The sequence below is a fragment of the Rhodococcus sp. NPDC056506 genome, assembly GCF_042794945.1.
Lineage (GTDB): Bacteria > Actinomycetota > Actinomycetes > Mycobacteriales > Mycobacteriaceae > Rhodococcus_F.
In genome coordinates this window covers 1-48,670 of record NZ_JBHTSW010000046.1, presented here as the reverse complement: position 1 = coordinate 48,670, position 48,670 = coordinate 1, and the positions used below count along the sequence as shown (strand labels likewise).

The 48,670-nt window shown below is 60.3% G+C and carries 36 protein-coding genes, 1 pseudogene and 1 riboswitch; of the genes and pseudogenes, 19 read left to right on the top strand and 18 right to left on the bottom strand.

The annotated features are described in order from the left end of the window. Window positions 1-37 precede the first annotated feature (37 nt). Complete coding sequence (locus ACFQ6H_RS25735; RefSeq protein ID WP_003940660.1) at window positions 38-613, bottom strand: TerD family protein; 576 nt, start codon at window positions 611-613, stop codon at window positions 38-40. A gap of 113 nt (window positions 614-726) precedes the next feature. Continuing rightward, on the bottom strand, window positions 727-3,909 hold the full coding sequence (locus ACFQ6H_RS25730) for an SNF2-related protein (protein WP_378649404.1): 3,183 nt from the start codon (window positions 3,907-3,909) through the stop codon (window positions 727-729). 111 nt (window positions 3,910-4,020) lie between these two features. On the opposite strand from ACFQ6H_RS25730, the gene ACFQ6H_RS25725 reads away from it, so the two are divergent. Further along, the gene (locus tag ACFQ6H_RS25725) at window positions 4,021-5,148 is read left to right on the top strand and encodes an alpha/beta hydrolase (RefSeq protein WP_378649402.1); all 1,128 of its coding nucleotides are present in this window, start codon (window positions 4,021-4,023) and stop codon (window positions 5,146-5,148) included. A gap of 92 nt (window positions 5,149-5,240) precedes the next feature. On the opposite strand, the gene ACFQ6H_RS25720 is transcribed toward ACFQ6H_RS25725, so the two are convergent. After that, complete coding sequence (locus tag ACFQ6H_RS25720; protein WP_378449227.1) at window positions 5,241-6,614, bottom strand: dicarboxylate/amino acid:cation symporter; 1,374 nt, start codon at window positions 6,612-6,614, stop codon at window positions 5,241-5,243. A gap of 339 nt (window positions 6,615-6,953) precedes the next feature. Here ACFQ6H_RS25720 and ACFQ6H_RS25715 point away from each other — a divergent pair, with 339 nt between their 5' ends. The 3 genes from ACFQ6H_RS25715 to ACFQ6H_RS25705 all read left to right on the top strand — a co-directional run bounded on the left by ACFQ6H_RS25715 (window position 6,954) and on the right by ACFQ6H_RS25705 (window position 10,768). Then, window positions 6,954-7,859 (top strand): phosphodiesterase, encoded by a 906-nt coding sequence (locus tag ACFQ6H_RS25715; protein ID WP_378649400.1) that lies wholly within the window; start codon window positions 6,954-6,956, stop codon window positions 7,857-7,859. 78 nt (window positions 7,860-7,937) lie between these two features. Next, window positions 7,938-8,051: riboswitch (SAM riboswitch) on the top strand. Next, window positions 8,034-9,380, top strand: a complete 1,347-nt coding sequence (locus ACFQ6H_RS25710) for an LLM class flavin-dependent oxidoreductase (protein ID WP_378649399.1) — start codon at window positions 8,034-8,036, stop codon at window positions 9,378-9,380. Its footprint overlaps the riboswitch before it by 18 nt. A 20-nt stretch (window positions 9,381-9,400) precedes the next feature. Beyond that, complete coding sequence (locus ACFQ6H_RS25705; RefSeq protein WP_378649397.1) at window positions 9,401-10,768, top strand: NtaA/DmoA family FMN-dependent monooxygenase; 1,368 nt, start codon at window positions 9,401-9,403, stop codon at window positions 10,766-10,768. Window positions 10,769-10,819: 51 nt separating this feature from the next. Here ACFQ6H_RS25705 and ACFQ6H_RS25700 read toward each other — a convergent pair whose 3' ends face one another. Next, complete coding sequence (locus ACFQ6H_RS25700; protein WP_378649406.1) at window positions 10,820-12,313, bottom strand: stealth family protein; 1,494 nt, start codon at window positions 12,311-12,313, stop codon at window positions 10,820-10,822. Window positions 12,314-12,593: 280 nt separating this feature from the next. Between ACFQ6H_RS25700 and ACFQ6H_RS25695 the strand changes: the two genes are divergently transcribed. Continuing rightward, window positions 12,594-12,827 (top strand): hypothetical protein, encoded by a 234-nt coding sequence (locus tag ACFQ6H_RS25695; protein ID WP_378649395.1) that lies wholly within the window; start codon window positions 12,594-12,596, stop codon window positions 12,825-12,827. A gap of 3 nt (window positions 12,828-12,830) precedes the next feature. On the opposite strand, the gene ACFQ6H_RS25690 is transcribed toward ACFQ6H_RS25695, so the two are convergent. After that, on the bottom strand, window positions 12,831-13,379 hold the full coding sequence (locus ACFQ6H_RS25690) for a nuclear transport factor 2 family protein (protein WP_378649393.1): 549 nt from the start codon (window positions 13,377-13,379) through the stop codon (window positions 12,831-12,833). A 111-nt stretch (window positions 13,380-13,490) separates the two neighbouring features. Here ACFQ6H_RS25690 and ACFQ6H_RS25685 point away from each other — a divergent pair, with 111 nt between their 5' ends. Next, window positions 13,491-14,465, top strand: coding sequence for a TauD/TfdA dioxygenase family protein (locus ACFQ6H_RS25685; protein WP_378539452.1), 975 nt, complete (start codon window positions 13,491-13,493; stop codon window positions 14,463-14,465). Here ACFQ6H_RS25685 and ACFQ6H_RS25680 read toward each other — a convergent pair whose 3' ends face one another. Both ACFQ6H_RS25680 and ACFQ6H_RS25675 read right to left on the bottom strand, forming a co-directional pair. Then, window positions 14,466-15,308, bottom strand: coding sequence for a hypothetical protein (locus ACFQ6H_RS25680; protein ID WP_378649391.1), 843 nt, complete (start codon window positions 15,306-15,308; stop codon window positions 14,466-14,468). A gap of 31 nt (window positions 15,309-15,339) precedes the next feature. Further along, on the bottom strand, window positions 15,340-17,133 hold the full coding sequence (locus tag ACFQ6H_RS25675) for an alanine racemase (protein ID WP_378640074.1): 1,794 nt from the start codon (window positions 17,131-17,133) through the stop codon (window positions 15,340-15,342). A gap of 160 nt (window positions 17,134-17,293) precedes the next feature. On the opposite strand from ACFQ6H_RS25675, the gene ACFQ6H_RS25670 reads away from it, so the two are divergent. Continuing rightward, on the top strand, window positions 17,294-18,739 hold the full coding sequence (locus ACFQ6H_RS25670) for an amino acid permease (protein ID WP_378539367.1): 1,446 nt from the start codon (window positions 17,294-17,296) through the stop codon (window positions 18,737-18,739). Further along, the gene (locus ACFQ6H_RS25665; protein WP_378539369.1) at window positions 18,736-19,656 is read left to right on the top strand and encodes a universal stress protein; all 921 of its coding nucleotides are present in this window, start codon (window positions 18,736-18,738) and stop codon (window positions 19,654-19,656) included. The genes ACFQ6H_RS25670 and ACFQ6H_RS25665 overlap by 4 nt, the downstream gene beginning before the upstream one ends. 42 nt (window positions 19,657-19,698) lie before the next feature. On the opposite strand, the gene ACFQ6H_RS25660 is transcribed toward ACFQ6H_RS25665, so the two are convergent. Then, the gene (locus ACFQ6H_RS25660) at window positions 19,699-20,700 is read right to left on the bottom strand and encodes an MBL fold metallo-hydrolase (RefSeq protein ID WP_378539370.1); all 1,002 of its coding nucleotides are present in this window, start codon (window positions 20,698-20,700) and stop codon (window positions 19,699-19,701) included. A 296-nt stretch (window positions 20,701-20,996) separates the two neighbouring features. Between ACFQ6H_RS25660 and ACFQ6H_RS25655 the strand changes: the two genes are divergently transcribed. From ACFQ6H_RS25655 to ACFQ6H_RS25630, 6 genes are all read left to right on the top strand, one after another. Next, entirely contained in the window at window positions 20,997-22,097 is a 1,101-nt protein-coding gene (locus ACFQ6H_RS25655; protein WP_317559775.1) for an LLM class flavin-dependent oxidoreductase, read from the top strand. 109 nt (window positions 22,098-22,206) lie between these two features. Beyond that, entirely contained in the window at window positions 22,207-24,330 is a 2,124-nt protein-coding gene (locus tag ACFQ6H_RS25650) for a hypothetical protein (RefSeq protein ID WP_378649390.1), read from the top strand. Continuing rightward, window positions 24,323-25,840 carry an ATP-binding protein gene (locus ACFQ6H_RS25645; RefSeq protein WP_378649389.1) on the top strand — a complete coding sequence of 506 codons (1,518 nt, stop codon included), beginning with the start codon at window positions 24,323-24,325 and terminating at the stop codon, window positions 25,838-25,840. The genes ACFQ6H_RS25650 and ACFQ6H_RS25645 overlap by 8 nt, the downstream gene beginning before the upstream one ends. Next, the gene (locus ACFQ6H_RS25640; RefSeq protein ID WP_378649387.1) at window positions 25,837-28,761 is read left to right on the top strand and encodes a Z1 domain-containing protein; all 2,925 of its coding nucleotides are present in this window, start codon (window positions 25,837-25,839) and stop codon (window positions 28,759-28,761) included. The genes ACFQ6H_RS25645 and ACFQ6H_RS25640 overlap by 4 nt, the downstream gene beginning before the upstream one ends. Before the next feature lie 33 nt (window positions 28,762-28,794). Beyond that, a complete protein-coding gene (locus tag ACFQ6H_RS25635) occupies window positions 28,795-29,649 on the top strand; it encodes a ParA family protein (protein WP_003940667.1) in 855 nt (284 codons plus the stop codon). Next, entirely contained in the window at window positions 29,646-30,137 is a 492-nt protein-coding gene (locus ACFQ6H_RS25630) for a hypothetical protein (protein ID WP_378649385.1), read from the top strand. The genes ACFQ6H_RS25635 and ACFQ6H_RS25630 overlap by 4 nt, the downstream gene beginning before the upstream one ends. Window positions 30,138-30,535: 398 nt before the next feature. Here ACFQ6H_RS25630 and ACFQ6H_RS25625 read toward each other — a convergent pair whose 3' ends face one another. From ACFQ6H_RS25625 to ACFQ6H_RS25585, 9 genes are all read right to left on the bottom strand, one after another. After that, window positions 30,536-31,612, bottom strand: a complete 1,077-nt coding sequence (locus ACFQ6H_RS25625) for a DNA cytosine methyltransferase (RefSeq protein ID WP_378649383.1) — start codon at window positions 31,610-31,612, stop codon at window positions 30,536-30,538. A gap of 675 nt (window positions 31,613-32,287) precedes the next feature. Beyond that, window positions 32,288-33,034 (bottom strand): hypothetical protein, encoded by a 747-nt coding sequence (locus ACFQ6H_RS25620; protein WP_378649381.1) that lies wholly within the window; start codon window positions 33,032-33,034, stop codon window positions 32,288-32,290. Then, the gene (locus ACFQ6H_RS25615; RefSeq protein WP_378649379.1) at window positions 33,034-33,918 is read right to left on the bottom strand and encodes a hypothetical protein; all 885 of its coding nucleotides are present in this window, start codon (window positions 33,916-33,918) and stop codon (window positions 33,034-33,036) included. The genes ACFQ6H_RS25620 and ACFQ6H_RS25615 overlap by 1 nt, the downstream gene beginning before the upstream one ends. Continuing rightward, complete coding sequence (locus ACFQ6H_RS25610; RefSeq protein WP_378649378.1) at window positions 33,911-35,731, bottom strand: hypothetical protein; 1,821 nt, start codon at window positions 35,729-35,731, stop codon at window positions 33,911-33,913. The genes ACFQ6H_RS25615 and ACFQ6H_RS25610 overlap by 8 nt, the downstream gene beginning before the upstream one ends. 2 nt (window positions 35,732-35,733) lie before the next feature. Next, window positions 35,734-36,750, bottom strand: a complete 1,017-nt coding sequence (locus tag ACFQ6H_RS25605; RefSeq protein ID WP_378649376.1) for a PD-(D/E)XK motif protein — start codon at window positions 36,748-36,750, stop codon at window positions 35,734-35,736. Further along, entirely contained in the window at window positions 36,743-39,355 is a 2,613-nt protein-coding gene (locus ACFQ6H_RS25600) for a Z1 domain-containing protein (RefSeq protein WP_378649374.1), read from the bottom strand. Before ACFQ6H_RS25600 ends, ACFQ6H_RS25605 begins: the two co-directional genes overlap by 8 nt. A gap of 381 nt (window positions 39,356-39,736) precedes the next feature. Continuing rightward, window positions 39,737-40,303, bottom strand: a complete 567-nt coding sequence (locus ACFQ6H_RS25595) for an HNH endonuclease (protein ID WP_378649372.1) — start codon at window positions 40,301-40,303, stop codon at window positions 39,737-39,739. Window positions 40,304-40,688: 385 nt separating this feature from the next. Beyond that, the gene (locus ACFQ6H_RS25590) at window positions 40,689-42,569 is read right to left on the bottom strand and encodes a DNA/RNA helicase domain-containing protein (protein ID WP_378649370.1); all 1,881 of its coding nucleotides are present in this window, start codon (window positions 42,567-42,569) and stop codon (window positions 40,689-40,691) included. Window positions 42,570-42,791: 222 nt separating this feature from the next. Continuing rightward, on the bottom strand, window positions 42,792-43,382 hold the full coding sequence (locus ACFQ6H_RS25585) for a hypothetical protein (RefSeq protein ID WP_378649368.1): 591 nt from the start codon (window positions 43,380-43,382) through the stop codon (window positions 42,792-42,794). 204 nt (window positions 43,383-43,586) lie between these two features. Between ACFQ6H_RS25585 and ACFQ6H_RS25580 the strand changes: the two genes are divergently transcribed. Continuing rightward, entirely contained in the window at window positions 43,587-44,030 is a 444-nt protein-coding gene (locus ACFQ6H_RS25580; protein ID WP_378649366.1) for a MarR family winged helix-turn-helix transcriptional regulator, read from the top strand. After that, a complete protein-coding gene (locus ACFQ6H_RS25575; protein WP_378649364.1) occupies window positions 44,027-45,820 on the top strand; it encodes an AMP-dependent synthetase/ligase in 1,794 nt (597 codons plus the stop codon). Before ACFQ6H_RS25580 ends, ACFQ6H_RS25575 begins: the two co-directional genes overlap by 4 nt. Here the strand turns inward: ACFQ6H_RS25575 and ACFQ6H_RS25570 are convergent. Beyond that, on the bottom strand, window positions 45,817-46,197 hold the full coding sequence (locus ACFQ6H_RS25570; RefSeq protein ID WP_378549423.1) for a helix-turn-helix domain-containing protein: 381 nt from the start codon (window positions 46,195-46,197) through the stop codon (window positions 45,817-45,819). The two genes, ACFQ6H_RS25575 and ACFQ6H_RS25570, sit on opposite strands and share 4 nt — an antisense overlap. A gap of 223 nt (window positions 46,198-46,420) precedes the next feature. On the opposite strand from ACFQ6H_RS25570, the gene ACFQ6H_RS25565 reads away from it, so the two are divergent. The 3 genes and pseudogenes from ACFQ6H_RS25565 to ACFQ6H_RS25555 all read left to right on the top strand — a co-directional run. Continuing rightward, window positions 46,421-46,666, top strand: a complete 246-nt coding sequence (locus ACFQ6H_RS25565; RefSeq protein WP_020908376.1) for a hypothetical protein — start codon at window positions 46,421-46,423, stop codon at window positions 46,664-46,666. A 124-nt stretch (window positions 46,667-46,790) separates the two neighbouring features. Beyond that, a complete protein-coding gene (locus ACFQ6H_RS25560) occupies window positions 46,791-48,380 on the top strand; it encodes an FAD-dependent oxidoreductase (protein WP_378649362.1) in 1,590 nt (529 codons plus the stop codon). Continuing rightward, a pseudogene (locus ACFQ6H_RS25555) lies at window positions 48,377-48,616 on the top strand (4Fe-4S dicluster domain-containing protein); the annotation flags it as partial. The gene ACFQ6H_RS25560 and the pseudogene ACFQ6H_RS25555, both read left to right, overlap by 4 nt. Window positions 48,617-48,670 lie beyond the last annotated feature (54 nt).

The following is a 48,670-nucleotide window of genomic DNA, read 5'->3' as shown; positions in this document are numbered from 1 at the left end:
ACGCCGGATCGAACCCCGTTTCGTGTACCGGTAGAGATCAGATGTTGACGCCGTAGTCGCGGGCGATGCCGGCGAGTCCGGATGCGTATCCCTGTCCGACTGCACGGAACTTCCACTCACCGTTGTGACGGTAGAGCTCGCCGAAAAGCATGGCAGTCTCGGTAGATGCATCTTCGGAGAGGTCGTAGCGTGCCAGCTCGGAGCCGTTCGACAGATCTACGACGCGGATGTAGGCGTTGGTGACCTGTCCGAAGGACTGGAGTCGGGCATCGGCGTCGTGAATCGAGACTGGGAAGAAGATGTTGGTGACGTTGGGTGGTACGGCAGGAAGATCGACGTTGATGACCTCGTCGTCGCCGTCACCTTCACCGGTGAGGTTGTCGCCGGTGTGCTCGATGGATCCGTCGGGCGAGCGAAGGTTGTTGTAGAAGACGAAGTGAAGGTCGGAAAGGACCTTGCGTTCCGGGCCGGTGACCAACGCGCTGGCGTCGAGGTCGAAGTCGGCGCCGCTGGTACTGCGTGCATCCCAGCCGAGACCGACTGCGACCTTGGTCAGGTTGGGTGCGGCCTTCGACAGAGATACGTTGCCGCCCTTGGCAAGTGTGACGCCCATTCAGGTTCCTCTCGTTCGAACGAAGTTGATTACTTCGTTCGGGAGTTCTGTGTTGTCCGTTCTCGACTCACATTACCGTGAGCGGGTAGGTGCGGTTCGACCGAATAGGCACCTCACTCGAACAGCGCGCGAAGATCCTCGGCGTCGAGTCCGGTGCCGAGTGAGCCTTCGGCGTCCATGACATTCGAGAACAATGCCGACTTCTTGGCCTTGAGTGCCATGACCTTCTCTTCGATGGTGTCTTTGGCAATGAGGCGGTAGACCATGACGTTTCGTGTCTGCCCGATGCGGTGAGTACGGTCGACCGCTTGTGCCTCGGCGGCCGGGTTCCACCAGGGGTCGAGAATGAAGCAGTAGTCGGCCTCGGTGAGATTGAGGCCGAAGCCACCGGCTTTGAGGCTGATCAGAAAGACTGGGGCCGAGCCAGACTTGAACTCCTCCAACACTTCACCGCGATTACGCGTCGAACCGTCGAGATAGCTGTACGGGATGTTTTCCGCGTCGAGTCGGGTGCGCACCGAGCCGAGGAACCCGGTGAACTGACTGAAGATCAACGCACGGTGTCCGCCGGCGATGACGTCGTCCAGTTGCTCGACGAGAGCGTCGACTTTGGCCGACGGTATCGATCCGCTGTCCTTGTCGACGAGTGAGACATCGAGACTGAGTTGGCGCAGTATCGTCAGCGATTGCAGGATCGTGAATCGGTTTTTGTCGACGTCGTCGAGCAGACCGAGGATCTTTTGCCGTTCGCGCTGTAGATGAGTGTCGTAGATTGCGCGATGGCTCGGATGCAACTCGATCTCGAGTACCTGCTCCTGCTTGGGCGGCAAGTCTGCGGCCACCTGTTCCTTGGTCCGCCGCACCATCAACGGTTTGACGCGTCGTCGCAGTTGCGCCAATCGTTCTGCATCACCGTCTTTTTCGATGGGAGTGCGGTAGAAATCGGTGAAGGTGGTGGGGCTGGGAAACAGTCCCGGTGCAGTGATCGCGAGCAGCGACCACAACTCCAAAAGATTGTTTTCCATGGGTGTTCCGGTGATCGCGAGTTTGAAAGGTGCGTTCACTGACCTCGCACATTGGTGGACCTTGGACTTGTGGTTCTTGGCGAATTGGGCTTCGTCGAGTACCAGTCCGGACCAGCGGCCCGCGGAGTACGCATCGGTGTCGAGGCGAAAGAGGACGTACGACGTCACGACGATGTCGGCTCCGTCGACGAGTGCTGCCAGATCGGTTTTTCTGCGTCGCAGCGTGTCCGTGATGACAGCGGTGTGGAGGGTTGGTGCGAACTTCGCCACCTCGGATTTCCAGTTGGATACGACGCTGGTGGGTGCGACGATCAGAAAGGGAGGTGCGGCTGGATTCGATTGCCTTGCAGCGCAGATCATTGCGAGGGTCTGCAGTGTCTTGCCCAGGCCCATGTCGTCGGCGAGTATGCCGCCCAGACTGTGCTGGCGCAGGAAATTGAGCCAACGGAATCCGTCGACCTGATAGGGGCGCAGCGTTGCCGTCAACGTGTCCGGGACTTCGACGTGATCGATGCCCGAACTGCCGAGCAATCCTGCGATCTGCTTCTTCCATGCTGCTGCTTGATGTTCGACTCTTCCGAGAGCCGCCAGTTCTTCCCACAGCCCGGCCTGAAATTTGCTGATCGCGAGTTTGCCGGTAGGTCGATCGAGTAGCGACCGCGCTTCGGTGATGAGGCGGTGTAGGCCGAGTAGTTCCGGTGCGTCGAGCCGAAAGAAGGCGCCGTCCGGTAGCAGTATGTGAGTCTCGCCCTTACTCAGAGCGGCGAACAGTGTTGTGAACGGAACGCTATGTCCCGCAACATCGACGGTGACATCGAGGTCGAACCAGTCGGATCCGCTGTCACCGTCCGGGGCCGATGTGCTGAGGCTGATCACGACAGCGTCGTCTGCAGGCCGGTAGTCGGCAGGGGTTCCTGCAACCGTGAGGTCGATGGCGTCGTGCGATTCGAGTTGGGGGAGGAGGTCGAGTGTGAACTGCATGGAATCGAGGCCGGTCAGCGTTCCCGCGAGAGTGGCCTTTGCCGCGGCCGCGCCGAGGCTGTTGGTGATGGCATCTTCGGCAGCGTGATTGCGGACCTCGGACTCGTCGGTGGTTGCATCGGCGGTAGAAATGATCAGTTCGTCGGCATCGACGGTGTATTTCCATGCCGATTCGATGTCGATGCGGTGGTCGTCGTCGTAAGTGGCCATCAGTTGTAGCCGCGGACCGGACACAGTCGGTGGGTTGTAGGCACCGTCGGAAGATATGACGGGCGCGAGGCTTCCGAGTTTGAACACGAACCGCGAAGTGAACGCATCCCGATGCTCGGCGGGGATGTCGACTGACTTTCCGGAGTCGATCATCTGCCTCAATTGGTGGGTGACCGGCGTGTCCAGTGGTGCGAGCGTGATTGCGTTGGTGGCGTCGAGCGTGAAGACACCATGTGCCGGCGTACCGACAAGTCCCCAGTCGGAATGGGTGATGATGTGCCCATCGGTCTGAATTCGGGGCGTGAGACGGAGATTGTTGTCTTCTGCTCCGTGGACGTCGAGGCAGATGTTGGCGTCGTCGAGTAGGGAGATGTTGCCGAGGCCGGCCTTCGAGTGAACGAGTGAAACGCCGACGCTGATCGCCTCATCAAGAAGCGACCAGAGTTGCGGGCTCGGAAACCCGGCAAGATCGATCTCCGCGGAATTCTGATGTCGGTAATGGTTGCCGGCGCTGTGCAGGAGATGAATGTCGCGTAGAACGCGAATGTGGTCGGCGGGGAACTGAAAGGTGCTTCCGAGTTTGTTCCAGGCGAGTCCGCCGGAAATCCACCCTCTAGCTCCTGGTTGCACTGGTTTGACGAGGAGCCGTGTCGATGTTCCCTTGGTTCGGGTGGTGAATTGAATGCCGAGTCCGGGAGTTGTGCGGCCGTCGGGGTCTGGTCGGAGCAATTCCTCGAGCGCGCCGTCCCACCCGAATTGTCGTGGCGTCGTGTTCGCCTCGGCCACCGCTGCGAGCACCAACGCGGCAACGTGTTTACAGTTCATCCGCACCGGACACGTGCAGAGGCCACGTGCGAATGTGGGAGTACCAGTCGTGCTGCGACTTGTCGAGATCGTGCAGGTGTACGGCTCCCGCGCAGTCCCCGCCACAGCCCCGGTCAAAGTATCCGGGGTGTCGTTCCAGCTGATGGACACGACCGCATTCTGCCGCAGGTAGGTAAGTCCGCGGTCGTAGGTTGTCGTGCCGACGACAGCGCGAACTCGGTCGAGGTCGAGGGCCTTGACGGAGTCAGGTTGCACGGGGCCAGCCTAGTGGCGGCGTCCGACAGATCTTGTCGTGGTCGTTTGTCCAAGAAAGTCCGAACTGCACGGTATGTTCACGGAAACATCTTTGACTTGTTTGGGAGTTTCATGAGGACTGAGCGGCGTGCGTGGATTCGATCTGCGCGCACAGGTGCGGTGTGTTTGGCCGTCTGTGCACTTTCTTTGCAGTTGGGCGGACTGTCGACGGCAGCGCCGAGTTCCGGAAGCTCGGGTAGTTCGGGAAGCTCGGGAAGTCTGGGCAGCGTCGAGGGAAGCGTGAGCTCGGGGTCGACGATCCCGGGACCACTTCAGGAGGATCCGGGCCCCAAACCGGACCTGCGCGACGACATCGTCGTCCCGGCTATCGTCGGCGAGAAGGTGACCGCACCGCAGGCGGTCAGACTGACGGTGGCGTCGCCTGCACTTCGACGCGAGGTCGGCGTCGAGATTTTGCTACCCGCCGACAATTCGGTTCCGCGCCCAGCGTTGTACATGCTCGAGGGCGTCGACGCCGGAGAGAAAAGCAGCGGATGGATGACGATTGGCGGCGCTCCGGCGTTCTTCGCCGACAAGAACGTCAACGTCGTGATGCTCAATGGCGGAATCGCGAGCTTGTACTCGGACTGGGAGAATCCGGATCCGCGGCTGGGACTGCACAAGTGGGAAACCTTCATCACCGAAGAGCTGCCACCGCTGATCGACGCACGACTCGAGACCAACGGCATCAACGCGATTGCCGGCAATTCCATGGGCGCGATGGGCGCAATGATGCTCGCCCAACGCTTTCCGGACATGTACCGGGGCGTCGCGGTTTTCAGCGGCTGCTACTCCACGATGGATCCGCTTGGGCGAACTGCCGTTCAGGCCACGATATCTTCCCGAAGCGGAGATCCGGCCAACATCTGGGGTGTGCCAGGAGGCCCGGAGTGGGAGGCGCACGATTCTTTGATCAACGCAGAGAAGTTGCGCGGCAAGGAAATCTACGTGTCGACGGCGAACGGTCTTCCCGGATCCGACGAGACGCTGCAGACTCCTGAACTGCTCGAGCGTCTGGTGATCGGCGGCGGCATCGAGGTTGCTGCGCATGCCTGCACCAAGATGTTCGATGCTCGGTTGCAGGAGCTGAAGATTCCGGCGCAGGTGGATTACGAGCCGAACGGCACACACGCGTGGGCGTATTGGCGTGAACGACTGCCGAAGGCGTGGCCGACTCTGTCCCGGGCATTGGGCGTCTGACGGTCGACGACCGTCTGTGCAGTTCCGGTTGAAAAGCAGCGTCCCCGCACCGTATTGCTCTGGTGCGGGGACGCTGCTGTTGTCAGAGAGGGTTACGCGTCGACAAGTTCCTCGGCGAAGGGATCACCGTTGCGGGGAGCGTCGAAGCGCTCCTTGTCGAGGATTCCCTCACGCTTTGCGACGATGACCGGGACCAGTGCCTGGCCGGTGACGTTGACTGCGGTACGACCCATGTCGACGATCGGTTCGACGGCGAGGAGCAGTCCGACGCCGGCGAGGGGAAGACCCAGGGTGGAGAGCGTGAGTGTGAGCATGACTGTCGCACCGGTTGTTCCGGCCGTTGCTGCCGAGCCGATGACCGAAACGACGACGATCAGCAGGTAGTCGGTGAACGTCAGCGGAACGTCGTAGAAGCCGGCTACGAAGATTGCCGCGATCGCGGGATAGATTGCGGCGCAGCCGTCCATCTTCGTGGTGGCACCGAGCGGAACGGCGAACGAGGCGTACTCACGAGGAACACCGAGGTTGCGTTCGGTGACGCGTTCGGTCAGCGGCAGGGTGCCGATCGACGAGCGCGAGACGAAGCCGAGCTGAGTCGCGGGCCAGACGCCGGAGAAGAAGCTTCGGACCGAGAGGCCGTGCGCGGCAATCAGGATGGGGTAGACCACGAAGAACACGATCGCCAGACCGATGTAGATGGCGGCGGTGAAGACGCCCAGCGAGCCGATCGCGTCCCAGCCGTAGGTGGCGACAGCGTTGGCGATCAGCGCGGCGGTGCCGATCGGGGCGAGGCGGATGATCCACCACAGGACCTTCTGAACGATCGCGAGAAGCGATGCGTTGAACTCGAGGAACGGCGCAGCCTTCGGTCCGATCTTGAGCGCAGCAATGCCGATTGCGCCGGCGATGACGAGCAACTGCAGGACGTTGAAGCTCAGCGACGTGGTCGCTACACCTTCGGTGACGGAAGTCTTTGCGCCCAGCCCCAGGAAGTTGTTCGGAACCAGTCCGGTGATGAACGCCCACCACGAGCCGGAGCTCTTGGGTTCTTTCGCTGCTTCAGCCGCGACGTCGGTCCGTGAACCGGGATCGGTGATCAGGCCGACGATGATGCCGATGATCACAGCGATGAACGCGGTGATGGCGAACCAGAGCAAGGTCTGCACGGCCAGGCGAGCTGCATTGGCGACCTGTCGCAGGTTGGCGATGGAGCTGACGATGGCCGTGAACACCAGCGGGATCACCGCAACGGTGAGCAGCTTGACGTAACTCGAACCGATGGTCTGCACGGTGCCGACCAACCAGTTGACGTTGCCGTCGGCCGCATCAGGCATGGCCCGGGCGACGAGACCGATGATGACACCGAGTACGAGGCCGGCGACGATCTGCGGTCCGAATGCCGTCGCCCAGGACGGAAAACGGGACGTGGACTTTTCCGGCACGCCGGTGGAGGTGGAGCTGGGCATGACTATGCCTTTCGAAAATCAAGGGAGCGAAACGCAGCGCGGCACCAGAGGCCGGGCAGATTCGAAGAAATGTTTCCTGGTACGCGTCAGGTCAGAGCGAGCGCGTACACATTGCGCTCGCCTGCAGGCGAAGGTCGACGTAACGCCGACTGGTCAGGAACAACACTGTCCACACACTACTCGCAGCTTCAACTACTCGATCCCGAGGGTCGCCGCGGGAGTTCGCTTCGTGTTCGTCGGGTGTGCCCCGATCAGTCACTGTTGGTCGGTTGACTAGTGTCGACGATCAGTAGGTGCCGCACCGGCGCCTACGCGTCGGCAAGCGGAAGCGAGAGACCGATGAGCGTTCGGAATGCCGAGTACCCGCGTCCGAAGCATTTTCTGGTGCACCTCAGTGACACACATCTGGTGGCGCAGGGACAGCTGTACGACGCCGTGGATGCGTCGACGAGGTTGCGAGAAGTGCTCCGCGGGATCGTGGCCTCGGGCGCACGCCCCGACGCACTCCTCTTCACCGGCGACCTGACCGACGAGGGGCACCCCGACGCGTACGCGCAATTGAAAGCCATCGTGGAACCCGTGGCGGCCGAGATCGATGCACAGGTCATCTGGGCGATGGGCAACCACGACGACCGCCCCACCTTCAGATCGTTGCTGTTGGGCGAGGACGCAGCAGATCATCCCGTCGACAACGTCTACGATCTCGACGGACTGCGGGTGATCACCTTGGACTCGTCGGTTCCGGGTCATCACTACGGTGAGATCACGGATCGTCAATTGGACTGGCTACGAGCAGAGTTGGCGGTCCCTGCGCCCGACGGAACGATACTGGCGCTGCATCACCCACCGGTTCCGTGTATTCAGGATCTTGCAGTCTTGGTGGAGTTGCGCGATCAGCCCCGGTTGGCAGACGTCCTGCGAGGCAGTGATGTTCGGGCGATTCTTGCCGGGCACCTTCACTATTCGACGACGGCGACGTTCGCCGGGATTCCCGTGTCCGTGGCGTCTTCGACGTGTTACACGCAGGACCTGAACGTGGAAGTCGGTGGGCAGCGTGGTCGAGACGGGGCTCAGGGGTGCAACCTGGTGCACGTGTACGACGAGACGATTGTTCATTCGGTCGTTCCTCTGGGCGCTCACGTGACGGTCGGTGAGCTCGTCGACGCGGCCGAGGGGGTCCGGAGGCTCGGCGCTGCCGGCATTCGAATCCTCGAGAGCGAAAAGGCGGGGCGCTCGATCGTCTGAGGTGGCAGGCGGTTTCCGGCGGGCCGGCACGGTTCGGGTTGATTGTCGGGCGGTCGCGTACTCACTACCGTCGAGGTAGGTGCAGAGCTCCAGCAACAAGGACCGGCTAGCTGGACGGCAACCCTTCATGCCGATGGGGTGCCCCGGAATCACACCTGGCGATACGCGCGGTGCGTGTCGCAAGCGGCAGTCGCCACGAGAACCGTCAGTCGGGTGCTGACGGTTTCTGCGGTCGGCACTGTGCGCTCCCGAGTAGTTCTCGAACAGGAGTATGCGCCGATGACCTCCACCCCTTCTTCTCATCTTGCTCCGCTGCATCTCGCCGTAGCGCTGGACGGTGCCGGTTGGCACCCTGCAGCCTGGCGAGAGCCACACTCGCGCCCGAGTGAGCTGTTCAGCGCGTCGTACTGGACTGACGTGGTGACGACCGCCGAGCGTGGTCTGCTCGATTTCGTCACCATCGAGGACAGTCTCTCGGTTCCGGCGGACCCACTCGCGCCCGTCGACGACGCCGTTGATCGGGTACGCGCGCGGCTCGACGCACATCTCGTGGCTGCCCGACTGGCACCCGTCACGAGCAACATCGGTTTGATCCCGACCATCACCACCATTCACACCGAACCGTTCCACGTGTCCAAAGCCGTTGCCACCCTGGACTACACCTCGGGTGGTCGCGCCGGATGGCAGGTGAAGGTGTCGGCTTCGGAGTCCGAGGCGGCCCAGTTCGGGCGACGCGACATCCCAGCGCTCACCGATGCCGAGCGTCAGTCGATCGTTTCAGGCGTCCTCCCGGACTTCGTACGTGACCTGTTCGACGAAGCTGCGGAGGCCGCTGACGTCATCCGGCGACTCTGGGACAGCTGGGAGGACGACGCCGAGATCCGCGACGTGGAGCAGCGCCGATTCATCGACCGGGACAAGTTGCACTACATCGACTTCGAGGGAAAGTATTTGTCGGTCCGTGGACCGTCGGTGACTCCGCGCCCGCCGCAGGGGCATCCCGTCGTCACAGCACTGGCGCATCAGCGCGTGGCGTACGAACTGGCAGCGCGCACGGCTGACCTGGTGTTCGTGACGCCATTCGACGACGAGCAGGTCACGGCAATCCTGGGTGAGGTGCGAGCAGCCGAAGAGCACGTGCAGCGCACCGGTGAACCGCTTCGGGTCTTCACCGACATCGTCGTCTTCTTCGATACGCCGGAAGAAACCGGAAAGGAACGGCTCGCTCGCCTCGACGCGCAGGTTGGTACCGAATACCGTTCGGACGCGCTGACCTTCACCGGCACCGCGGCCGAGTTGGCAGATCTTCTGCTCCGGTGGCAACAGTTGGGAATCGACGGCTTCCGGTTGCGACCGGGCGTCGTCGTAGACGACCTCGACGCGATCGCCGGCGAGCTGGTTCCGGAATTGCAGCGGCGCAGCGTATTCCGCACCGAATACCCACAGACGAATCTTCGCGGACTGGTTGGTCTGTCCATCGACGTTCCCAACCGCTACGCCGCCGGCACTCCGGCCGCCTGACAGACGAGGAATACACTTTCATGAGTTCTCAGCAGCGTAAGCAGGTCATCCTGGGTGCCTACCTCGGCGGCGTCAACCATCACACTGCGTGGTGGGATCCGCAGGCGGGCAGTCAGATCGAGTTCGAATCCTTCGAGCACACCGCTCGAACCGCCGAGCGTGGGAAGTTCGACTTCTTCTTCCTCGCCGAAGGTCTTGCTCTTCGTGAACGTGCAGGACAGATATTCGATCAGGACATCATCGGCAGGCCGGACACCTTCACCGTGCTTGCATCGTTGGCAGCAGTGACCGAACACCTCGGTTTGGCCGGCACCATTAACGCCACGTTCAACGAGCCGTACGAACTGGCCCGCCAATTTGCGACGCTCGATCAGTTGTCCGGAGGTCGTGCCGCCTGGAACGTCGTCACCTCGTTCGACGCATTCACCGGCCAGAACTTTCGTCGCGGCGGATACCTGGATCGTGCGCAACGATACGAGCGTGCGGAGGAGACGGTAGCGCTGGTGCGTCAACTGTGGGATTCGTGGCGCAGCGACGACATCGTTGCTGACAAGGCATCAGGACGCTTTCTCTCGCGACCGGATGCCGGTGAATTCGCTTTCCACGGATCACATTTCGATGTGAACGGCCGATTCACGGTGCCGCGTAGCCCGCAAGGGCGCCCGGTTATTCTGCAGGCCGGGGTGTCGCCGCAGGGGCGCGATTTTGCTGCCGGCAATGCCGACGCGATCTTCTCACCGTATGGTCAATTGCCCGAGGCGGCCGACTTCTATCGTGACATCAAGGCTCGTGCCGTCGTGGCCGGACGCGACCCGGGTGACATCAAGATTTTGCCGTCGGCGAGTTTTGTTCTCGGCACGTCCGAGGCGGACGCGATCGAGAAGTACCGCGATATTCGCGACCAGCAGGTCACCGGTCAGACCGCTTTGGTTCTGCTCGAACAGATCTGGAATCTCGATCTGTCGAAGTACGACCCCGAAGGGCCACTACCCGATATCGCCCCGGATCCTGAGGCTCCGCCGATCATCCAGGGGCGCGCCTTCATTCACCAGGATCGTTTCGCGACCGTCGCAAAACTGCGCGCGGTAGCCGAGAGCAAGAAGTTGAATCTGCGCGAAGTGGTGATCGATCAGTTCGAGCGTGGACCGATCGTGGGTACACCGCAGCAAGTTGCGGAGAAGATCGATTCGTTTGTCAGCAACGACGGTTCGGATGGGTTCATCCTCGGGTCGCACCTTGTGCCGACCGGCCTCGACGAGTTCGTCGACGACGTGGTGCCACTGCTGCAGGATCGAGGTGTTCTCCGCAGTGACTACGAAGGAACGACGTTGCGTGACAATCTCGGACTGCCCATCCCGGTGCAGAGGGAGCATGTGACAGCACGCTGATCGACCGAAGTGGCGAGGGCCCAGCCGAAATCGGCTGGGCTCTCGCTTCGTCTAGGCTTCCCAGGGAGCGGGGATGGGGTAGTAGCTCTCCAGGAACTCCGTGATCTTGCGTGTGCGAAGTTCCAGATCGATCTCCGGAGCGCTGCCGTCGTTGAGGCAGAAGAAGTCCATGGATCGCTTGGCGAGCAGTGAGTCCATGTCGCGCAAACCGGCCTTGACCGTCGTGTCGACGTATTTGACGGCGGCGGACTTCTGCACCACCGACCGTCCACTCATGAGCGTGTAGTAGTGGTAGAGCGAATTGGTCACCGAGATATTGGAACTCGCGCGGAAGGTGCTTGCTGCAGTTGCCGCGAAGTCTTCGGCGAACTCGCGTTCCATCTCGGCCATCACGCTCTTGCGCAGTGGCGTCGCTGCGTGCTCGAGATGCCTGGTGGTCATCAGACCGAAGCGGTCCTGCAGCAGTCGGCGGTTGACGCGGGCAGCATTCTCGAAGCCGCTGCGGTCGTTGTCGTTGTGTCCCAAGCCGATTCTGGTATCGGCCTCGATGAACATGCTGATGCCACCGGGGGAGAAGAACATGTCCGGACCGACCGGGCGGCCGAAGAACATGTCGTCGTTCGAGTAGAGGAAGTGTTCTGCCAGACCCGGAATATGGTGCAGCTGGCATTCGACAGCTTGAGAGTTGTGTGTGGGCAACACACTTGGATCGGCGAAGAACTTCTCGCTGGGCATGAACGTGACTCGCGGATCGTCGGCAAGCCAGTCCGGACGATCGGAATCGGTCGCGACGAAGATCCGTCGGATCCACGGCGCGTACATGTGGATGGACCGTAGCGCGTACTTGAGCTCGTCGATCTGACGGAAACGCGCCTCTGATTCGTCCCCCTCGCCGACGATGTAGTTCTGCATCCGCTTGGCGCGCTGAGCCTGAAACTCCTTGGAGGAGCCGTCGACCCAGGAAAAGACAAGATCGATATCGAAGCTGATATCGGAGGCATGATCGGCGAACATGTTTTCGATGGTCGGCCAGATCCGGCCGAATCGCTCGACGGTTCCTCGGACAGCTTCTTCGGGGAGGACGGTTCGTCGTGTCAGTGAGTTCTCGACGGGTAGGACGATTTCTTCTTCGGAAATTGACCACAATTCGATTTGAACGCCGATGTTCGCGCCGTAGTTCATGCCGCTTGCGACGTGAACCCGCGGACGGAACAAGCGGAAGATCCGTGACTTGTTGGTTTTCGACAGGGCACCGTCCGCGACAAGGAGCGCTGGGCTCTTCTTCGCGTCGACGGTTTTGGAATAGAAGGGTGCGTTGGCGCATCCCTCGACAAGTGCCTGCCGCAGGTTTTTGCGCTCGGTCCAGCTCACCGCGATCACGGGGCGCTCGTCGTTTCCGCGGACGAGTAGATACTCGATTCCTGCGGCGTCGAGGATGTCGCGGATGAAGAGGAGATCTTCGACCATCGCTTCGAGCGGCGTGGTGGTCGTGATCGCGAGGGCAAAACGATTCTTGAATCGGACGGTCTCGGGTAGCTCGCCCATCCGTGCGCGTGACGCGGCCGACGCCGGTTCCACGGGATTGGGGCTGTCCTGCTCCGGGGGTACGAAGTAGATGTCGTGCGGAGCGGGAGATTCTGTAATGGGATGCCTTCCGATTCTGATCCAGCTGTGTATCTGTCGCCCCCGACGCTGCGAGAGCGTGGTGGCGACGAGCTCAGTCTATGCCGTCGGCGCCGAAAGTCGGACACGAGTGACGGGGATGGGTAACGCGGGGCGAGTCGGGTACCCCGAGGACCGAAGCGAGAGTGAAGGAGGAGAACCGATGCGTGTGAAAGCGATGGTCGGAACAGGTGCGATGGCGGTTGCGCTGGCCGCCGGCCCAGTTGCGACAGCGTCTGCGGAGCGGACCGACGCAGCGGGGTCGGAGGGTTCACCGGAGATGCTGACCTGCGAGGTGGTCTTCGATGCACTCGAGGACATGAGCCCGGAATGGACGGAAGAGGGGATCGATCAGGTCGAAGACTGGTGTGAGGCGATCACCGGCGAAGAAGACTGAGCGTCAGCCGCGCGAGATCACTCGTCGCGACAGTCGCCACCGCCCGTCTTCGAGTTCGAACTCGTCGGCGTAGCTTCCGACGCCGCTGAGTTTGGGCGAGGTGGTTGTGTCGACGTAGAACGTCCACACCGCATCCGCGCGGGCGGTCGTTTCCGAGGTCACGTCCACGGCGATCGCTGTGGTGACGTGACGTGTGAATGTGCCCGGGCCTTGAATGCCGGCGGCCCGACGCTCGGCTACTCCAGCAGCAATTTCTTCGCGGCCTCGCCGCACCTGTGCGGGGATACCGCGATCGGGATTGGCGGGCATGTTCCATTCGGCCTTGCGGGTGAACTGCTCGACGTAGTCCTCGACAGAGCCGGTGTCAGCCAGATGGGCGATCCGAGCGAGCGTTGAACGAATCTGTTCGGCAGGGCCCTCGGGTTGCATGCTGTCCTCCGTAGACGTGGGTGCGGCAGATCGCACGCTACAGCTCATGACGACAACGACGACGGTCTCGTCCCAGTGAGCGGCAGTATTCTCCGGCGAGGGAGCGGCGAACTTTGAGATCACCTCGAGTTCAACCGTATTCGAGCCCGCAGCGTAAATGATTGAGTGTTCACAGTAGGCAGCGCCATGACGACTGCCGCGCCCGTAGGCTTGACCGACTCACAGGAGATCGCCATGTCCGTCACCGAACTCGAACGTGTCACCCAGACCCCGGAGCAGATCTACGCTGCCGGCGGAATCACTGTCCACAAGGTCGGTGAACTGATCGGCGCCCGTATCGACGGTGTGCACCTCTCCGGGGACTTGTCCGAAGAGACCGCCTACGCGATCAACTATGCGCTGGCAGCGCACAAGGTTGTGTTCTTCCGTGGGCAGCAGCATCTCGACGACACGTCGCAGTACGAATTCGCCGGAACCCTCGGCACCCAGACCACCCCGCACCCGACGGTGAAGTCAAGGGGCGACAAGCTGTTGGTGCTCGACCGTGCCGCCAACAGTTGGCACACGGACGTGACGTTTGTCGACCGCATCCCGAAAGCCTCGATTCTGCGAGCGACGACCATTCCCGAGTACGGCGGAGCGACGACGTGGGCGTCGACTACCGCTGCGTACGACCAACTGCCGGCTTCGCTCAAGGTCTTGGTCGAGAATTTGCGGGCCGTTCACACCAATGCCTACGACTATGCCGAGGTTGTCGATCAGGCGAACCCGGTAGACGCGCAGCGCCAGGCCTACTACGCCGAATTCACCCGTGAGATCTACGAGACCGAACACCCGGTGGTGCGTATCCATCCGGCGACGGGGGAGAAGACCCTCCTGCTCGGTCACTTCTTCAAGGAGTTCGTCGGGCTCAAGCCGTCGGAGTCGGTCGCTCTTTACCAGATCCTGCAGGCACGAATCATCAAGTTGGAAAACACTGTTCGATGGAACTGGTCGGCCGGCGACCTGGCGATCTGGGACAACCAGGCGACTCAGCATTACGGTATCGCCGACTACGGGACTCAGGCCCGCAGTGTGCACCGTGTGACATTGGCCGGCGACGTCCCCGTCGACGTCCACGGCGAGCAGAGTCGAATCCTCCAGGGTGACGCCGCGGAGTATTCGGTCATCGCGGACATCGATCGGCTTCCCGGCTTCGCCGCGAACTGATCAGTCGTGCTGCGGGTGATCCGGCGGGAACATCTGTCCCCATGAGTGACTGCACGCTCGGCACGTCCATTCCGGGGTGTCCGGCCCCACGACGCAGCCCGTTCCGGCGAGCCACGGTAGGTGATCAAACGGATGGACCGGCATCCCCGGGGCACACTGAGCGGTTCTGTGTGCACCGCACTGCGGGCACAGTGGATTCTTCGACAGCATGTAGTCGATGAAGTTGATGTGCCCGGACGTGGCCATCCTTCCGCTGCATTTGCGGCACAGCACGGCTGGGTAGTCGTCCCCAGGTTCGGCCTGCCTGAAGATCCGTGATGCGGAATGAAAGTGAAGGCGATCGCCGCTGTTGAACTTTCGCAACGGCATCGGTGAGCCGCAACCTGTGCAGTTTCCTCGCTCGCGCATCAAAGTTCGGGCGTGGGCAGCCGTGGACGTCGGATCCAGGGTGTCGATGTCGCCGAAGTAGTGCGCATAGTGTGACTGGCCGGCCGTGAGAATCCGGTCGGCCAGTGCGTCGTCGACCGGCCCAGGATCCGTGGGAAAGGTGATGGACCATCGTTGTTCGAGTTCTGGAACGGTGGGCAAACCGTGGAGTTCGTACGGGCGTTCATCGACTTCCATCCACGACGTGCCGTCGAACGGCGCAGCCACGGTCTCGACGCAGAGCACCGTGCGAGGAGTGGTGTCGAGAACCGTGACCAGCAGGTCACCGGTCGCCATCTTTCCGCGCATGATCCAGGGATCGACACGGGCTCGGGGTTCGAGAAACGCGACCACGGCATCAATCCAGGGCGTGCCGAGTGCGATGAATACGTGCTGACCGGGCCTCCGCGTCTTCATCGAACGATTCTCGCAAGGGCTGCCGACAACGTCAGGCTTTGACCACCTTGCGCCCGAGCAGCGATGCAACCAGTCCGTCGACGAAGGTCGCCTGACGGCCGAGAGGATCGGAATTCGCTGCCGCAACGCTGCCGATCGAGATCGATCTCGTCAGGCCGGTCTCGCTGATGAATTCGGCGGCGAGGTGGGCCTCTCGGAACGTGAGGCCGCCCAGATGTGTCGTGTCGTCGACTCCGAGAACACGTCCGTCGATGATGTCCATGTCGAAGTGGACGTGGACGCCGTTCACACCCTGTCCCGCCGCGGCGAGAACGCGAGGCATCAAGGCCGCCATGCCATGGCGATCGATCTCGTCGATCGTCACCAGCAATACCTCGTACTCGTCGAGTGCGCGCTTGTGATCGACCGTGGCGTTCTTGACGCCCACCAAGACGGTGTTCTCCAAACTGGGGCCGTGCAGATCCGCTGCCGACGACAGCAGTTGTTCGATATCGCCGTGGGAGGCGAAAATGATTGCACCCAAATCGGTTCCGGGTTCGGTGGCGATCGGAATTCTGGTGTTCTGCCAGGCCTCGGTAGTGAGCCACAGCGGCAACGTCGTGAGATCCGCGGCGGCGTTCTCGGCTTGAATGCAGCTGAAACCGATTCCGGACATGTCTTCGCGTAGACCGTGATCGAGGAGATGGCTTGCCAGCCCGCTAGTTTCGAGGTCGATCAATTCGACGGTCGCATTGGCATCGATCGGTTCGGTGCCCAGGACGTAGCGCTTTTCGACGTAGGGCGATGTCATCGCCATCAAGAGCGCGCCGTAATCGATCGTGAAGTCGACGGTGCCACCGAGTCGGTATTCGTCGCCTGTTTCTCCGGCGTCGACGAGGAGGTGATCGCTACTGGCGCTGATCACCTTCAGGCGCGGATCGATCGGGGTCAAGCCTTCCGGCGAGATGTCCTCGCGGCCGATGGACAAGATCAGGCGTCGGCTCGGCTTGTCCGCGTTGTCGAAGACGGGGCGTCGGCCGAATGCGTCTTCCCCTGAGACTCCATACGGCCGCGACGGCTTGACCTTGGCCTCGATGATGTCCGCGGTGAGAGTGAAGGCGTCGTTGTTCAGCAGTTCGTACAGTCCTGGGGGAGTCGGTGATTCGGCCAGAACGATGCTGGCGCCCAAACGCAGATGGTTGATCCCCTCGGGCATCGTTCCGGTCTCGAGGAGTGGCAGAGAGAACGTATTGCCGCCGGAAACGATCGGCAGTTCGATCGAGAACCGCTTCGTGATTTCGTCGGCTAGGTAGACCAGATTCGACAGGTTGTCGACGGTCGGCTGGATGCCGCCGACGCACGCGAGATTCGCGCCGATTCCGATCAGTCTGATGCCCTCGATGGGAAGGATTTCGGCGACTACATCCAACGCCTCCGCCGGCAGGATCCCTTCGCGGAGATCTCCGAGGTCGATCATCAGCACGATGTCGTGGACGACTCCTCGCGCCCGTGCTGCTCTGCCGAGAGCAACAATTGTCGTCAACTCGGAGTTGAGGCTGATGTCCGCGTATCGGATCGTGTCGTCGATCTCGTTCAACGACGGTGCACGGATCAGCATCAGGGGGACGGTGATGCCGTCGCGGCGAATGCGGGCCAGGTTGTCCAGGCGGGAGTCGGCGATCTGTGCGACGCCACCGCGGACCATTGCTCGCGCCACCTTGGGGGAGCCACACGTAGATTTGCTGACGCCGGCCACCGCAATACCCTTGGCATTGGACGCTTCGACGAGGACGCGCGCATTCTGTTCGATACGACGCAGGTCGACGGTGATGGTCGGTCCGGTCATGATCTCCCCGTTTTCTCCGATGGCGGTTCACGATCCGGGCATTCCAGACCGGACGGTTGGCGTGAGCTGGGCAACTTTGCTCCAACTGTTGTGTCGCAGGACACTTACGTGCAGTATGAGGATACAACAGTTTCCTACCAGGCACTCTAGAGGAGCGTCGATGGCTACTCTCGTCAAACACGTACTTCGGCGCAAGCCGGCTTTACAGATAGACCAGGAGACCGGCGCCGATGCCAACGGCGGCGAGCTGACCCGCAGTATCGGTTTGGCGCAGTTGTCCATGTTCGGCATCGGCGCCACGATCGGCACCGGTATCTTCTTCGTCCTCTCGCAGGCAGTCCCGGTCGCCGGTCCGGCAGTGATCATCTCCTTCGTTGTGGCCGGTGTCGTCGCGGGACTCACAGCGATTTGTTACGCGGAGTTGGCCGGAGCTGTCCCGGCGTCGGGCTCGTCGTATTCCTACGCTTACGCGACGCTCGGAGAGCTTCCGGCCATGGCCGTCGGCGCGTGCCTGCTTCTCGAGTACGGAGTCTCGGCCGCGGCGGTGTCCGTCGGATGGTCGCAATACTTGAACCAGCTGCTTGGCAACCTCTTCGGGTTCCAGATTCCCGACGCGTTGTCACAAGCGCCGGAGCAGGGCGGCATCATCAATCTGCCCGCAGTGATCCTGGTGTGCCTGTGCGGTGTTCTGCTCATCCGCGGCGCCAGTGAATCGGCCAAGGCCAACGCCATCATGGTCTCGATCAAACTTGCAATTCTGTTGCTTTTCATCGTGGTCGGCATCGCCGGATGGAACAGCAATCACTTCGCCGACTTCGCACCGTTCGGATTCAGCGGCGTCATGTCCGCCGCCGGAATCATCTTCTTCTCGTACATCGGCCTCGACGCCGTGTCCACCGCCGGCGAAGAAGTGAAGAACCCTCGTCGCAATCTCCCTCTCGCGATCCTCATTGCACTCGTGTCCGTCACCGCGATCTACATCGCCGTTGTCGCCGTCGCGATCGGTGCGCAGAATTCCGCATCGTTCGAAGGTCAGGAAGCCGGACTGTCCGCCATCCTCGAACAAGTGACCGGATCTACCTGGCCGGGAACGCTTCTGGCCGCTGGTGCGGTGATCTCGATCTGCAGCGTCACGCTCGTGGTCATCTACGGTCAGACCCGTATTTTGTTCGCGATGTCACGCGACGGCATGATTCCGTCGATCTTCCACAAGGTGAACCCGCGGACTCTGACGCCGGTGCCCAACACCATCATCGTCTGTGTCGTCATCAGCGTTCTGGCCGGTTTCATTCCGATCAACTTTCTCGCCGAAATGACCAGCATCGGAACCCTGGTGGCCTTCCTCGTGGTGTCGGTCGGGGTCATTATCCTGCGGCGCAGTGACCCGGACCTGCCGCGCAGCTTCAAAGTTCCTGGCTATCCGGTGACACCGATCCTCTCGATCCTGGGCTGCCTGTGGATCATCAAGGACCTCCGAACCGTGACGATCTACGTGTTCCTCGTCTGGGTGACCGTCGCGATCATCTGGTACTTCGCCTACGGTATGAAGCACTCGCGCCTCGGTGCGAAGAACCGCACCGAGTTGGGATCGGAGTCCGAGTCATGACGCTGCTCGCGGGATACGCACCCGACGGTGACAGTTCCGGAACCGTCCATCTGGCAACGCTGTTGGCGCGCTCGTCCGGTGAACCGTTGGTGATCTGCGCGGTGATTCCCTCGCCGCCACCGCCCGGAATGGCGCGTGTCGACGCCGAATACCACCAGCAATTGCGAGCCGAAGCCGAAGCGGCGCTGGCGAAAGCGCGGGCCGACATGCCCTCGGACGTCGACGTGACCTATGTCGTGCATGAGGCTCAGTCGACGTCGAGTGGCCTGCTCGATCTCGTTCACGAGCACGAAGCCAAGATGATCATCCTGGATTCGTCGACGGCCGGGGTGTTCGGTCACGTGGCTCTCGGCAGTGTCACCTCCCGCTTGCTGCACAGCTCCGACGTTCCGGTCGCGCTGGCGCCGAGGGGATTTCGAACCAAGCCCGGTGAGGTGGTTCGCCGCGTTACCGCCGCCTACTCGGGCACACCCGATCAGGACGATCTGGTGCTCGCCGCCGCGACTGTGGCTGCGCGTGTCGATGCCGGACTCAGATTGGCGGCGTTTGCAGTTCGTGCAAACGCGCAGTACACGACCACACTCGGGACCGAGGGGGATTCACCGGTCATCTCCGAGTGGGCCGAGGTAGTCGAGCGCGAGACCAACGCTGCCTTCGAGCGTGTGCGTGCACTGCCCGAAATTCCTGACGTCATGGAATCGGTTATCAGCCATGGTCGTAACTGGGCCGAGGCGCTCGAGGGCGTCGAGTGGGATCGAGGTGACGTTCTGACGGTCGGCTCGAGCAAGGCAGGTCCACTGGCGCGGGTGTTCCTCGGCAGTCGCGCAGCGAAGATCGTGCGGTACTCACCGGTTCCGGTGGTAGTGGTGCCGCGATCGGCGTCGACCCGAATAGTCGATCAGGCCGAAGCGGAATAGAGATCAGGGCCGACGAGCGGAGTGCTTGTCGGCCCTGATCTTTCAGATCGAGCGGGAGAAGAGCGCGGGCTCGGAGCCGGGAACCTGAGAGACCTGCTCTCGGGCAACCAGATGGCGCAGGTGAGCTGCACCCTCGGACAGCGCCATCGTCTTTCCCATCGGGGAGATCTCGGCCCACGGCTTGTACCACTTCATCTTTGCCGCGACGTCCCACACGGTGAGCTTGTCGTCGGCGAACTCCTGGAGCAGGTGATCGAGTCGCTCCTGGTGATGCTCGATCAGCTCGCCGGCGCGGCCACCGACGTCGTCGATCGGAATGCCGTGAGCGCCGAGACCGCGGGTGATGTTCATGTTCTGCACGCGTGCGAGCGAGTGGAGGAAGTCGGCGAGGGCGTCTCGCTCGTCGAGTGGGTACACGAAATTGCCGACGTGTGGTGTGGTCTTCTGCAGGACGTGGTCGCCGGTAAACATGACGTCGGCGTCGTCGAGGTAGAAGCAGACGTGACCAGGCGTGTGGCCGGGGGTGTAGACAACGCGGAGGCCGCGCCCGGTCAGCGCGATGATCTCGTCGTCCGCGAGAAGGCGGTCGGGAGCGGACTCGGGGCCCACCGGAGACTCACCCGCGGCAGTCAACCGGAAGGCATCGCGGTCGGCTGCGGGTGCTCCAGCGCGTTCCATGTTCTCGAGCTGATATGCCATCCACTCGTCGTCGCGTGCAGTCGACATCTGATCGAACAGGTAGTGGTCGTCCTCGTGCATCGCGATCCAGGCGCCGGATGCCTCGCGGACCCGTCCGCACAGTCCGGTGTGGTCCGGATGGAAGTGCGTGACCACGACGCCCTCGATGTCGGTCACCGAATGCCCGATCTCGGCGAGCCCCGCGTTGAGGCCCTGCCAGCCATTGTCGTCACCCCAGCCAGCGTCGACCAAGATCAGTCCGCCGGGGGATTCCATGGCGTAGACGAGCGTGTGCCCGAGCGGGTTGTCCGTGATCGGGACAGGAATCTGGAATATGCCATCACCGATGGCCGCCGCACCGTTCATAACAAGTACCTCTTAACGATAAGGGAACGCACTCTTAGTACTTCATGTTTACCGTGCGCTCGTTTGGTTGGTGACACAGGTCCTGCCTGGCGGGAGTTCGGCATGTTTTCGGTCGACTTCGGATCGGTGAGAGTTTTATCGACTGAATGGTCTCATTGATTCGAAAGATCTTGCTGAATAGAGTGTTTCGCGAGTTCGTTGCGTTGGGGTCGTCGTCGGTTGGCGGATCCGTCGAGCAACCGCGCACTAGCCTCCGAGGGACAGGCGCGCTGTGCGGTTATCGAGAAAGACGGGTCATGCGTTTTCAGGTTCTGGACATCATTTTCAACCCACCCCATCCAGTGACCGGCGAGGAAGTTGCCCCGTCCGATCGGCTCAACCGCGTCGTCGAACTGGCGGTTCTCGCCGAAGAGTTGGGTATCGATTCGTTCTCGGTGGGTGAGCGCCATGCCGGGCCGGTTCTTTCGTCGGCGCCAACCGTCGTTTTGGGGGCGATTGCGCAGGCCACGGACAGAATCCTGCTCTCGACGGGTGTCACCGTCCTGTCGCTACTCGACCCGATTCGAGTCGCCGAAGATTTCGGAACCATCGATCAGCTGAGCCGGGGACGCCTCGAGATTGTGATCGGCAAGGGCAACGAGGTCCTTCAATACCCGCTCCTCGGCCTGGATATCGCCAAGCAGTACGAATACCTCACCGAGAACTACGAACTCCTCAAACTGCTGATCAGCGAGGAAAACGTCAAGTGGGTGGGAACTCACCGACCATCGCTCGAGGACGCGACGACGCTACCGCGTCCCTACGACGGACCGTTCCGTATCTGGCATGGATCGGCTACCTCGTTCGAGGCCGTCGAACTGGCGGCGAAGTGGGGCGACCCCATCGTCACCGCGAACGCCTTCCAGCCTCGTGAGAACTACAAAGTGCTGATCGACCACTACCGCGAGCAGTACCTGGCGTACGGGCACGACCCGTCCAAGGCGTACGTCGGATCGGGTTCGGGCGGATTGTTCCTCGCCGACACGACCGAACAGGCGATCGAAGAGTTCCGTCCGATCTACGAAGGCGCCGTTGCGCAGGCCGACAAGCGTAAGCACGATCCAAAAGCGGTCGGAAAGTCGACGAGCTTCCGGACCATCGAGGAAGCCGTCGACCGCGGGCCGGCGTTGGTCGGGTCTTCGGAGCGGGTCGCCGAGAAGATCATTGATTACCACCAGAGCTACGGCCACGATTTCCAATCGGTGTCCGTCAATCACGTGCTCGACTTCGAGCAGCAGAAGGACACTTTGCGCCGATTTGCGGAAGAGGTTATCCCGCTGGTGAAGGCAGAGCTGTCGACGACGCTGTGGACGTCGGTCGACAAAGATCGGGCGAAGGGTTTCACCGCCGTCGACTGAGCGGAGAAGTCTGACTGTCGGGTAAGCAGGTCCGGCGCTGCGACCGCTCACAAGCTGCAGTAACTTGTTACCGACATCGCGGTCGGTTTTGACCGCAATGAAGGTATCCGTGAGTGGGAGTAGTGCGTTGACGTTGGGTGTGAACTCGCTTCCCGCGAACGAGCTGAGTCAGACGCTGTGGGTCGATCTGTTTCCTTGGCTGGACGACTACGTATCCGATCGCGCTGCGCTGCTGGAGCCGCTGGCACCGTCGCCTGATTGGTGGTTCAGCGAAGCGCCGTCGTTCACTGTTCTCGAGGTCGATCTCGAGAAGGTTCTCTCCGAGCTGGCGTCCCTCTACATCGCCCACCACGCGGCAGCGGTATTAAGAGAGAGCTTTCCGCTCCTTGGTGAAGATCTCCCGCTGGAGGCGTTGAGTCTGGATACTCGCGCAGTGACTGCACTGTCTCGGCTCACCACCGACAAAGCAATCGGCGGACTGTTGACGCACACGACCGCCGAGATCTTCGGCGTGCGCGGAACGAGCGAACAGACGGTGCACGACATAGTGCTCAACCTGTTGGTCTGTGCGGTCATGACGACTCCGCTCGCCCGCGTCGAGGCCGCTGAAGAAGCAGGTGCCCCACCCGCGATCACAGCGCTGCTCGACGATCTCGCTCAGCTGGCTATGTGGCGACGGGTCCGAGGTCAGGACAGCAGACCACTCGTCACCGTCGAGATCGACGACGAATCTCCGGCCTCGATTCAGGAAGTTGCCGCCCGGATCTCGGCTCTGACGCCGAACGACTTGCCCGACACGGACCGTACCGACGCGATGGACGAGATCGACAATCTTTTCTCGCAGCTGGATGAGCGGGAGTCGTTGGTGTTGCGTGAGCGGATCGTGGCGCGAGTTCCGCAGCGTAGGGGAGCGATCGGAGCCAAGCTCGGTGTGGGCTCGGGGCGAGTCGGGCAGATCGAGGCCGACGTGAAAGCCAAACTCAACGCGGCGTGCGGATTCGGGACGGCCGTGGGGAACCTGCTTGCCAGCCTGCGAGTCGAGATTCAGCCGGTAGCATCGCTTGATCGCCTCCTCGACGTGCATCCGAGCATCGCGGCGGAGGTGCCTGGTTACGGAGTTCCGCTGTGGTTGGTTCTGGACCGTCTCGACGACTACTTCGAGGTGACTGACGGTTGGGCTGCCGCTCCGGGCGTCGCGGCGGCCAAGAAACGCACTCAGACCTTGCTGGAAGACTTTGAGTCCCCCAACGGTGTGGTTGCACTCGACGACGTCGCCGAAGTTGTGTCGATGTCACGCGGCGAACTGGAGAAGTGGCTTGCGTGGTGCGGGGTCGTCGTAGTGGCGGATTCTGCGCTGACGCGTGCGCGTCGGATCTCCGATCTGGCAGTCGGCGCGCTCGAAGCCGTCGGATCGCCGAAGTCCGTCGTCGAGCTGGTGGAGTTGCTGAAGTCCGATCGCAGTGACCGGTCGATCGAGCGCGCGCTCGAGGCCGACGATCGCGTGGCGCTCGACGGCGCAGTGTGGCGGCTGCACGCCTGGGGAAGCGCGGATTCCGTTGGGGAGGAATCGGTTTCTTCGGGAGAGGCTGAAGAAGCCAGTGAGTTCAACATTGGTGGTGACGGGATAGTCCGGCGCAAGCGGACACGCAACACTGCGAAGACGCCAGAGTTGACTCGCCGCCTGTACCGGTCAGGTAGTACGTGGCGGTATCGACTGACCGTGACCTCTGATCATCTGCGGGGCTCCGGGTTTGCTGTACCCGCCGGTGTCGCGGTCGCTGCCGGCTGTGCGCGCGGCGCGAACATCGAGTTGGAGAGTCACCTCGGCGTTCAAGCAGTTCGATGGACCGGAGCGCAGCCGACGTTCGGCACTATCCGCCGATTCCTGCGTGAACTCTCCGCTGTGGAGGGCGAAGACGTGTTGCTCGAGTTGTGGCAAGACGGAACCTTCCGCGTGGTCCGACCGGCGATCGTTCACTCTGACATCGACCCACTACGTCAGGCACTCGCAGAGGTTGGCAATCGAGAACCATTGCGAACTGCCGAAAGACATGTGGTGCGTATTCTCGCCGAAGCCGTGTGCCTGGACGGCGAAGACCGTCCACGAAAGATACTGCGCGCGTGCGAAGATCGTGGTGAGGACGTGATTCTGGACTTCTTGGAGGCGGCGTGGAGGCGCGGCGAAGCATCCGAAATCGACGAGGCAGACGGTAAGGATGCATCTCATGACTGACGTCGCGGGCACCCGCATTGTGGGCACCAAGATCCTTGCGGCGGACGAGTCCCTCGCCGGCGCCATCGGCTTGCACCACACCATCGCGACAGCGCTCGCCGATCTGATCGACAACAGCCTCGACGCCGCGGCCTCCCACGTGCTGATCAGGTTCGTTCAGGACGGCACACGGATCGTGTCGATGATGGTGATCGACAACGGCTCCGGCATGGACAGTGACACCATTGATTCCGCGATGACCTACGGCCGCCGACGCGACTATGCCGCCGAGGACCTGGGTCATTTCGGTGTAGGGATGAAGGCGGCGTCGTTGAGTCAGGCTCGGTTGCTCCGAGTGTGGTCTCGAAAGTCCGGGCACCCAACGCAGGGTCGCGAGATCGACTCGGCCTCAGTGCAGGGGCGTCAGTCAGTTTCGGTGATCGAGGACCGGCAAGCCGAAGAATTCTTCGACGCAGTCACGCCCCGCTTTCCCTTCGGCACCGGAACCGTTGTCGAATGGCGCGGCATCACAACCTTTCTCATGTCCGCACACGCGGACGAGCAGACCAGCTGGCTCGAACAGACCATCAACGACGTGCGCAGTCACCTCGGCGTCGTATTTCACCGTCTCATCGAATCCGGCCGGATCGCTCTGACTGTCGATGTCTTCGACGTCGAAGCGGGACGCGCCGGCGCGCTGCGCACAGTCAGTGCCATCGACCCGTTCCGGTATCCGCACACCGGCGACCCCAACTACCCTCGGACACTTGCCGTGTCGATCGCCGGTGCCACAGTAACCGCCGAAGCTCACCTGTGGCCCGCCCGTAGCAATGCACCGGAATTTCGCATCCACGGCGCCCCTGGCCGTGACCAGCAGGGGTTCTACTTCTATCGGCACGATCGACTCCTGCAGATCGGCGGCTGGAACGCGATAGTGCGGGGCCGACCGGACTACGGATTGGCACGAATTGCTGTCGACCTGAACGAATCTCTGCTGCAGCACATCACCATCAATCCCGAGAAATCGGGGGTGACGCTCGACGCCACTGCGTCGGCTGCCGTCGACGGGGCAACCTTCGCCGAGGGCGACGGTGGATTCCGCTCGTATTTGACCGATGCCGAGCGCGCGGTGCGCGCGGCTCGTAGTTCTGCTCCACGGCCGATCAGCGTCATCGAACCGGCATCCGGCTTTCCGGAAGACGTGCTCGATTCCTTCAGCGACGCCTTCGAATTCAGCGTCGGTGATGATCCGGTCACCGTGAGTTGGCGAGCCCTGGCGCGTGATCAGTTCTTCGAAGTCGACCTCAAAACTCGAACTCTGTGGATCAATGCGCGTTTTCGGCGTGATCTGCTCGGACGTCGCAGTCTCGACCCGGCTGATGCTCCGGTGCTCAAGACTCTTGTCTTCCTGCTGGTGAGTGAGATGTTCGAAGGAACCAGAATCGGCGCTCGTCAGAGGGAAAAGATGCAGGCGTGGCAGGAAGTGTTGATTTCCGCAGTGGCAGCGCACCGGGAGCAGGTAGTGCAGTGAGTGATGAAGTATTCCGTGCGGTTGCACGTGAACTCGGTGACGGGTTTCCTCCCGAGAACGTGCTGTACCCGGTCAACGCGCGCCTGCGAGCGAGCTATCCGGACGGCCTGACCATCGCGGACATCATCGATGTGTTCCTCGACGACAGTGCGGTCGGTGTACGAACGGCGCTCACCTCGCGTCTGCGGCAGTGGGATGCGGAAAGTGTTGAGACATGGGTAGGTTCGACTACCCCGCAGAGCCCGGAACGGCGAGCTCGGATCTACGACCTGTTGGGACTGCCGGTAGACGCGCACGCCGAGATGGATGCGCGCTTCCCTCGCGAAGGTGGGCCCGTTGTCATTGCGGCTCAGCAGCCGTGGGACCCCTGGTACACCTCCGAGCGCCGGCGCGAGCACGACTTCTATTGGCGCGCTTACAAGCGAGTTTTAGCCGACAAGAATTGGGACGAGGCGACAATCGGAAAGCTGGACATCGCAACCACTGAAGTTGTGCACCGGCTCGCGGATCCGACGCGCCCCGAGCCGTATCAGTCCAAAGGTTTGGTGGTCGGCTACGTCCAGAGCGGGAAGACGGCGAATTTCAGCGGCGTGGTGGCCAAGGCGATCGACGCTGGGTACCGCTTGGTCATAGTGTTGACCGGCACGATCGAGATTCTCCGGAGCCAGACTCAGCGACGCCTCGACATGGAATTGGTCGGTCGTCAAAACATCAGTGCCGGTGTGGACGACGACTACGCCAACGACGAGGACTGGCGGGACGGGAACTTTCTCGAACACGAAATCGATCCGAACAAGACGAATGAAATCCCGGCTATCCGTCGGCTCACCACCTCGACCTTTGACTACAAGAGTCTGCTCGCGGGCTTGAGCGCACTGCACTTCGAAACCGTGGATCACTCTCTTCCACTCAATGATCCGAAGAATCTGTACCCGAGCAATATTCGTATCGCGGTCGTGAAGAAGAACGTCTCCAGCCTCAAGAAGCTGGTGGCCGATCTGAAGAAAGTCCCGACCGAGCTCGATCAGATCCCGGCTCTGATCATCGACGACGAAGCCGATCAGGCATCGGTGAACACGATCGATCCGAAGAAGATGAAAACCGAGCAGATCGAGCGGACGGCGATCAACGGTCAGATCGCTGAGATCCTCGGTCTACTCAAGCGTGCCCAGTACATCGGTTACACCGCAACACCTTTTGCCAATGTGTTTGTCGATCCGGAAGACAGCGTCAACGTCTTTCCTTCGGACTTCATCGTCAGTCTCGAGCGGCCCGGCCCGTACATGGGTGGAGCGGACTTCCACGATCTCGACGATCTCGAAGACACCGAGAAGACGCCGGCCAATTCGAACGAGAAAGCGTACGTCCGGGATCTCCGGGCCGAGTGCGACGAGGATCGTTCTGTCGAGCAATTGCGGGCTCTCGACTCGTTTGTCCTGACCGGGGCGATCAAGCTTTTCCGGGAATCGAAGGGCGCCAAGCCGTATCGGCACCACACGATGTTGGTGCACGAATCGGTGAAGCAGGCCGAGCACGACGCGGTGGCCAACGATTTCAAGGCCTTGTGGAAGTCGGCGGGGTACAGCCAGGCAAAGAGTCTCTCGAGGCTGGAAAAGCTCTGGGCCGAAGACTTTGCGGTGGTGAGTGCGGCTCGGGGCAGTGAACTGGAGAATCCTGGTTCGTTTGCCGAGTTGGAGGAATTCATCGGCGCTGCCTACGACAAGATTTCCGAGGGAACCAGCCCCGTTATCGTGGTCAACGGTGCGGCCGAGAAGGACTACAAACAGGATTCCCTCGATTTCCAGGAACGCGGCGTGTGGAAGATTCTGGTCGGCGGCACGAAGCTGAGTCGCGGCTTCACGGTCGAGGGCCTGACCATCACTTATTACACGCGTCGAACGGGCCAAGCTGACACATTGATGCAGATGGGACGATGGTTCGGATTCCGCCCCGGGTACCGAGACCTGGTGCGCCTGTTCATCGGCCGCACGGTTGGCGGACCCGCCGGCGCGGACTATGACATGTACAAGGCGTTCGAGGCGATCGTTCGGGACGAGCAGGAGTTCCGGAACGAGCTCACTCGGTTCAGCGGCGTGAACGAGAAGGGCGAACCGTGGGTCACTCCACGCGATGTGCCGCCGATGGTGTTTCAGCAGCTGCCGTGGCTCAGGCCAACGGCTCGAAACAAGATGTTCAACGCCGATCTGGTTTATCGCGGTATGGGCGGTGAAAGTTTTAGTTTCACGATGCAGCCCCCGCGAGGCGACGGTTCGATCAACGCCCGGCACTTCGACGCGGTTGCACCATTATTGAAGGCGTTGGGCGAAACAGGGTCCTTTAATTTCGTTGACAAGGATGATGTTTCGCGATCGTTCTCTGCGCGATACGGCATCGTCCCGGCCCATGTGGTGTTGGAGGCCGTCGACCAGTTCGAGTGGGCGAACGGGTGGGATTTCGGTCCCCACCGCGAAGCGCTCTCGACCGCAATCGAAGCCGGATTGCTCGAAGACTTCGCAGTTCTGCTGCCGTATCCCAAGACCCGGGAGCCGATCGAGATCAAGGGTTGGCACGAGAAACTTCCGATCGTCAATCGTAAGCGTCAGGAACGCGAGTACCGAACAGGTTTCACCGGTACGGCAGTTCGTGAGCGCGATGCGATCGAGCACATTGCGGGCAGCCCGAAGAAGAACGGTGGACCGATTGCGGGTGCTCTTCATCGGAAGACTCGCGGTGCATTGATTCTAGTATTTGCGAACGATCCGGCTCCTCGTCAGTTGAAACGGGCACAGGCTGGTCCCGTGGACTCGCGCGATTTTGCGACGTTGTTCTCGTACGCGCTTCCGCACGCGGCGGAGCCGTTGGGGCGAATCGGTTTTCGGGTGAAGCAGTCAGGGACAGGGGCGATCGTCGATGCGAACTAGGTGTGTTGTGGTGGGAGACAGGAGTGGGTTCTGATGGCTAAGACGATTGCGACCATCAACCTCAAGGGAGGCGTCGGCAAGACGACGATCACCGCGGGGTTGGCCGAGTTCATGTCGCTCGAATTCGGTCAGCGCGTGCTGCTGATCGACCTCGATGCGCAGATCAATCTGACGACGATGATGATCAGTGAGGATCACTGGCTCGAACTCAACAAGCAAGGGCTGACCAGCGCAACCATTTTCCGCGACGCCGTCGACGGCACGTCGAACTTCGATCTTGAAGCCTCGATTCAGCGCGGAGTTTCTCCGGTCAAGCGAGTGACGGGTGTGGATCTGCTTCCTTCATCTCTCGATTTGATCGAGTTGCAGGAGGAGATCAGTGCCCTTCGGGTGGCTGATCGGAACTCCACCAAGCCGGTCGAATTGTTGAGAGACGCCGTCGCACCGGTGATGCCGTACTACGACTACGTCCTGATCGATTGCCCGCCGAATCTCGGGCCGATCACACTCAACGGATTGGCCATGGCTGACGGCTACGTAATTCCCACGATCCCGGATGTGCTCTCCACGTATGGCATTCCGCAGATCCAGACGCACATCGCCAAGTTCGGCAAGGAACTCGGCCGGGAGCTATTCGAACTCGGGCTCGTGATCACCAAGTACAAGTCCAACTCGGCGGTGCACCGTACGACTGTGCGAAATCTTCGACGCGATCCCAACGTCCCACACGTATTGCCGGAGTATCTAGCGGAGTCGAATCAGATTGCCGCGTCGGCGGAGTTTCACCCGTACAGCACTTTGAAGGTGAAGTACGGCAATGCAGGTCAGTTCGATCAGATGCGTGCAATTACGCAGAACATTCTCACGGAAGCGCAGGCGAAGCTATGAGTGCGGGTATCGATGAGGCGCGTCGTCGCGTGCAGGTGCAGGAGACCGGTGCCGCGCTCTTGAAGTTGGGTGCAACTAATGCCTCGGCCTCGGTGTTGCTGGCCAAGCTGGTTCAGGTCGTCGCGGAGGAAGCTGCCCGTACCCCGCGCTTCGCGAAGGCAATCGAAAGCGCTTTCGCAGTTCCGTCGGATGGATCTGCCGCTGCAGTACCTGCTCCTGCGCCGGCGCCGCGTCGTCGTGCTGCGGCTCCGAAGGTGAAGCGGGAGCCCGGTGCTTTCGATCCGTTCGAGGTCTTCAAAGCCGATGGGGAAGCGGCGCTGCTGGAGCGTCTTTCAGCCCTCGATGCCGACGGGATCAAGGACATCATCGCGGAACAGGAAATGGATACGCACAAGGAGACCGGCCGTAAACGGAAGGTCGATGTGCTGGCGGTCTGGACCGTCGAGCGGGTGAAGGCATTGACCTCGAAGGGGAGTGCGTTCAGGTAGGGGCCTTCGGCCCCTGTGCGCCCCCGTAGTCGTGTGCGGCGGTGACAGACAGCAGAGGGTTCACGCCAGATCGCATGGCATCACCTGTTAGGACCCGCGCGTTGTCATCGCGGCCGCGGTAGGCAGCCAAATAGGGTCGAAGTCTTCGGAGAACTTAGTTGTCGGCCTTGGTAGTCTCGCCCTAACTTTCCACGACGTTCGTTCATGACCTCGGGACTTTGAAAGCAAATGGCGCTGACCGAAACCTATAGCCGCTGAGATGAATGAAGGCTTGATGGAGCGTCGTACGTGTGGCGCAGAATGCGAGTTAACCCACTGGAATTGTCAGCCGGACCGCAGGTACACCTTCCAGATTTACACGACCGAAGCGATTGTTCGAAGGTCTCTCTTCATTCAGACTAAAGATGTTGTGCGAGGAGCGTTCCGATTGCTGACGCCAACTTGATGGGCACCGCATTTCCGATCTGCTTCGCGATTGCGGTTTTCGAACCAACCCACTTGTAATCATCCGGAAACCCTTGCAGCCGTGCGGCTTCGAAGTGGGTGATAGCTCGGTTCTCCGTAGGATGGAGGTAGCGACCCTTCTCTGGTTTGAAGAATTCCGTGCGGATGGTCACTGACGGTCGGTCAGAACGTAGTCGACCCATGACGTCGCCGGAACCAGTTGTGTGCTTTCGCCAACACGGCGCCTTTAGCTCGTCGGGCAGATTGAATCTGTTTCCACCGATCGGGATTTTCGCGAACCGGTCCAACGACAGTTGCTCAAAGTTTCGCGTCAGGTGCAGTTCAGTGGTTTTGAACTCCCCTGGTAGGAGTTTACCGCCTTCTACTTGTACAAACCGGCCCTCGGGCAGAAGTTGTTCAGTCACATGGGTTTTGATCCCACGGAGAGCCTCGCCGACGGTGACGTGTGCGCCAGCGTGAGTTTTCTGTGGTTCACCGGGATCTTCCATGTCACGATGCCGTCCGATGACCACGACGCGTTTACGTGCTTGAGGCGCGCCGTAATCTGCTGCGTTTAGTGTGTGGGGTGTCAAGACATAGTCTGCAAGTTCGCCGCCGGCATCGGTAGTTTCGCAGAATATTTGGAACTCAGGTGACTTCAGAAACTGGGGGACATTTTCGAGCACGAAATACTTCGGACCTGCAAGTGCCACAGTTTTGGCATAGTGACGCCACATCTGATTTCTAGCATCGTCCGCATCCTGACGACCAAGTGCGGAAAACCCTTGGCAGGGTGGCCCGCCGACAACGAGATCGACATCAGGAACCGTGTGGGTCTGGAGCCAATCCTCGATGCGACCCTGATGCATGACGTGACCGAAGACCTGTTTGTACGTTTCAGCGGCGGCGGGATCCATTTCGACCGCGCCCGCGATATGGTATCTCTTACTGGATTCGTGTAAGCCCTGCGTCAGCCCGCCGGCACCGGCGAAGAGGTCGAGTACCTGGATCGTCGATTGGTTCGCGCGCACAGGTGAAGGGTACCCGGTAGTGCCGACTAAGATGGAAAAGCTGGTTCCATGATCATTCGATCGATGGGGCACGGCGGCAAATGTCATCACGACGTGGCAGGTTTTTACGAATCCGGAGTAGCAATCACCCAGTCTTCCTCCTCGTGCTGCACAGACGATTGCGCGACCATGTTGTCTGCACTTCCAACGGACCCTGGGGCATCGGTGAGCCCCGTCTGCCCACAGCCGATGTCCAGTAGTGATGGTTCGGCTACGCAGATCCTGACGGGTCTGTGACGGCATTTCGTGCGCTCATAACAAAGGATTGGCACTCCGAAGCTTTCGCCACGGCCGAGCTGCGTTCCAGATCCTTGAGCGCTGAATGACAGGGCGACACTGCCGTCGGTGGCTAGCGTAGTTGGGCCGATTTGGACTTGAATCAACACCGTCACCGACCAGGGGTACCGCATGCAGTGTCACGACCAACCCTGACAACTGGACGGCTCTCGGGCTAGGTTTAGACGGCAAGTAATAATGGAAACATGTTGCAGGACGAGAAGTCCCCGGCACCAGGCTAGTGCCGCCGTGGTCCTCACGCCGTGGCCCCCGGACCTTGACCGCGACCACGGTCGGCCCTTCCGACTCCCTGAGTGAAATGCCGAAGACGAGTGGATTTCGGTGCAGACGCAACTGGATCTACCGCCGGGTTGGTTGTGCCAGTTGCGCGCTGACAGATGTGGAGACTATTTCCGCTATCCACTCGTCGAGTTCTATGTTGGTAAGTGCGACCTCGTCTATGAATGCCATCTGTCGAAGGATCCTCCGCGCAACGTCGCGTATTAGGTCCCGATCATCTTTGCCGTCGAGGAGGGGATCAAGTTGCTTCGCCAGGCCCCGGATCAAAGGAGGGTTTGCTCCTATCGTGTCGCGGCGCTCGAAGAATTGGTTTAGTCCAGATTCGCCGATCCGTGAAAGGACTCCGTATTCGCCCTCGACTTGCACGTGGCGCCACCATAATCGTGCCCAGGTATGGCGAGTCATGTCGGAACAGACCCAACGCTCATCGTTGATGACGTCGAGGCGATGTTGCCACCGCCACTTGGTCACGTCTGGGAGGAGCACGAGTGCGACGAAAGACCAGACTTCTCGACTTCCCGCCTCGGACCAGGCCATTGGCATCGCATCGTGAAGCATCCTAGTTATACGAAGATCATATTCTGCGAGCATCGAAACGTGAGTGACGCCGGGAAAGCCGAATTCTTTTGCAATCTGGTAGATCTCGTCTCTCAGTGCCGCACGTCTGGTCGCAGTCGTTCGCTTGCCAAGTGGAGCGTAGTAACACTTTTCGTGGTCGAATTCAGGGGTGGTATCTCCGCCCTGTTCAATGGATCTTAGTATCGCATCCGCCGTTCCGAGCGGAAGTCGTGGCCACAATTCCATCATTAGAATGCCCTTCCGAATCCGAGTCGACGCACTGCACCCTGAACGGCGGCCAGTCTGTGCGCCAGAGAATCAGGCCCATCGCCTGCGCCTGGATCTACGAAGGCCGATCGCTTTAGCAGATCTTGTAGTACTCCACCGATCGAGTCTTCGTCGAAGATATCCGAACTCAAAGTGCCTTCTGCGTCGGCCAACCCTGCGAGCTCAACAAGAAGCCCACCGACACCCGACATGAGCTCATCGAGTAGCGCTTTCTGAGCGTTGTTCGGCTTCGTCGCTTCGATGGCACCCACAAGAGCCTTGTCACGATCGTTAATCTCGAGGCGGAAGCGTCCGGTAAACGACGCCTCTAACTGGGTCGATGTAGTGAGGTGCCACGATGCATTGTCGTCAAATGGGGTTGTTCGGAAATCAATTACTCCGATGGGGAACGTGGATGACTGACCTTCAAGAATAAATCGATGCTCGTCTAGGGCGAGGACTGAGCCCGGTAATCTGGGAAAACCTGCTGGCGCCGTGGGATTAGCCCCGATCGACAAAGTGGTTCTTAGCGTTACTATCCCACCAAGCTCGTTGCCAGACAGGACTACCGAAATAGTCTCCACTCCTCCAGCTACTTCAGCGTGGCCTACGCAGCGGCGAATCTTTGAAGTCGAGGCTATCCATGATGTCGTAATGCGTAGCGGCACTTCGTCTGTGAGTCGTAGCTCAGCCCGGATGGCGGTCTCGTCGACCCGCAAGGTCCGGCTGAGGTGTATGTCGGTACCTCCGCCCCAGTCCGGATACTCATCACCAAGTGGGGCCTCATTTCCGTCGAGGTTTTGCCAGTGTCCGAAATTGACGTGGTCGGCATGTGGTAGCACATAGCTGGCGTCTAGCCTATGCATCGCGATCCTCCGATGTGACCACGATGATCCGGATCGCCGCGTTTGGGACGTGGTCAGCTTCAACGGTCCATAGGCCAGCATCCCCTCGCTCTGCGACTAACTCCGGGCCGTCTACTTGCTTGCCGTCGCGGTACCAGCGACGGACGTGTGGTACCTGGGCCTTGAGAGGACCCGCGGATTCCGAGCTTCCATTTCCGAGGATCACTCGCGCTGAGGCCGTGACGACCATTGGTGAATGGCGCGGGTCTGGCACCTCCACCGTCGCCGTGACTATGGGTCTATCATCCATGAATTCGACCTTGGTGTGACCGACAACCCTCGCCCGCCTCCCCGATTTTCGGGAGGACGACGACCCGCCCCCAACCTGAGGTGACGGGGCCGTGCCTTGCGCCCCGGAGACAAGGGAACCGAGTGCGGATGAGAGCCGACCCAAACCCTCTATGACCTTCGACTGGCCACCAGAGAGTGTGCGGGTGAAATTCTCGGTCTGCTCGCGAATAAATGTGGACTGCCCCCGCACGACGCCTAGAGCGGTTTTGGATAGCCCACCCGTTTCCCAATTGTCATGTGTGGGCGGTTCTGATGACGCGAAGTAGTGATCGGCCTCGGCGCTCGCCTTATAAACCCCGACGTATCCGACGGCCGGGTGGGCGCCCGTGACCCCGGGAACATAGTCGACGATGAGTTCTGCATCGCGCATACGCGCAATGTGTCGGAACGGTGAGTCGATTGGTCGCGCCGCCCAGACAGCCTTTGCCAGATCACTCGATCGTTGACCAATCATCGGATCGTTCGGTGTCGTTTCCAGTGCCAGGTTCCCTGCAATCTTCGGCGGTGTCTTTCGAGTGTGTGGGACATCGTCCTGCGCGTGGATAACGTCAAGGGCCCTCGAAAAATCGCAGAGAACTGGGGATTCGTCCACGAGCGGGATCGGGATTTGTGATCCATCCACCACAATCTTAAAGTCAATCGAAGGAGGTCGTCTTGAAGACCCGAGTTTTGGCCACAGATTCCAGAGAACTGCAGTCACCAACTTTTTCCCTAACAAAGCAGGATCCCCATAAATCCCTTCGACGTCGAACTCTGGCTCGACGATCACGACATCCGTGCCTGTCTCTCCGTCGGCGAAACCAGGCAAACCGAGTATCCGCGCCATTTCGGCAGCGTCAGTTCCAAGAAGCGGATCTGGGATATTGTCGCTCACGTTGCCCCACCAGTGACGTCCGGTGAAGGGTCGCCGCGATTCGTTCTCGAACTTCGATCCGAGGGCGGCGCCCATCAGCCGTCGCCCTTTTTTCCCTTGCTCACCGGTGGCAGTATCGACAAGGATCGTCGACCGTTTACTGCAGGAGTATAGGATTCCCTTCCCGAATCCGTATGTCCCACCTCCCAAGTCGCGATCGCGAGGCTCGCCGACGTTCCGCATGAACTGGACAAAGTTAGCCAGATCTCCTGGAGGAGTGGGCTCATCTGCGCGTATCGGCCCTCCAAGGCCCAACGTGCCGCGGTCGGAGATCACAAGAATCCAGGTATCAATAGTGAAGGCTGCTGCAAGCTCCTCTCCCCTGAGGCCCGGAGGCTCAGGGAAGAATTTTTCGTTCCACGCACTGGCTCGATCACCGAGTCGTTGAAGTTCGATTCGGACCGATATCTTGCTCCCTCGGCGGGCGTCCCAACTGTTCTGCACTGCTTCACGGACAAGGATTTGAAATGAATCCAGACCCGAGCGTCCTAACTGGTTCAGGATGCCAGTTGCTGTTTGGTTTCCCTCCGCCGAAAATGGTTGGGACCACCACTGTGGCACACTTTTCACACTTACTCTCCTGACGCCAGTCGAGGAAATCCGTCTCTGCTATCTGGATGAGATTTTAGGATGCTCAGCGCGATGGTGTATTCGAGACGATTGATGCCAATAGGTTTTCCACTAACTAGCTGTTCGGGTGTGATTCGTGGGATTTCGTTGTCTACGGGCACATGGAAGGCGCGGGTCACGCTGAACATGGGTGAATCGGCGGGGGCGGAGGAGAATTGAATTCCCGCACGTCTGAGTCGAGTTTCCAGCTCGCCACGATCATGCGGAGGGGTTCGATCCAGAATGCTTTGGGCTAAATCTGGAAGGGACCGGCCGTTTGCACTTTCATCGACCTGAAGGATGGCCAGCCACAAGTTCTTACCATTTTTCCGGGCGAGCTGGTCGAACCCGTGGATGGTGATATCAACGGAATCCGCGCCTATTGCCTTTACTTCAACCGAATTCATTTTGAACTCGAAATCGTGCGGAGCACGATCTGGGCCTACCCACATCGCCGGGGTTATCGGGACGTCCGTCACGTCAAGGAAGATTTCATATATGGAGAGTTCAGCGAACAGCGAAATCCGCTGCTGGTAGGGCAACACGCCGGAAGTAAGTAGAGTTCCGAGTAGTTTGCGCCATCGTGCTACGACCAGGGCGACGGCTCGAACTGGTTCGGGTGCGTCGAGGACGCTCTCGACGACGTCGACGACTACCTGTTGGAACTGAGAGTCCAATTCTGGGAGCCGGCAATGAATGTCCAGGTAGTCCCCACTGGACTCGGCACCGAACCTGTAGCGGGCGTACGAAACGGTGAGTGGGCTCCGCTGGTTTGATTCCGGACGGTTTCCGCGATTGATGGGTATGAGCAGATGTTTAGTTCCTTCTGGATCCACACAGACCAGTGGATGGCGATTTTCAATCATGTGGGACAGTTGAAAGACACACCACCCGTCGACCCTTTCGTTTTCGTTCAAGGGGAGACGATCCAGGTGTAGCCAGCCGTCACTGATCTCCCGAACGATTCCTGCATTACTCATCTGCGAGCTCCTCCCCGAAGACATATTCGTGGGTTTCGATAATCTCGCTGTGCGGCGGTAACTCTATTGCCATGTGCGTGGTCCGGACTGTGTTCCCGGAGGTGTCATCGGTAATGGGGAACACGATGGCCAGACCCACAGGTGTGATGACAGCAGCAAGATCTGCACGACCATTCTCTGGGTTGTTCTTACCCGTACGCACTGGGCTGCTTGCCTTGTCGATTGGATAGAGCAGGAGAAGCGGCACCCCTTTCGTCTGATGGTCGTTGGACCGTCGGACTTTTAGTTGTACTTCTTTGAGATTTTTTGCATCAGCCGAGTTCATTCCCTTGATGTCTACGACGATGTCTTGCTTGCTCATTAGGGTCTTGATATCGGAGCGATTTTCTTGATGGTTGTGGATTAGTCGAGAACGGATCACGTGCTTGATCGTTTCCCCTGCGAACTCTCTCTCCTCACCGTCGCCAGTCATGACCGCAACATTCCATTGAAGTAATTCAGGATCATCCTTCTGGATTGCCTTCTCGATGTATCTTGTCAGCATCTTTACGTCCATGTCGGTGGAATTCGAGTGCACTTGATAACTGTCGAGGAATTCCAGGATGAGCGACACGTGAACATTGCGGTAGACGGTGTGGTCGCCCTGACTCGAATTTTCGCGAACTGATCGCGCGGCGACGGACTGGAGCAATCGCTCGGCTGCATCCAGGTTTTGGGTCAACCAATCCGGGTCATTCTCGCGGAAGTAGCGAGTCTGTAGTCGCGCGCCGCTGTAGCTTGTTTTTGCTGGAGCGGCCGCACCCATTTTCGCAGTGATTCGAAGGCTGGGATGAGTTCTGATCCTGACAGCGACCTCCATCGGTGTCTTATTCTGCAATTTGTATACGTCGATGTCCTGTCGCATTTCGTGCTCTACCAGTGATAGATGGCGAAAGGCGCTGCGGAGTTCATCCGTCATCCAGATCCGCGGAAGGTCTTCGTACCCGTTTCGGAATCCGAACCAGCGTCCCATCTGCATCAGTGTGTCGTAAGTGTTGCTAGGGCGGATAAATACCGAGGAGACGAGGCCTTCAAGCGTCAGTCCGCGTGACAGGGTATTTCCCCCAACTGCGATGGCGACGACAGGTTCGTCGCCGGTGTAGTCGAGTCGATCGGAACTGGTCGAGTTATCGATAATGACCTTGCAGCGCGAAAGTACGATTCCCAGATCCTTGACTAATTGGTCGAACGGCTCCGTCTCGCGATTCCAGACGGAGGGATCTACCTTGGAGGTCTCATCCTTCCACAGAGTCCGAAGCTCATCGAGAACTTGCAAGTCCCGGTTTTCGACAGCAACTCGATGTTCGTCTACGAATAGTTGCAACGGTTCTTTGAAGGATTCGTGCACTAAAGTCTTGAATGATGTGTGGATGAGCATCGAGCTGTGATCCGGTCCTGTACGGGTGAACCTCGCCGCAGTAGCCAGAAGGAACCAACGCAAGGCGTCACGAAGCTCGTTAGTGATCGTGGGCGAGAATCCGCTTTCCGCCTTTTTACCCATCGGGCGCAGGAGACCAGCGTCCTGCGCAGGAATGCTTCGGATCATGTCGTATCCGTCAATGTTGGGTTCATCGGGCGAAGGATCAGTCCGACCGAAGAGCATCTCAGGGCCGAAATATCCCTTGGGTTGTGGAAGATTCAACATGAAATCTCGCGGATACAGATCATCCGAGTCCGACGGATCGATAAACACATTGGCGAAGGGCGTCGCTGTGTAGCCGATGTATACTGCGCCTGGGGTCAAACCGAGTATTTCCCTAATTAGCGGGTTTATTGCCCTGGTCTCGATCGAAGCCTGATCTGCCTCGTCGTCAATTACAAGAACTCGAGCGTTCTTTAGGTGCTTATCCACGCCCTTCTGGCCGAGCCAGTCTGCAAGTCTTCTCAGCACCGTTGCGTTCTTCTTAGCAACGATCAGTGATGTTTTGCCAGCCGACGTCACGTAGGCGGCGAATCCATGTGAGAGATGTCCGCTACCCGATTTCGAGTTGGGGCGGAACGGGAAATCTTGTGTCGTGCTTGTGATGTTGAACCACTTATCTTGATTTTTCGCCACAAGTTGTTGATTCAGTCGCACTTGCGTTTGCGCACGTAGGGAATTGTGGATGCCGGAGAGGACGATGACGAGGTTGTAGCCGAGGTCAGCAACCTTGGCGATGACCGCGGTGAAGTTCGTCGTTTTTCCGCTCTGGACATAGCCGACGACAAGTCCTCGTCGGGACTCTGTTGACTTTGAAGGATCCGGAGTGAGCGCCACAATCTCGCTTGTCACCTGGTCTAACTCTGGGATCTGGCGCTCGCGACCGATCAATGTGAGTTCCTCTACGAGCCCATGCCAGTGCACGTCGTTGGCCCCGGGCCCCGGATACGGCCAAGTGTCGACATTGACGATTGCTTGACCGAAACCAGATTTGGTGGCGTCTACGTTTGTGAGGTAGCGAAGCCTCAACCGCTCCGCAACGCCCTCCGACATCATTCCGGTTGCCACCCATTGCTGTTTGGCTGCTTCGACGCCGGCCTTTGTCGCAATACTGAAGAAAAGCTCGTACGCCTTATCCTCGTTCATCGTTCTCCAAATCGTGTTCTCGACGGTGCGAAGGCCAAACCTAGGACGTTCCGAGTGGCTTGCCGCATACTACTGCTGTCAACAAACAAGGATTCTCCAGCCTGGGATAGTCCGACTTTCGTCAGTTGAGAGAATCTCAGAAAAGGGAGAACCAACCAGCCGAGCAAGCCTACGTCCCGCCGCCCGCAACCGTTCGTTGACGCCGTGGACCGATCTCTCCGTGGCGCACGTCGGAACAATCGCATTCGGGCTGACCGCCACCTCACGCGAAGTCTGCTCGTCGTGACGAAGCTGTATGTTGATGGTCCTGCGAATGTGGAACGTCTGAAGGTCGCTTTCCTTGCACGGACGCCGCACGCGAGCGTACGTTGCGAATTGAGTCTATGCCGTGGCTGATGATTTAGACATCCAGGTGCAGCTTTCGCGATGACGGCGTAGGGCATCCACATTGGGATGGTGAGCTCGGTTGGCGGGCAATCGTAGAGGCGTGCCATCCAAGGGCTCGTAGTCTGTGCCCGTTAGCTTCGGGTCGACGCGGAGGAGTCGACTCTCGTCGACAGTGATGCGCAGGAGGTTGAACAGTGTGAGAGTATCGGCACGCAGTAGTAGTCCATTGGTTGCGTGATGCGAATGGTCGCCGAAATAGCGGTTGATGTGAGCTGCTTCGAGAACCGCAAGTGCCGGAGATCCGGTAACTGCGCACTTTGCATGATAACTGTCGATCCGGGAGTCTCGAAACTTTCCTTGCCCGCGACGGATGTTAATCGTCCGCTTTGATCGTGCGCGTAAGTCTTCACCGGGCTCATATGCAGTGCCGCTTGTAGGGTGAGTGACATCGATCCGAACGTCGGTCTCTAACAACGATTGTAGATAGTGTTCGCCTTCAACGCTCTTGACTTCTATGCGACCGTTGCTCGCCGGAACTGTTGTTCCAGTAGCTGTTGCCATTTCTTTCCATGACACATTTTTCAGTAGCTTTGAGCTCCTAGCTTGGAGTTCAAAGCGGAATCTGTACTCTCCGCTGTCGATATCGTGCCAGTGGGCTGGCGCGTGCGTTGAGTTCAACGCGAAGGTCGCCCAACCAATGAAGGTGCCTCCGGCTATCCAAAGAAGATATTGTCGCGAGGTTCGATCTTGGTCCGCGGACGTGTGTCCCAAAATCCGTCTGTCTTTGCGAAGTCCCAGTGATCGGGATAGTCCTTCGAAATAACCAATACCCAACTTGCCATTACGCATGCGCCTATCCGGTATCGCACCAGGTGGAGGCATGTCCTGTGGCGGAAGCCTGTCGGGCCGAGCTCGTTTCTGTTAGAAGTGTGTTCCGAACGAAAGGTCAGAGGTGTTCGCTCACCAACGAACGAAGAGCTTTTCGAGTCTCTTCGTCTGTCGAGTAGATGACAGTTCCAACCATGCCTCGGGTGAGCAGAACTTTGTAGATGTTGCGGATCAAACGGTTGAACCGGACGTCACCGATCTTCTTCGTGTTTTTGAGATCCGGGTCGCGGTTCACGGTGCGCACCGTGGTGAATGCGCCGTTGCGCCAGACAATGTCAGGTCCAAAAATGACACCGTTCCAGTCGTATTCGAACCCCTGCGCGGTGTAGACGCATCCAACCTGGCCGAAGCCGCCGTCTTCAGTAGCCCAAAGCGGGGCCGGTGGTGCGTCTCCGATTCTCCTGTCACTCTTGCTATTCCAGGGGCGGGACCAGTTGCCGATCTCTACATCCGGCACGAGAGTGCCATCTTTCTCGGCGTTGCTCCACGGCCAGCAATACCCTGCCGTCATGCGAGCCGAGTATCCGCGCTCGATCTGTTGTGACAGCAGATGCTCCATTTCCTCGGGAGTGTCGGCGATACGAACTGAGAACTGCGGATCGCCAGCCCAGGCCACTGGCCCTCCTTCTGCCAGCCCGAGAAGCTGTTTGACCCAGAGAACGTACTCTTCGCTACCACCGCAACGGAATTGCTCGCCGAGGTGAACGTGCTGCGCTTCCAGCCCGAGTGACTTTGCGTGGCGCTCGATCTGCTCCAACGACCCCATCTCGCCGGGGCGCACCACCTGGAACTCGTCGAGCAGGAAAACGGGGACGCGGGCCGCTGCCATCAGCTCGTCGAGCTGGGGACGCTCTGTTCGAAGCTCGGCTTTGGTGTAGCGGTCGACTGAGGTCTCGCGGATGCGGTGAGCCTCGTCGAGAACAAGTACGTCGAGACCATTGCGATCAGCAGTCATGAACTGGTTGAAGTACTTGAACATCTTCTGTACGCGTGGGGCTCGGGCGCCTGCCACCTTGCGCAGTGTTTGAGTGAACGATCGGGAACCTGTGGCGTGCAAAACCGTTCGACCACGCCGTGCGAGTTCACCGACCAGGGACAGCGCGACGACACTTTTGCCACTGCCAGGCCCACCGGTGACGATGATGACTCGTTTGTGATCGAGTTGGTGAGCTTGATCCACCGCGTGGAGTACTAGGTCGACAGCGAGTTGCTGCTCGCCCAGGAGGTGGAACTGCGGGCGATCGCGAACCTCAGCGGCAGCTACCTTGAGCAATTGTTGAGATGGTGCCACTGCGGAGCGGATCAAAGTATCACCGGCAGTGTGTCCCGAAGACTCAGGGGAGAGTCGAGATTTGAGGAAGGCTTGCATATCGCCGCGGTCAGCTCCGGTGAACAACCGACCGCTGAGGGAGACGGGATACGACCGTAGTTCTGCGACGGCTGCAGGATCCGTGGCGTTGTGGAGGTAGGCCATGCCCGCGACAGCATCGGGCTGATCGGCAAGAGCCTTCGCGAAGTCTGACAGATACTCGCAGTAGCCCTTGACCTGTGCGACCGGGTGTTGCTTGGGGCCACCAGGCATGCCTGGTACCACGACAAGGTCCGCGCTACCTTCAAATCGCTGAGCAGCAGACCACTGCTTGAGTTCGACGACGACGTACGACGGTCGGCCTGTGATCGGATGCATCCCGGCAAGAATCACGTCAGTACGCTGAGATGTGAGTGGAAGGTGATACTCGACCAGCATCTCGACACCGCCGAGACCGGCTTCGATCAAATCGTTGGCGAGAACGGGAAGGCTTCGGCTCCACGACTTCTGCTCCGATTCACTGGCGCGTCGGCCGGTGCGGAACAGCATTTGTTCCAACAGCTGTTCTACCAAAGAATCAGGATGCGCCATCGCGCCAATCCTGTTGGCAGAAGTTCGAAGCAAGGTCACAGTGAGATCCCCCAGGCAGCACGAATCGAGTCGTGCGGGTGGGGGCATGTCCGTGGCTGCGAATCACAGCGGAAGTCCGTCGGGCCGCGCTCAGTACATTAGCGGAAGCGCGGCCTTGGACTACTAGCGGTTCTCGTCGTGCAGGCAACTGGCAACTGGCAACTCTGCTTAGAGGTCGGCCATTCCGCATCCGAACCTGCAGTCAGCTCGGTGTGCTAACTCCTAGGAGTTGAGCGCAATAATTCCAAGATCGCCATCGGCGGCGTCTGCATCATCGCCGCACGCGCAGTCACAGTCCCCGCCGCAACTGCCGGGATTGCAGTCGCCAGCGTAGCTTTCGTCATCCGCGTCACAGTCGAGGGACCCGCCGAAGGATTCAGCAAAATCGTCGTCGAGTTCGTGAGTGAAGTCGTGGACTTCATCGATGAGGTTGAGTAGATGCTGGGGGGCGAACGGATCCGCGTCGAGCATCGTGGAGACCAGTAGGTGGTCGCCGCTGAAGGCGAAACGCAGGCGCGGCCATTCCTTCGCGAGTTCGATCAGTCGAGTTGCAGCATGGGCGGGATTCCCGAGACCCGTGAGGACCGAGGACCAGACGTTGATCTGAGGGCCGTCATCCGCGACGGTCACGTACACGACAAATCCGTGAACCGGCACGACAATGTCGCCGTCATCGTCGGTGGCAGGCACACTGCCCAGTAGCTCGGCGAGGGCCTGGACGCACAGGCGAACCAATTCCTCGCGCTCGTCCGTCACCAGGGCAAGCTTGCCGTCGATGTGAAGCGGCTGATCGGCGGTGTCTTGCTCGCTCATGGATCCTCGTCTCCTGTGTCCGGACCGCATACGGGCGGACACTGTTTACTGCGGTTGTTGTCGTGACCAGGATAGTCGGGGCCGTGAGGCTCATCCGCCCCGGTGATCGGGCCTTACCCCCTTCGGCCGCCAGGGTGGCGGCGGTCATATTGCGTCGGACACAGGGGTCGGCGTTATAGTTGCCCAGTGCAACAAGACGGAGCAATGGCGCTCACCGGTCCACCAGCCGTTCATGACGAGCTGGTGCACCTGACGCGGCAGCTGATGACGGGGGATCGGCATTCCGATGACCACCCGTCGATCGCGCAGCATTCCTTCCTCTCCTTCATCGGCCGCAACGACGGCTGCAAGGCCACGGAGATCTCAGAAGTCTTCGGCGTCAACCGCTCGACCATCTCGCGCCAAGTTCGCGGCTGCATCGAGGCAGGCTGGGTGTATGCCGATCCGGGATCCGTTCGTCAGGGCAATCCATTGCACCTCACGGAGGCTGGCCGCAAATACCTCGACGTCGCCGACGCGCGTCGGCTCGACCAAGTCGCCGGCAGGCTGCACGATTGGACCGAGTCCGAGGTCGCAGACTTCGCCCGCGCACTCCACCGCTTCAGAATCAGCATCGAATCGCAGACCAACGGAGATGACACCCTGTGAGTGAGTACAGCGCCAAAGCCCAGTTCACCATCTCCGACAATGAGTCTGTGGTGCACACCGTCTTCACTCACGCCGAGCGCACGCCAGATCTGACGGTGTTCTCCCGCCCCAAGGGAGAGGGTTGGGTGGACGTCACAGCCAAGGAGTTCGCCGAGCAGGTCACCGGCGTCGCAAACGGTCTCATTGCAGCCGGGGTGCAGGCAGGCGACCGCGTCGCACTCCTCTCCGCGACCCGATACGAGTGGACGCTCTTCGACTTCGCCATCTGGGCTGCCGGCGCGGCTACCGTTCCGATCTACGATTCGTCGTCTCAGGGGCAGGTCAGCTGGATCCTCGAAGACTCCGAGGCCGTCATCGCAATCGTCGAAACCGGCGCGCACGAGCAGCTGTTCCAGGACGCGCCAAGCACTCTCAAAGCAGTCATGCAGATCGATGACGGCGCTGTGGAGAAGCTGACCGCACAGGGTGCCGACGTTGACGACACCGAGCTGAAGAAACGGCTCGCGGGCATCAAGGCCGACGATCTGGCGTCGCTCGTCTACACCTCTGGCACGACAGGCCGTCCCAAGGGATGCATCCTGACGCACCGCAACTTCCTGTCCGAGGTGCGCGGGATTCTCACTGCATCGATCGGCGAGGTGGCGGTTCCGGGAAACCGAGTCCTGACCTTTCTGCCGCTTGCGCACGTACTGGCCCGCGCGGTGTCTCTCGCGACGTTCGAAGCTGGTGCGTCGCAGGCCCACTGGTCCGACTTCGCCACCATTACAACCCAATTCGAGCGCTACAAGCCCAACACCATCCTCGGTGTTCCGCGTGTCTTCGAAAAGGTTCGTGACGGCGCAGCACGCAAGGCGGAGTCCGGTGGGAAGATCCCCGGCGCGATCTTCGCTTTCGCAGAAGCTACCGCCAAGGAGTACAGCCAAGCTCTCGACAAGGGCGGTCCCTCGCTGATCTTGAAGGCGAAGCACGCAGTGGCAGACAAGCTCGTGTATTCGAAGCTTCGTGCGGCTCTCGGCGGCGAGTGCTGGTTCGCGATCTCCGGCGGCGGCGCCCTCACTCCTGAACTGGGGCACTTCTTCCGTGGGCTCGGAGTTCCGATCTACGAGGGCTACGGTCTCACCGAAACCACTGCGGCGCACTGCGTCAACGTCCCAGGTGCTCAGAAGATCGGAACCGTCGGACAGCCGATGGGCGGCAACGGGGTACGCATCGCCGAGGACGGCGAGATCGAACTCAACGGTGGGGTTGTCTTCAAGGGTTACTGGAAGAACGACAAGGCCACCGAAGAGACATTCGTCAACGGCTGGATGCGCACCGGGGATCTCGGTGAACTCGACAGCGACGGTTACCTTTCCATCACCGGACGCAAGAAGGATCTTCTGGTGACGGCGGGCGGCAAGAACGTCTCGCCCGGCCCGATGGAAGACCGTATCCGTTCGCATTCCATCGTCTCGCAGGCAGTTGTCGTCGGCGACGGGAAGACCTACATCACGGCACTGCTGACCGTCGACCCCGAGGTGTTCCAGAAGTGGAAGTCGGAGAACGGCAAGCCTTCCGGCGCCACCGTCGCCGCACTGCGTGATGACAAGGACCTTCGAGCGGAGCTGCAGAAGGCTGTCGACGACGCCAATGCCGCTGTCTCACATGCGGAGTCGATCAAGAAGTTCGTCATTCTCGATCGCGATCTGACCGAGGAAGACGGTGAGATGACGGCGACGCTCAAGATCAAGCGCAATGTCGTCGTCGATCGGTTCTCGAAGGAGATCGAAGGAATGTACGCGAAGAGCTAGGTGCGTTTGGGGAACTGCTCGCGGTAGGTCATCACGTCATCGAGGCGGAACCTGCGGTGGGTGCCGCGTAGTTCGATAGGGAGTTTCCCGGCGTCGGCGAGTTTGCGTACATACGTGTCCGAAACGCCGAGGATCTCTGCTGCCTGCGAGGTGGTGAGGAGCTCTGCGACGGGCCCGAGGGCGACGCTGTCCCCGGCAGCGAGGTAGGTCAGGAGTTGGACGACGGCGTCGCCGACCGACGGAGGAATCTCGATGCTCACGCCGTCGAACACCAGCGTGGTCGTGTCTGTCGAGGTTGCGGCTCTCTGGGCCAGAGCTGTCTTGATTCGCTCGGCAGCGTCGCCGTCGACTGCGGAAACGATGTGGTCGATGCTCACGCGGTGTATCTCCGATCGAAGGCAGTGTTTCGCAAGCATAGACAGCGACAGTGTCCGTCGGCACGCTGGATTGCGCCGTGTGCGTTGCATTACATGAGTGCCGTGGGTGGAAAACGATTTACCCACGTAGATCGGAATTCGAAGGTTTTGGCGCCCAAAGATATTCGACTCGACGCATATTTAGCTCACCAATTTTGGTGTACCCGCAAGTAACATCCTGAGCGTGGCTAGACGATCGGTAACGGTGAGATTCGACGTAGAGGAACTGAGGGCCCTAGAGACCCTCCAAGAGCTCACGGGCGCGGACATTTCGAGCGTCATTCGTGAAGCTGTGATCGAGCATGCGCGTCGATGTGTTGCGCAGGGAAAGCCCCGCGACATCGCCGAGCGACGTAAATCGCTGACCTTGCAGGAAGCCTTCGCCAAGTATTCCGCGTTGTGCACCGATGAGGAGCGGGAAGCGTCGTAGCGCTCTGTCGATGCGATGGTGACCGGTTGAGTTCACAGTGATTCTGACTGTGGCGCTGGGTAGTTCGTTCGAGGAATATTGCGGCAACAGCAGTGTTGCGTAGACCTCTGACAGGAGCTGGCCAGTGATGGACGTCCTCGAACTCTCCACCGATGTATTGGTGATCGGTGGTGGCCCCGCCGGCGCGTGGGCAGCGTTGCGCGCGGCCAAGGCCGGTGCAGACGTCGTCCTGGTCGACAAGGGCTACTGCGGAACGAGCGGCGCAACGGCCCCCTCCGGAACGGGTGTTTGGTACGTCGAACCGGATACGACTGCACGTGAGCGGGCAAAGGCCGGACGCGAGGCGCTCGGCGGATATCTTGCCGACCACCACTGGATGGACCGCGTGCTCGCGCAGACCTACTCGAACATGGATCTCCTCGCGGTGGAGGGCAGATATCCCTTCCCCGTCGACACCAGCACGGGCAAGCAGATACGCACCGGCTTGCAGGGGCCGGAGTACATGCGGCGGATGCGCACCTGGATTCGTCGAGCCGGTGTGCGGATCCTCGATCATTCGCCGGCGTTGGAGCTGTTGGTGGACGGCGAAGGACGAGTTCGCGGAGCTGCGGGCTACCAACGCCACGAACACCAGGACTACCGCGTCTCGGCAGGCGCGGTAGTGGTCGCCAGCGGAGGTTGTGCGTTTCTCTCCGGTGCGTTGGGTACCAACGTCGATACCGGCGACGGTGCATTGATGGCAGCGGAAGTCGGGGCCGAGTTCTCCGGCATGGAGTTCTCGAACGCGTACGGAATCGCAGCGGCCGGATCGACGATCACCAAGACGGCGTACTACGCGTACGCGACGTTCTTCCACGCTGACGGAAGAGTGCTCGAAGGAGCCGGTTCGGCGAAGGGGAGGTCCGTCATCGCCAGCACGTTGCGGAACGAGCCCGTCTTCGCGCAGATCGATCGGGCCGACGCCGAGGTGCAGCGTCGGATGAGACTGGGGCAACCCAACTTCTTCCTGCAATTCGATCGCCGCGGAATTGATCCGTTCACCGACAAATTCGAGGTCAGCATGCTCGCTGAAGGCACGGTGCGCGGCACTGGGGGAATCAATGTCGTCGATGACGATTGCGCGTCATCCGTTCCAGGACTGTTTGCCGCCGGGGACGCTGCGACCCGAGAGCGAATCTGCGGAGGTTTTACCGGCGGGGGAAGTCACAACGCCGCGTGGGCTATGTCTTCTGGTTCGTGGGCGGGCACCGGCGCCGCGCGCTATGCGCTGTCGGTCGGACGCGGGGCTACCAGTGGTTTACGCGGAGCCGGAACCGTCGGATTGCGTAATCCGGTACGAACCGGGTTTGCTGCCGACGATGTGGTGAAAGCTGCTCAGGCGCAGCTGATTCCCTTCGACAAGAACTACCTCCGCAGCGGTGATCGAGTATCCGCAGCGCTTGGTGAGCTCGAATCGCTCTGGGGTGCAGTGAGTGCGGATCTGGGCGCGGACCCAGCAGGTCGGATGGCGGCGCGGCAGGCTGCCGCGATCACGGCCGTCGGTCGCTGGATGTACCACTCGACGTTGGCGCGGACCGAGACTCGGGGAATGAGCAAGCGGGACGATTATCCCGAACTCGATGTGACGCAGCACCATCATGTTCTCACCGGTGGTTTGGATTCGGTGTGGACCCGGACTTCCGAAACTGTCGGATCTGCACTGGTGGCGTCATGATCGAGCTGGTGTCAGCGCCGGCATGCATCGGCTGTGACAAGTGCGTAGATGTATGTCCTACAGATGTTTTCGACCGGAGGCCGTCGGGCGTCCCAGTGATTGCGCGCCAATCGGATTGCCAGACCTGCTTCATGTGCGAGGCCTATTGCCCGACGGATGCGTTATACGTGCATCCTCAATCCACACCGCTGGAAACGGCCGATGTTATAGAGGACGATCACATCGGCCGCGACCGCGGGGTCGTATAAACATAACCCAGCCCACGAGACAACTAACGAAAGAGGATGACG

Coding starts and splice junctions, on each gene's coding strand:
- ACFQ6H_RS25685 (WP_378539452.1), top strand. CDS start 13,491: ATGTCCGTCACCGAACTCGAACGTGTCACCCAGACCCCGGAGCAGATC.
- ACFQ6H_RS25670 (WP_378539367.1), top strand. CDS start 17,294: ATGGCTACTCTCGTCAAACACGTACTTCGGCGCAAGCCGGCTTTACAG.
- ACFQ6H_RS25615 (WP_378649379.1), bottom strand. CDS start 33,918: ATGCATAGGCTAGACGCCAGCTATGTGCTACCACATGCCGACCACGTC.
- ACFQ6H_RS25645 (WP_378649389.1), top strand. CDS start 24,323: ATGACTGACGTCGCGGGCACCCGCATTGTGGGCACCAAGATCCTTGCG.
- ACFQ6H_RS25705 (WP_378649397.1), top strand. CDS start 9,401: ATGAGTTCTCAGCAGCGTAAGCAGGTCATCCTGGGTGCCTACCTCGGC.
- ACFQ6H_RS25600 (WP_378649374.1), bottom strand. CDS start 39,355: ATGAACGAGGATAAGGCGTACGAGCTTTTCTTCAGTATTGCGACAAAG.
- ACFQ6H_RS25630 (WP_378649385.1), top strand. CDS start 29,646: ATGAGTGCGGGTATCGATGAGGCGCGTCGTCGCGTGCAGGTGCAGGAG.
- ACFQ6H_RS25700 (WP_378649406.1), bottom strand. CDS start 12,313: ATGGGCGAGCTACCCGAGACCGTCCGATTCAAGAATCGTTTTGCCCTC.
- ACFQ6H_RS25665 (WP_378539369.1), top strand. CDS start 18,736: ATGACGCTGCTCGCGGGATACGCACCCGACGGTGACAGTTCCGGAACC.
- ACFQ6H_RS25635 (WP_003940667.1), top strand. CDS start 28,795: ATGGCTAAGACGATTGCGACCATCAACCTCAAGGGAGGCGTCGGCAAG.
- ACFQ6H_RS25725 (WP_378649402.1), top strand. CDS start 4,021: ATGAGGACTGAGCGGCGTGCGTGGATTCGATCTGCGCGCACAGGTGCG.
- ACFQ6H_RS25715 (WP_378649400.1), top strand. CDS start 6,954: ATGAGCGTTCGGAATGCCGAGTACCCGCGTCCGAAGCATTTTCTGGTG.
- ACFQ6H_RS25655 (WP_317559775.1), top strand. CDS start 20,997: ATGCGTTTTCAGGTTCTGGACATCATTTTCAACCCACCCCATCCAGTG.
- ACFQ6H_RS25695 (WP_378649395.1), top strand. CDS start 12,594: ATGCGTGTGAAAGCGATGGTCGGAACAGGTGCGATGGCGGTTGCGCTG.
- ACFQ6H_RS25735 (WP_003940660.1), bottom strand. CDS start 613: ATGGGCGTCACACTTGCCAAGGGCGGCAACGTATCTCTGTCGAAGGCC.
- ACFQ6H_RS25605 (WP_378649376.1), bottom strand. CDS start 36,750: ATGAGTAATGCAGGAATCGTTCGGGAGATCAGTGACGGCTGGCTACAC.
- ACFQ6H_RS25720 (WP_378449227.1), bottom strand. CDS start 6,614: ATGCCCAGCTCCACCTCCACCGGCGTGCCGGAAAAGTCCACGTCCCGT.
- ACFQ6H_RS25595 (WP_378649372.1), bottom strand. CDS start 40,303: ATGGCAACAGCTACTGGAACAACAGTTCCGGCGAGCAACGGTCGCATA.
- ACFQ6H_RS25585 (WP_378649368.1), bottom strand. CDS start 43,382: ATGAGCGAGCAAGACACCGCCGATCAGCCGCTTCACATCGACGGCAAG.
- ACFQ6H_RS25680 (WP_378649391.1), bottom strand. CDS start 15,308: ATGAAGACGCGGAGGCCCGGTCAGCACGTATTCATCGCACTCGGCACG.
- ACFQ6H_RS25580 (WP_378649366.1), top strand. CDS start 43,587: ATGGCGCTCACCGGTCCACCAGCCGTTCATGACGAGCTGGTGCACCTG.
- ACFQ6H_RS25675 (WP_378640074.1), bottom strand. CDS start 17,133: ATGACCGGACCGACCATCACCGTCGACCTGCGTCGTATCGAACAGAAT.
- ACFQ6H_RS25660 (WP_378539370.1), bottom strand. CDS start 20,700: ATGAACGGTGCGGCGGCCATCGGTGATGGCATATTCCAGATTCCTGTC.
- ACFQ6H_RS25620 (WP_378649381.1), bottom strand. CDS start 33,034: ATGATGGAATTGTGGCCACGACTTCCGCTCGGAACGGCGGATGCGATA.